Source organism: Agromyces mediolanus (assembly GCF_014648575.1).
Classification (GTDB): domain Bacteria; phylum Actinomycetota; class Actinomycetes; order Actinomycetales; family Microbacteriaceae; genus Agromyces; species Agromyces mediolanus.
On sequence record NZ_BMRJ01000001.1, the window covers coordinates 1018554 to 1074305 of the forward strand.

General features: G+C 73.7%; 51 protein-coding genes. 25 read left to right on the plus strand and 26 right to left on the minus strand.

Annotated features, from left to right (window positions below; all coding sequences use genetic code 11):
- On the minus strand, positions 1-2307 hold a 2307-nt coding region (locus IEY71_RS04855; RefSeq protein ID WP_189084134.1), incomplete at its 3' end, for an arylsulfatase.
- Between the two features lie 162 nt (positions 2308-2469).
- Here IEY71_RS04855 and IEY71_RS04860 point away from each other — a divergent pair.
- From IEY71_RS04860 to IEY71_RS04870, 3 genes are read left to right on the plus strand one after another with little or no spacing between them, the layout of a single operon-like run.
- Positions 2470-3648: a type III polyketide synthase gene (locus IEY71_RS04860; protein ID WP_189084135.1), complete on the plus strand. Its 1179-nt coding sequence runs from the start codon at positions 2470-2472 to the stop codon at positions 3646-3648.
- 11 nt (positions 3649-3659) lie between these two features.
- Positions 3660-4403 carry a methyltransferase domain-containing protein gene (locus IEY71_RS04865; RefSeq protein ID WP_189084136.1) on the plus strand — a complete coding sequence of 248 codons (744 nt, stop codon included), beginning with the start codon at positions 3660-3662 and terminating at the stop codon, positions 4401-4403.
- The gene (locus IEY71_RS04870; RefSeq protein WP_189084137.1) at positions 4396-5655 is read left to right on the plus strand and encodes an FAD-dependent oxidoreductase; all 1260 of its coding nucleotides are present in this window, start codon (positions 4396-4398) and stop codon (positions 5653-5655) included. The genes IEY71_RS04865 and IEY71_RS04870 overlap by 8 nt, the downstream gene beginning before the upstream one ends.
- A gap of 10 nt (positions 5656-5665) precedes the next feature.
- Here IEY71_RS04870 and IEY71_RS04875 read toward each other — a convergent pair whose 3' ends face one another.
- Positions 5666-6100: a nitroreductase family deazaflavin-dependent oxidoreductase gene (locus tag IEY71_RS04875; protein ID WP_189084138.1), complete on the minus strand. Its 435-nt coding sequence runs from the start codon at positions 6098-6100 to the stop codon at positions 5666-5668.
- 139 nt (positions 6101-6239) lie between these two features.
- On the opposite strand from IEY71_RS04875, the gene IEY71_RS04880 reads away from it, so the two are divergent.
- Positions 6240-7586 (plus strand): MFS transporter, encoded by a 1347-nt coding sequence (locus IEY71_RS04880; protein WP_189085076.1) that lies wholly within the window; start codon positions 6240-6242, stop codon positions 7584-7586.
- Here the strand turns inward: IEY71_RS04880 and IEY71_RS04885 are convergent.
- A complete protein-coding gene (locus IEY71_RS04885) occupies positions 7583-8050 on the minus strand; it encodes an aromatic ring-opening dioxygenase LigA (protein WP_189084139.1) in 468 nt (155 codons plus the stop codon). The two genes, IEY71_RS04880 and IEY71_RS04885, sit on opposite strands and share 4 nt — an antisense overlap.
- A gap of 210 nt (positions 8051-8260) precedes the next feature.
- A complete protein-coding gene (locus tag IEY71_RS04890; protein WP_189085077.1) occupies positions 8261-10474 on the minus strand; it encodes an ATP-dependent Clp protease ATP-binding subunit in 2214 nt (737 codons plus the stop codon).
- A 287-nt stretch (positions 10475-10761) separates the two neighbouring features.
- Between IEY71_RS04890 and IEY71_RS04895 the strand changes: the two genes are divergently transcribed.
- Entirely contained in the window at positions 10762-12105 is a 1344-nt protein-coding gene (locus IEY71_RS04895) for an MFS transporter (RefSeq protein WP_189084140.1), read from the plus strand.
- 4 nt (positions 12106-12109) lie between these two features.
- Here IEY71_RS04895 and IEY71_RS04900 read toward each other — a convergent pair whose 3' ends face one another.
- On the minus strand, positions 12110-13075 hold the full coding sequence (locus tag IEY71_RS04900; RefSeq protein WP_189084141.1) for an Lrp/AsnC family transcriptional regulator: 966 nt from the start codon (positions 13073-13075) through the stop codon (positions 12110-12112).
- 88 nt (positions 13076-13163) lie between these two features.
- On the opposite strand from IEY71_RS04900, the gene IEY71_RS04905 reads away from it, so the two are divergent.
- The 4 genes from IEY71_RS04905 (at position 13164) to IEY71_RS04920 (ending at position 17198) form a co-directional block, all read left to right on the plus strand.
- Positions 13164-14615, plus strand: coding sequence for a M28 family peptidase (locus IEY71_RS04905; RefSeq protein WP_189084142.1), 1452 nt, complete (start codon positions 13164-13166; stop codon positions 14613-14615).
- The gene (locus IEY71_RS04910) at positions 14612-15655 is read left to right on the plus strand and encodes a lipase family protein (RefSeq protein ID WP_189084143.1); all 1044 of its coding nucleotides are present in this window, start codon (positions 14612-14614) and stop codon (positions 15653-15655) included. The genes IEY71_RS04905 and IEY71_RS04910 overlap by 4 nt, the downstream gene beginning before the upstream one ends.
- A gap of 72 nt (positions 15656-15727) precedes the next feature.
- The gene (locus IEY71_RS04915; RefSeq protein ID WP_189084144.1) at positions 15728-16756 is read left to right on the plus strand and encodes an LLM class flavin-dependent oxidoreductase; all 1029 of its coding nucleotides are present in this window, start codon (positions 15728-15730) and stop codon (positions 16754-16756) included.
- A 94-nt stretch (positions 16757-16850) separates the two neighbouring features.
- Entirely contained in the window at positions 16851-17198 is a 348-nt protein-coding gene (locus IEY71_RS04920) for a hypothetical protein (RefSeq protein ID WP_189084145.1), read from the plus strand.
- Positions 17199-17275: 77 nt separating this feature from the next.
- On the opposite strand, the gene IEY71_RS04925 is transcribed toward IEY71_RS04920, so the two are convergent.
- Together IEY71_RS04925 and IEY71_RS04930 are read right to left on the minus strand one after the other, a co-directional pair.
- Positions 17276-17779, minus strand: coding sequence for an ASCH domain-containing protein (locus IEY71_RS04925; RefSeq protein ID WP_189084146.1), 504 nt, complete (start codon positions 17777-17779; stop codon positions 17276-17278).
- Positions 17780-17817: 38 nt separating this feature from the next.
- A complete protein-coding gene (locus IEY71_RS04930; protein ID WP_189084147.1) occupies positions 17818-18312 on the minus strand; it encodes a hypothetical protein in 495 nt (164 codons plus the stop codon).
- A 186-nt stretch (positions 18313-18498) separates the two neighbouring features.
- On the opposite strand from IEY71_RS04930, the gene IEY71_RS04935 reads away from it, so the two are divergent.
- Entirely contained in the window at positions 18499-19200 is a 702-nt protein-coding gene (locus tag IEY71_RS04935) for a YceI family protein (RefSeq protein ID WP_189084148.1), read from the plus strand.
- Here IEY71_RS04935 and IEY71_RS04940 read toward each other — a convergent pair.
- The 6 genes from IEY71_RS04940 to IEY71_RS04965 form a co-directional block, all read right to left on the minus strand.
- On the minus strand, positions 19187-19393 hold the full coding sequence (locus IEY71_RS04940) for a hypothetical protein (protein ID WP_189084149.1): 207 nt from the start codon (positions 19391-19393) through the stop codon (positions 19187-19189). The genes IEY71_RS04935 and IEY71_RS04940 overlap by 14 nt on opposite strands.
- 59 nt (positions 19394-19452) lie before the next feature.
- A complete protein-coding gene (locus tag IEY71_RS04945) occupies positions 19453-19755 on the minus strand; it encodes a hypothetical protein (protein ID WP_189084150.1) in 303 nt (100 codons plus the stop codon).
- A 75-nt stretch (positions 19756-19830) separates the two neighbouring features.
- Positions 19831-20163 carry a hypothetical protein gene (locus IEY71_RS04950; RefSeq protein ID WP_189084151.1) on the minus strand — a complete coding sequence of 111 codons (333 nt, stop codon included), beginning with the start codon at positions 20161-20163 and terminating at the stop codon, positions 19831-19833.
- A gap of 28 nt (positions 20164-20191) precedes the next feature.
- Positions 20192-21559: a GntR family transcriptional regulator gene (locus IEY71_RS04955; RefSeq protein ID WP_189084152.1), complete on the minus strand. Its 1368-nt coding sequence runs from the start codon at positions 21557-21559 to the stop codon at positions 20192-20194.
- Between the two features lie 106 nt (positions 21560-21665).
- Positions 21666-23039 (minus strand): APC family permease, encoded by a 1374-nt coding sequence (locus IEY71_RS04960; protein ID WP_189085078.1) that lies wholly within the window; start codon positions 23037-23039, stop codon positions 21666-21668.
- A gap of 181 nt (positions 23040-23220) precedes the next feature.
- Entirely contained in the window at positions 23221-24318 is a 1098-nt protein-coding gene (locus IEY71_RS04965; protein WP_189084153.1) for an alcohol dehydrogenase catalytic domain-containing protein, read from the minus strand.
- A gap of 117 nt (positions 24319-24435) precedes the next feature.
- On the opposite strand from IEY71_RS04965, the gene IEY71_RS04970 reads away from it, so the two are divergent.
- Positions 24436-25863 carry a PucR family transcriptional regulator gene (locus IEY71_RS04970; RefSeq protein WP_189084154.1) on the plus strand — a complete coding sequence of 476 codons (1428 nt, stop codon included), beginning with the start codon at positions 24436-24438 and terminating at the stop codon, positions 25861-25863.
- A gap of 21 nt (positions 25864-25884) precedes the next feature.
- Here the strand turns inward: IEY71_RS04970 and IEY71_RS04975 are convergent, their stop codons facing one another.
- Positions 25885-26373, minus strand: coding sequence for a DUF1877 family protein (locus IEY71_RS04975; RefSeq protein WP_189084155.1), 489 nt, complete (start codon positions 26371-26373; stop codon positions 25885-25887).
- 191 nt (positions 26374-26564) lie between these two features.
- On the opposite strand from IEY71_RS04975, the gene IEY71_RS04980 reads away from it, so the two are divergent.
- Positions 26565-29597 carry a CshA/CshB family fibrillar adhesin-related protein gene (locus tag IEY71_RS04980; RefSeq protein ID WP_189084156.1) on the plus strand — a complete coding sequence of 1011 codons (3033 nt, stop codon included), beginning with the start codon at positions 26565-26567 and terminating at the stop codon, positions 29595-29597.
- Positions 29598-29630: 33 nt separating this feature from the next.
- Here the strand turns inward: IEY71_RS04980 and IEY71_RS04985 are convergent, their stop codons facing one another.
- Together IEY71_RS04985 and IEY71_RS04990 are read right to left on the minus strand one after the other, a co-directional pair.
- Positions 29631-29906, minus strand: coding sequence for a hypothetical protein (locus IEY71_RS04985; RefSeq protein ID WP_189084157.1), 276 nt, complete (start codon positions 29904-29906; stop codon positions 29631-29633).
- Between the two features lie 103 nt (positions 29907-30009).
- Positions 30010-32583, minus strand: coding sequence for a LuxR C-terminal-related transcriptional regulator (locus IEY71_RS04990; protein ID WP_189084158.1), 2574 nt, complete (start codon positions 32581-32583; stop codon positions 30010-30012).
- Between the two features lie 246 nt (positions 32584-32829).
- On the opposite strand from IEY71_RS04990, the gene IEY71_RS04995 reads away from it, so the two are divergent.
- The 4 genes from IEY71_RS04995 (at position 32830) to IEY71_RS05010 (ending at position 36236) form a co-directional block, all read left to right on the plus strand.
- A complete protein-coding gene (locus IEY71_RS04995) occupies positions 32830-34437 on the plus strand; it encodes a carboxylesterase/lipase family protein (protein WP_189084159.1) in 1608 nt (535 codons plus the stop codon).
- A gap of 130 nt (positions 34438-34567) precedes the next feature.
- On the plus strand, positions 34568-34924 hold the full coding sequence (locus IEY71_RS05000) for a hypothetical protein (protein WP_189084160.1): 357 nt from the start codon (positions 34568-34570) through the stop codon (positions 34922-34924).
- Positions 34924-35418, plus strand: a complete 495-nt coding sequence (locus IEY71_RS05005) for a hypothetical protein (protein ID WP_189084161.1) — start codon at positions 34924-34926, stop codon at positions 35416-35418. The genes IEY71_RS05000 and IEY71_RS05005 overlap by 1 nt, the downstream gene beginning before the upstream one ends.
- Positions 35419-35537: 119 nt before the next feature.
- Positions 35538-36236, plus strand: coding sequence for a TMEM175 family protein (locus IEY71_RS05010; protein WP_189084162.1), 699 nt, complete (start codon positions 35538-35540; stop codon positions 36234-36236).
- Here the strand turns inward: IEY71_RS05010 and IEY71_RS05015 are convergent.
- From IEY71_RS05015 to IEY71_RS05035, 5 genes are read right to left on the minus strand one after another with little or no spacing between them, the layout of a single operon-like run.
- Positions 36143-36682: a GNAT family N-acetyltransferase gene (locus IEY71_RS05015; protein WP_189084163.1), complete on the minus strand. Its 540-nt coding sequence runs from the start codon at positions 36680-36682 to the stop codon at positions 36143-36145. The two genes, IEY71_RS05010 and IEY71_RS05015, sit on opposite strands and share 94 nt — an antisense overlap.
- A gap of 8 nt (positions 36683-36690) precedes the next feature.
- Positions 36691-37218: a phage tail protein gene (locus tag IEY71_RS05020; protein ID WP_189084164.1), complete on the minus strand. Its 528-nt coding sequence runs from the start codon at positions 37216-37218 to the stop codon at positions 36691-36693.
- Positions 37219-37243: 25 nt separating this feature from the next.
- Positions 37244-37744, minus strand: a complete 501-nt coding sequence (locus IEY71_RS05025) for a phage tail protein (protein WP_189084165.1) — start codon at positions 37742-37744, stop codon at positions 37244-37246.
- Between the two features lie 11 nt (positions 37745-37755).
- The gene (locus IEY71_RS05030) at positions 37756-38268 is read right to left on the minus strand and encodes a phage tail protein (RefSeq protein ID WP_189084166.1); all 513 of its coding nucleotides are present in this window, start codon (positions 38266-38268) and stop codon (positions 37756-37758) included.
- Entirely contained in the window at positions 38268-38705 is a 438-nt protein-coding gene (locus tag IEY71_RS05035) for a hypothetical protein (protein WP_189084167.1), read from the minus strand. The genes IEY71_RS05030 and IEY71_RS05035 overlap by 1 nt, the downstream gene beginning before the upstream one ends.
- Before the next feature lie 142 nt (positions 38706-38847).
- Between IEY71_RS05035 and IEY71_RS05040 the strand changes: the two genes are divergently transcribed.
- Positions 38848-42651 (plus strand): beta strand repeat-containing protein, encoded by a 3804-nt coding sequence (locus tag IEY71_RS05040; RefSeq protein WP_189084168.1) that lies wholly within the window; start codon positions 38848-38850, stop codon positions 42649-42651.
- A gap of 52 nt (positions 42652-42703) precedes the next feature.
- Positions 42704-43753 (plus strand): zinc-dependent alcohol dehydrogenase family protein, encoded by a 1050-nt coding sequence (locus IEY71_RS05045; RefSeq protein WP_189084169.1) that lies wholly within the window; start codon positions 42704-42706, stop codon positions 43751-43753.
- A 68-nt stretch (positions 43754-43821) separates the two neighbouring features.
- Here the strand turns inward: IEY71_RS05045 and IEY71_RS05050 are convergent, their stop codons facing one another.
- Positions 43822-45738, minus strand: coding sequence for a Helicase associated domain protein (locus IEY71_RS05050; protein ID WP_189084170.1), 1917 nt, complete (start codon positions 45736-45738; stop codon positions 43822-43824).
- A 263-nt stretch (positions 45739-46001) separates the two neighbouring features.
- Positions 46002-46733, minus strand: coding sequence for a hypothetical protein (locus tag IEY71_RS05055; RefSeq protein ID WP_189084171.1), 732 nt, complete (start codon positions 46731-46733; stop codon positions 46002-46004).
- 274 nt (positions 46734-47007) lie between these two features.
- Between IEY71_RS05055 and flgN the strand changes: the two genes are divergently transcribed.
- The 6 genes from flgN (at position 47008) to IEY71_RS05085 (ending at position 51911) form a co-directional block, all read left to right on the plus strand.
- Positions 47008-47490 carry a flagellar export chaperone FlgN gene (gene flgN, locus IEY71_RS05060; RefSeq protein ID WP_189084172.1) on the plus strand — a complete coding sequence of 161 codons (483 nt, stop codon included), beginning with the start codon at positions 47008-47010 and terminating at the stop codon, positions 47488-47490.
- Positions 47490-48908, plus strand: coding sequence for a flagellar hook-associated protein FlgK (gene flgK / locus IEY71_RS05065; protein WP_189084173.1), 1419 nt, complete (start codon positions 47490-47492; stop codon positions 48906-48908). Before flgN ends, flgK begins: the two co-directional genes overlap by 1 nt.
- 6 nt (positions 48909-48914) lie before the next feature.
- Entirely contained in the window at positions 48915-49790 is an 876-nt protein-coding gene (gene flgL, locus IEY71_RS05070) for a flagellar hook-associated protein FlgL (RefSeq protein WP_229781531.1), read from the plus strand.
- Complete coding sequence (locus tag IEY71_RS05075) at positions 49787-50155, plus strand: flagellar assembly protein FliW (protein WP_189084175.1); 369 nt, start codon at positions 49787-49789, stop codon at positions 50153-50155. The genes flgL and IEY71_RS05075 overlap by 4 nt, the downstream gene beginning before the upstream one ends.
- Before the next feature lie 86 nt (positions 50156-50241).
- Entirely contained in the window at positions 50242-50508 is a 267-nt protein-coding gene (locus IEY71_RS05080; protein ID WP_189084176.1) for a hypothetical protein, read from the plus strand.
- Between the two features lie 35 nt (positions 50509-50543).
- A complete protein-coding gene (locus IEY71_RS05085; RefSeq protein ID WP_189084177.1) occupies positions 50544-51911 on the plus strand; it encodes a glycosyltransferase in 1368 nt (455 codons plus the stop codon).
- 40 nt (positions 51912-51951) lie between these two features.
- Here IEY71_RS05085 and IEY71_RS05090 read toward each other — a convergent pair whose 3' ends face one another.
- From IEY71_RS05090 to IEY71_RS05100, 3 genes are all read right to left on the minus strand, one after another.
- A complete protein-coding gene (locus tag IEY71_RS05090) occupies positions 51952-52182 on the minus strand; it encodes a carbon storage regulator (protein WP_189084178.1) in 231 nt (76 codons plus the stop codon).
- An 83-nt stretch (positions 52183-52265) separates the two neighbouring features.
- Positions 52266-53741, minus strand: a complete 1476-nt coding sequence (locus IEY71_RS05095; protein ID WP_189084179.1) for a GntR family transcriptional regulator — start codon at positions 53739-53741, stop codon at positions 52266-52268.
- 115 nt (positions 53742-53856) lie between these two features.
- Complete coding sequence (locus tag IEY71_RS05100; RefSeq protein WP_189084180.1) at positions 53857-54369, minus strand: nuclear transport factor 2 family protein; 513 nt, start codon at positions 54367-54369, stop codon at positions 53857-53859.
- 62 nt (positions 54370-54431) lie between these two features.
- Here IEY71_RS05100 and IEY71_RS05105 point away from each other — a divergent pair, with 62 nt between their 5' ends.
- Positions 54432-55292 (plus strand): AraC family transcriptional regulator, encoded by an 861-nt coding sequence (locus IEY71_RS05105; RefSeq protein ID WP_189084181.1) that lies wholly within the window; start codon positions 54432-54434, stop codon positions 55290-55292.
- Positions 55293-55752: the final 460 nt, after the last annotated feature.

The window sequence follows — 55752 nt, forward strand, 5'->3', positions numbered from 1 at the left end:
GAGGTCGAGGTACTGCTCCTCGCTCACGTCGACCGCGACGCCGAGCAGCTCGCCGCCCCGGAACGGGAACGGGTTCGTGTACTCGCCGCTCACGGCATCCGCGCTGTCGTAGCCGACGCAGAGCCCGTCGCCGCAGAGCGTGAACTTGCCCACCTGCGCGCGCATCGGCCCCTCGGCGACGATCTGGTCGTCGACGTAGAGCTTGCACGTGCCGATCGACTCGCCGTGCTCGCCCGCCGACTCCCGCACGAACTCCATGCCGAGCGCGTGGTCGCCGGGCTCCAGCGCCTCCGAGACGAAGTGCTGCTCCGGCGGGATGCCGAGGAAGTTGTACACGTAGTGCAGCCGGCCGTCCTTCAGGAACAGCGAGTGCCCGCCGAAACGCGAGCCGTGCGCGAAGATCACGCCCTCCGTGCCGGCCTCGAGCCGCACGTCGGCGATGATCTTGAACGAGCGCCCGCGCACGTTCACCGCGACGCTCTCCGGCACGGCGCCCGTGTCGGGGTAGTAGACGTAGCGGGTGCGCGGCGGCTCGGCCTGCGGCCGTTCGACGGTCAGCTGATCGCGGGCCGATCGGTCGTCGAGCGGCAGGGCATGGTTCTTCTCGGCCTCGGCGAACCAGACGTCGATGAGCTCCCGCAGCTTCTCGGGGTGCTCGGCGGCCAGGTCCTTCGACTCGGAGCGGTCGGCGTCGACGTGGTACAGCTCCCAGCGGTCCTCGTCGAAGCGGCCGTGGCCGGTGAGCGGGGCGTGGATGGCGGACGCCTTCCAACCGTCCTGCCAGATGCCGCGGGTGCCGAGCATCGTGTAGTACTGCACGTGCTTCTCGGTCGGCCCGTCGGGGGCGGCGTCGAAGCTGTACTTCATCGACACCCCGTCGAGCGGCCGCTGCTCGATGCCGCGGAACACCTGCGGGAACTCCACCCCGATGACGTCGAGGATCGTCGCGACCACGTCCGTCGAGTGGTGGTACTGGTGCCGCACCTCGCCCTTCGCCCGGATGCCGGCGGGCCAGTGCACGATCATCGGGTCGCACGTGCCGCCCGAGAACTGCGAGTACCGCTTGAACATCTGGAACGGCGTCGAGAACGCCGCCGCCCAGCCCGTCGGGTAGTGGTTGTACGTCTCCGGGCCGCCGAGCACGTCGATCTTCGCGAGGTTCTCGGCGAGGTCGTCGGGGAAGCCGTTGAAGAACTTGTTCTCGTTCACCGAGCCGTCGGGCGAGCCCTCGCCGGACGCCCCGTTGTCGGCGCAGTAGAAGATGAGCGTGTTGTCGAGCTGGCCGGATGCCTCGAGGTAGTCGATCACGCGGCCGATCTGCGCGTCGGTGTACTCGCTGAAGCCCGCGAAGACCTCGGCCATGCGGCTGAACAGGCGCTGCTCGTCGGCCGAGAGCTCGGCCCACGGCTTCACCCAGTCGGCCGGGTTGGCCTCGTCCTCCGGCATCGGGTTCAGCGGGGTCAGCTCGGTGCCCTCGGGCAGGATGCCGCGTTCGATCATCCGCTCCAGCACCCAGCCGCGGTACGCGTCGTAGCCGTCGTCGAAGACGCCGCGGTACTTCTCGATGTACTCCTCGGGCGCGTGGTGCGGGGCGTGGTTCGCGCCGGGGCAGAACCAGGTGAACCACGGCTTGGAGGGGTTCGAGGACTTCTGGTCGCGGATCATCCGGATGGCCTGATCGGCAAGGTCTTTCGAGAGGTGGTAGCCCTCCTCCGGGGTGTACGGCGGCTCGATGAAGCGGTTGTCCTCCACCAGGTCGGGGTACCAGTTGTTCGTCTCGCCGCCGAGGAAGCCGTAGAAGCGGTCGAAGCCCATCGCGAGCGGCCACTGCGCCTTGCTGCCGCCGGCGGAGACGTCCTCCTCGGGCACGTTGTGGTTCTTGCCGAGCCAGAAGGTCGAGTAGCCGTTCTGCTGCAGCACCTGGCCGATCGTGGCGCAGTCCTCGGGGATGTGCCCGGCGTAGCCGGGGAACCCGTTCGTGCCCTCCATGATGCTGCCCATGCCGTTCACGTTGTGATTGCGGCCGGTGAGGAACGTCGAGCGCGTCGGCGAGCAGAGCGCCGTGGTGTGCCACTGGGTGTAGGTCAGGCCGTTCTCGGCGAGCCGGTCGAGCGTGGGCATGTTGATGCGCCCGCCGTACGGCGACCAGGACGCGAGCCCCGTGTCGTCGTAGAGGATCACCAGGATGTTCGGTGCTCCCTCGGGCGCCTTCGGCTGCGCGTAGGGCGCCCAGTCGGCCACCGAATCACGCACATCGAGCGCGATCTTGCCTGAGAACGCCGGCTTGCCTGTGGACTCGTTCGCCATGGATCCCCCCGGATGCCAGGCGGTCGCGCGGGCGACCGCGAATCAGCGCGGCGGCGTCGCCGCACCCCTCACGCTACTGACGGATGCCTCGCCTGGGAAGAGCCTCCGATGGCAGCGCAACCCCATGGTGCCCGGTTCGACCGGCCACCTAGACTGCGGACCATGCGCGCCACCCTGAGAGGTCTCTCCACCGTCGTCCCGGCCACGGTCCTCGTGCAGCCCGAGGTGCGCGACGTGTTCGCCGCGCAACCCGGGCTCAACCGGCTCGGCCAGCGCATCGTCGGCACGAGCTTCGACGTCTCCGGCATCGAGACCCGGCACACCGTGCTCGCCGAGCTGACCCGCGCCGCGCAGGCCGACGACCCGGTGTTCTACGACGCGGCGAGCGGTGAGCTGCTGCTGCCGGGCACCAAGGCGCGCAACGAGCTGTACATCGAGCACGCCACCCGGCTCTACCTCGAGGCCGGAGCGGCGGCCATCGCCGCGACGCCCGGCCTCGACGCCGCCGACGTCACGCATGTCATCACGGTGAGCTGCACGGGCTTCTACGCGCCGGGGCCCGACTACGTGCTCGCCCGCGACCTCGGCCTCGACCCCGGGGTGCAGCGCTATCACCTCGGCTTCATGGGCTGCTACGCCGCCATCCCGGCGCTGCGCTTGGCGAGCCAGCTCTGCGAAGCCGACCCCGACGCCGTCGTGCTCGTCGTCTCGGTCGAGCTCTGCACCCTGCACCTGCGCGCCTCGAACGACCCCGACACGATCGTCGCCTCCTCGCTCTTCGCCGACGGCGCCGGGGCCGCGATCGTCAGCACCCGCGAGCCGGGGCCGGGCGAGCCCGCGTACCTGCTCGACGGCTTCGCCACCCGGATCACGCCGGTCGGCGAGGGCGACATGGCGTGGAAGATCGGCGACCACGGCTTCGAGATGGTGCTCTCCACGGCGGTGCCGGCGATCATCGACGCGCACATCACCGGCGCCCTCGAGCCGCTCTTCGCGCAGGAGGACGGGCTCGCGGCCGCGCTCGCCGCGGATGCCTCGAGCGAGGCCGTCGAGCACTGGGCCATCCATCCCGGCGGACGCAGCATCCTCGACAAGGTGGAGGCGCGGCTGGCACTGAGCGAGGCGCAGCTGGCGCCCGCCCGGGGCATCCTCCGCGAGTACGGCAACATGTCCAGCGCGACCGTGCTGTTCGTGCTGCAGCGCATCCTCGACGGCGCCGACGCCGCCCGCCCCGGCGGCGAGGCGACCGCCCGACCCGCGATGCCGGGGGAGCGCGTCGCCGCGATGGCCTTCGGCCCGGGGCTCACCGTCGAGTCCGCCCTGCTCACCGTGGCCGGCTGAGCGGGCCGGCGATGGGCTGGTGGCGAGCGCTCGGCAGCCGCGACGCCGACGCGGTCGAGCTGATGGACGATCCCGAGTGCGACGAGGCGGCGCTCGCGAAGACCTACGCGCGCTTCACACCCGTGAACCGGGCGGTGTCCGCGCCGCGCGAGCGCTACCTGCGGTGGATCCGGCCGCGCCTCTCGCCCGTGTTCGAGACGCGCCTGCTCGACGTCGGCACGGGCGCCGCCGACCTGCCGGCCCTCTGGCTGCGCTGGGCCGCCGCGGACGGGCTGCGGCTGCGGGTCACGGCGATCGACCCCGAGCGGCGCGCGCTCGACTTCGCCGCCGCGCGCACGGCGGGCCTCGAGGGGCTCACCCTGCTCGACGCGACGACCGCCGAGCTCGCCGCCGCGGACGAGCACTTCGACCTCGTCTGCTCGAACCACGTGCTGCACCACCTCGACGGCCGCGAGTTCGGCGCCCTGCTCGCCGACTCGGAACGGCTCGCCGAGCTCGGCGGCACCGTGGTGCACGCCGACATCGAGCGGAGCCGGCTCGCCTACGCGGCGTTCGCGGTGGGCACGCTGCCGTTCGAGGCGACGCTGCTGCGCGGCTCGTTCATCCGCGCGGACGGGCTGACGTCGATCCGGCGCAGCCACACCGCCGCCGAGCTCGAGGCGATCCTGCCGGCGGGGTGGCGGGTGCGCCGGGCGTTCCCGGCGCGGCTGGAGCTCGTCTGGCAGGCGGATGCCGCGGGGCGCTCGCGTGTCTGACGACGCCCCCGCCCGGTGCGACGTCGTGATCGTGGGCGGCGGGCCGGTCGGCCTGCTGCTCGCGGTGCTGCTCGCGCAGCGCGGGTTCGAGCCGGTCGTGCTCGAACGGCGCACCGGCATCGCGACCCGGCCGAAGGCGGTCGGCGTGCATGCGCCCGGCTGGCGGGCGCTCGAGTCGGCCGGGGTCGCCGAGCGACTGGAGCCGAGCAGCGTCGCGATCGTCGGCGGCGCGGTCGAGTGCGACGGGCGCGTGCTCGGGCGGATGCGGTTCCCCGGCGACGCCGCGGTGCGCTCCGTGCCGCAGCACCTCGTCGAGGCGGCGCTCGAGGCGAGGCTCGCCGAGCTGCGGCCGGGGGCGCTGCGGCGCGGGGTCGAGGCGGTCGGCGTCGAGGCGGTCGGGATCGAGTCGAGCTCTGGCGCGCACTCGGCGCGAGCGGGGGTCCGCGTGCGGCTCCTCGACGGCGCGGAGCTCGCGGCGGAGTACGCCGTGCTCGCGGACGGGGTGCGCAGCCGGCTCCGCGCAGAGCTCGGCATCGCCTGGCGGCTGCGCCGCGGGAGCGCCCGCTACGCGATGGCCGACGTCACGGGGCCCGAGGCGAGCGGCGTCGCCGCGGGGTCCGCCGCCGAGGCGCGGCTCTGCTTCGAGCGCGACGGGGTCGTCGAGGCGCTGCCGATCCCGGGCGGGCTCCGCTGGGTGACGCACCTGGGGCGGTCGGGCGGACGCCGTCCCGATCGCTCGGTTTCCTCGGTGTCCGCTGCGCCCTCCGCGTCCGACTGGCCGGATGCCGCGGCGTTCGCCTCGCTCGTCGCGGACCGCGTGGGCGCGCGCCTCCCCAGCGACATCGAACCGAGCGGGTTCGTCGCCCGGCAGCGACTCGCCGCACGCTTCGCGGTCGGACGCCTCGCGCTCGCCGGCGACGCCGCGCACGAGATCAGCCCGATCGGCGGGCAGGGCATGAGCCTCGGCTTCCGCGACGCCGAGGAGCTCGCCGAAGCGGTGGCCGGGGCGCTCACTGCGGCGTCGCCGAGCGGCGGGCCGGCGGGCGCGGGCGCTTCAGCGCCGTTCGCGGCCTACGCGCGGCGCCGTCGTCGGGCGGCGTCCCGGGCGATCCGCCGGGCGGCGTTCAACATGGCGATGGGCGGGCCGGCCCGAGGCATCCGCCTCGCCCTGCGGAACCTCGCCGTGCGCCTGCTCGCGCTGCCCCCGGCGCGCGCCGCACTGGCCCGCGTCTTCACGATGCGCGGGCTGTGAGGCGCCGGGTTCAGATCCGGCTGAGCACGAAGACCGGGATCTGCCGCTCGGTCTTCGTCTGGTAGTTCGCGTAGTCGGGCCAGGTCTCGTTGGCCCGGGCCCACCACTCCTCGCGCTCGGCGCCCTCGACCTCGCGGGCGAGATAGTCGTGCTTCTCGTCGCCGTCCTGGAGCTCGACCTCGGGGTGCGCCTTGAGGTTCCAGTACCACTGCGGGTGCTCGGGTGCGCCGCCGCGCGAGGCGACCACCGCGTACTCGCCGTCGTGCTCGACGCGCATGAGCGCCGTCTTGCGCAGCTTGCCGGACTTCGCGCCGAGCGTCGTCAGCACGATGATGGGCCGGCCGCGCAGTTCGTTGGCCTCGGCGCCCTCGGACGCCTCGAAGGCCTCGGCCTGCTTGCGCGCCCACTCGGAGGTGCTCGGTGCGTACTCGCCCTGCAGCGGCATGGGGATTCCCTTCGTCGAAACGGCTGCGTCTGCAGCTTCAACGGTACGCCGCCCGGAACCCTTCCCGCCGTCGCAGTTCGTGCGCCCGGGGCATCCGGCCGATGTCGGCGGCCTCCGGCAGAATGCTCAGGTGACCGGCATGAAGACCTTCTGGCAGGCCCTCCCCACCGAGGGGCGCTGGCTGCTGTCCACCGTCGCCATCCAGACGCTCGGGCGCGGCATGACGCTGCCGTTCACCATCATCTACCTGCACGAGGTGCGGGGCTTCGACCTCGGGCTCTCCGGGGCGCTGATGAGCCTCATCGCGGTCACCGGGCTCCTCGTCACCGGGCCGGGCGGCACCCTCATCGACCGCTACGGCGCCAAGCGGGTGCTGCTCGTCGGGCTCGCGGCGATGATCGCGGGCTGCACGCTGCTCGCCTTCGCCACCCATCCCGCGGTCGCCGCGGTCGCCCTCGTGCTCATCGGCGTGAATTTCGGCGTCTCCTGGCCCGGCTTCAACGCACTCATCGCCACGGTCGTCGACGGCGAGGTGCGGCAGCAGTACTTCGGCGTGAACTTCGCGCTCGTGAACCTCGGCATCGGCGTCGGCGGCATCATCGGCGGCTTCTTCGTCGACGTGCACAACCCGAGCACGTTCACCGCGATCTTCCTCGTCGACGCGGTATCGACGCTCATCCCCATGGCGCTGCTGCTCGGGCCGCTGCGCCGCGTGCGCACCCAGGGCGACCCCGAGCCGGGCGAGGCGCCCGTCGCGGGGTACCGGGCCATCCTGCGGCAGCCGGCCGTGCTGTGGCTGACGCTCCTCACCTTCATCTCGGTGTTCATCGGCTACGGGCAGATGGAGGCCGGCTTCCCGGCGTTCGCCCGGCAGGTGTCCGAGGTGTCGACGCGGGTCGTCGGCCTCTCCTTCGCCGTCAACACCGCGGTCATCGTGCTGCTGCAGTTCACCGTGCTGCGGCTCATCAGCGGACGGCGGCGCACCCGGGTCATGCAGGTCATGGCGCTCATCTGGGCGGTGTCGTGGCTGCTGCTCGGGGCCACCGGCCTGCTGCCCGACTCGCTCGCGGCCGCGATCGGCGTGCTCGCGTTCATGGGCGTCTTCGCCTTCGGCGAGACCATGCTGCAACCCACGGTGCCCGCGATCTACAACGACCTCGCGAGCGACCGCAATCGGGGCCGCTACAACGCGATCAACTCCGCGGCGTTCCAGGGCGGTGCGATCACGGGTCCCGTCGCCGCGGGCGTGCTGCTCGGCGAGGGGCTGTCCGGCTGGTTCATCGCGGTCATGGTCGCCGGCTGCGTCGCGATCTGCGTGCTCGCGATCGCCCTCGAGCGCCGGGTGTCGCCCGCCGCGAACGGCGTCACCGCCGACGCGGCGGCCGACGGCGCAGCGGCCGGCGGCGCAGCGGCCGGCGGCGCCGCGGGCGCCGGGGCCCCGGGCGCCGGGGCCCCCGAGGCGGCGGGCGACGCGAGCGAGCGCTAGCGACTGCGCGGCAGGGGCGGCACCATCGTGCGGATCGCCCAGCCGAACAGCAGGAACAGCACGCCCGCGCCGCCGGCGAAGAGCGCCATGCCGAACGAGATCACCGAGGTGAAGAGCGAGGCGCGCAGGAACGAGGCGTTCATCACGACCGGTCGCAGCGGGTCGTCCTGATCGAGTTCGGCGTACGTCTTGCCGTCGGCCATCTCGCGTGCGTGCATGTCGATGACCCCGGCCTGCACGAACGCGTCGATCGGCCCGTCGACGACCTTGCCCGCGAGGATCGGGGCGTCGTCGGGGATCACGATGTTCTCGGCACGCAACTGCGACGACACGCCGACCCACGCCACGACGGCCACGATGATCAGCAGGATTCCGCCGATGATGCCGGCGAGCCCGGTCAGCCGCACCACGTTCACCTGCGTGCGGTTCAGCACCGCGCCGCCCGCCTCGAACTCTTCGGTCATGCGTCCATCCCCCTTGGAGCGCGGCCGCTCCGGGGTCGTCCGGAGCGCGTCCGATGCGCCCACCGTAGCGGAGGGGCCGCACCCGCGTCGAGGCATCCACCAGCGCCACTTCGGCGTCGTCGCGCCCACTGAAGTGGCGCGTGGCGGCCGATGTGGCGCTGGCGGGGAAGGGATGGAGCGGGGACGGATGCCGGGGCGGCAGAGCCCGGGCTACTCGTCGAGCAGCTCGGCCTCGACGACGTCGTCCTCACCGGCGGAGCCGGTGCCGGGCACCTCCGCGCGCGACACCGTGAGCGCCTCGCCGTCGTCGGCGAGCCCCACCACGACGGTGTCGCCGTCGCGGATCGAGCCGTCGAGCAGCGCCCGGGCGAGCCGGTCGTCGATCTCCCGCTGCATGAGCCGGCGCAGCGGCCGCGCGCCGTAGAGCGGGTCGTAGCCGCGCTCGGCGAGCCAGGCCCGGGCGTCGGGCGTGACCCCGAGCTCGAGCCGCCGCTCGTGCAGCCGGGCGGTGAGCCGGTCGATGTAGAGGCCGACGATCTCGCCGAGGTCCTGCTGGCTGAGCGCCGAGAACACGACGATGTCGTCGAGCCGGTTCACGAACTCGGGCTTGAACGACTGCCGCACGGTCTGCAGCACCGCCTGCTCCTTCTCGTCCCACGTGAGCGAGGGGTCGACGAGGTAGTGCGAGCCCAGGTTCGAGGTGAGGATCAGGATCGTGTTGCGGAAGTCGACCGTGCGCCCCTGGCCGTCGGTGAGCCGCCCGTCGTCGAGCACCTGCAGCAGCACGTCGAACACCTCGGGGTGCGCCTTCTCGACCTCGTCGAAGAGGATCACCGAGTACGGCCGACGCCGCACCGCCTCGGTCAGCTGCCCGCCCTGGTCGTAGCCGACGTATCCGGGCGGGGCGCCGACGAGCCGCGACACGGAGTGCTTCTCGCCGTACTCCGACATGTCGATGCGCACCATGGCGTGCTCGTCGTCGAAGAGGAACTCCGCGAGCGCCTTCGCCAGCTCGGTCTTGCCGACGCCGGTGGGCCCGAGGAAGAGGAACGAGCCCGTCGGGCGGTTCGGGTCGTTGATGCCCGCGCGCGAGCGGCGCACGGCATCGGCGACCGCGGCCACCGCGGGCTTCTGGCCGATGAGGCGCTTGCCGAGCTCGCGCTCGAGGTGCAGCAGCTTCTCGGTCTCGCCCTGCATGAGGCGGCCGACGGGGATGCCGGTCCAGGCGGCGATCACGGCGGCGATGTCCTCGTCGGTGACCTGCTCGTTGACCATGCGGCCCTCGCTGGCGTCGGCCGTGGCATCCGCCCGCTCCGCCTCGACGAGGTCGCGCTCGAGGCGCTTGATGGTCTCGTACTCGAGCTTCGAGGCGCGCGCGTAGTCGGCCTCGCGCATGGCGCGGTCGCGCTCGGTGACGGCCTCGTCGAGCTGCTTCTTCAGCTCGCCGACGCGGTTCAGCCCCTGGCGCTCGCGCGCCCAGCGCGCCTCGAGGGCGGCGAGTTCGCGCTCCTGCTCGACGAGGGTCTCGCGGAGCTTCGCGAGACGCTCCTTGGAGGCGTCGTCCTTCTCCTTCTTGAGGGCGAGCTCCTCGAGCTTCATGCGGTCGACCTGGCGCTTGAGCTGGTCGATCTCGATCGGGCTCGAGTCGATCTCCATCTTCAGTCGGCTCATCGCCTCGTCGATGAGGTCGATCGCCTTGTCGGGCAGCTGCCGCGAGGTGATGTACCGGTTCGACAGCGAGGCCGCCGCGACGAGCGCCGCGTCGGAGATGGTGACGCCGTGGTGCGCCTCGTAGCGCCCCTTGAGTCCGCGGAGGATGGCGATGGTGTCCTCGACCGAGGGCTCGCCGACGTAGACCTGCTGGAAGCGGCGTTCGAGCGCGGCGTCCTTCTCGATGTACTCGCGGTACTCGTCGAGGGTGGTCGCGCCGATGAGGTGCAGCTCGCCGCGGGCGAGCATGGGCTTCAGCATGTTGGATGCCGCGACGGAGCCTTCGCCGCCACCGGCCCCCATGAGCAGGTGCAGCTCGTCGACGAAAGTGATGATGCCGCCCTCGGCCTCGTTGATCTCCTTGAGCACGGCCTTGAGCCGCTCCTCGAACTGGCCGCGGTACATGGCGCCGGCGACGAGCGCGGAGATGTCGAGCGAGACGAGCTGCTTGTCCTTCAGCGATTCGGCGACGTCGCCCGCGACGATGCGCTGGGCGAGCCCTTCGACCACGGCGGTCTTGCCGACGCCGGGCTCGCCGATGAGCACCGGGTTGTTCTTGGTGCGACGCGTGAGCACCTGGCTCACCCGCCGGATCTCCGAGTCCCGGCCGATGACCGGGTCGAGCTTGCCGGCCTTCGCGAGGTCGGTCAGGTTGACGCCGTACTGTTCGAGCGCCGACTTCTGCTCCTCCTGCGAGCTCGGCGCGCCCTGCATGTTCGCCACTCAGTCGATCCTTTCTGGGAACTCGGTCCCGTCGTCCTAAAGTTGAGTCTACTGAACTCAACTTTGGTGCTCGGTTCGATATTCCTGGATGCCTCGGCGGAATCCCCCTGCCGCTCACGGTAGACCGGATGCCTCGGGGCCGCCAGGGCTCAGGACCTGCCGGCCTCCCCAGGTCGGCGATCGAGTGGATGACGGATCGGCCTGCACCGCCCGGTCCAGGTGACGGATCAGCCGCAGACCACCCCGGCATTCGCGCGAGCGCCCCTACGATCGGCTCCATGACCGCGCTCACGCGCCGCTCGCGGATCGGCTACGCGCTCGGCGGCATCGCCTCCGGCACCTACGGCACCGTGCCGGGCCTCATCCTCATGCCGTTCCTCACCGACCTCCTCGGCGTCGAGGCGGCCGTCGCCGGCATGATCGTGTTCGCGCCGAAGGCCTGGGACTTCTTCCTCAACCCGGTCGCCGGCCGGATCAGCGACCGCTCGAGGCATCCGCACGACCGCCGCCGGCCGTTCGTGCTGCGCGCCGGCATCCTGCTCGCGCTCGCCTTCGCCGCCATGTTCTTCGGCCCGACCGCCCCGCCGCTCGCCGGCGCGCTCTGGGTGCTCGCCCTGTTCCTCGCCTCGGCCACCGTGTACGCCTTCTTCCAGGTGCCCTACCTCGCGATGTCGGCCGAGATCACCGACGACTACAGCGAGCGCACCCGGTTGATCGCCTGGCGCGTCGTCGTGTTCAGCCTCGCCATCCTCGTGTCCGGCGCCACGGCGCCCGCACTCGTCGAGCTCGCCGGCGGCGTCGCCGGGTACCGCCTCATGGCCGGGGCGATGGCGGTGCTCATCCTCGTCGGCACGATCGGCGTGTGGTGGGGCACCCGGCGGGTGCCGCTCACCCGCGAGGAGGTCGCGGGCGGTCGCCTCTTCGGGCAGCTCGCCGAGGTGCTGCGCGACCGCGACGCGCGGAACCTCATCGTCGCGTACGTGCTGCAGGCCGTCGCGATCGGCATGGTGCTCGGCGGCGTCGTCTACGTCGCGCGGCACGTCGTGCACGACCCCGGCGTCGCCACCATCGCCTTCGTCTGCTTCGTCGCCCCCGCGATCGTGCTCACCCCGGCGTGGTCGCGGCTCGGCCGGGCGATCGGCAAGCAGCGCGGCTTCGCCGTGGCGACCGGGGTGCTGACCGTCGGGCTGATCGCCCTCCTCGCTGCGCGCTCCGGCGACGTGACCGTGCTGCTCGTCGCCGCGGGCGTCGTCGGCGTCGGGTACGCGGGCACCCAGCTCTTCCCGCTCGCGATGCTGCCCGACCTCGCCGCCGAGGACGCGAAGCGCAGCGGAACCAACCGCATCGGCATGATCTCGGGCGTCTGGTCGGGCTTCGAGCTGCTCGGCTACGCGCTCGGCCCCGCCATCCTCGGCCTCGTGCTCAGCCTCGGCGGGTACCGGGCCTCGGCGGGCGACGTCGTCGCGCAATCGGGCGAGGCGCAGTGGGCGATCGTGCTCGGGGTGTCCGCGATCCCCGCCCTGCTCTGCGCCGTGAGCCTCGTGCCACTGTCGCGGTACCGCCTGGACGCTCGACTGCGGCGGGCGGCGGCTGCCGACGCGGCGCCTCGCGCGGCGGGCTGAGCCGCTACCAGCGCACGGGCACGCGGGCGGCGGAGCGCCCTTCGGCGTCGAGCAGGTGCCCGTTCCGCTTCAGCTCGCGCAGCACGGTCCAGCGCTCGACGATCTCGAGCTCGGCGCCCCAGGCCTGCTCGATGCGCGGCAGCTCGGTGAGCGAGCGCGCGCGGACGCAGACGAAGAGCGGCGCACCGCTCACGAGGATGCCGACCCGGTGCGCCTCGGGCAGCTGCACCGCCCGCGCGGCGGCCGTCTCGACGTCGGCGGCGCGCCCCCAGAGCACGGCCCCGCGCCGGTAGCCCGCCGCGGGCATCGCGAGATCGCAGCCGAGCCGGAGCACCCCGGCCGCGACGGCCCGATCGACCGTGCGACGGGCGGTCGCCTCCGATACGCCGAGCGCGACGCCGAGGGCCGCGGCCGGCATCCGCGGATCCGCCTCGAGCGCATCGGCGAGCTCCGCGACCACGTCCGGTCGCGGCGGCCGGGCCTCCGCGCCCCGCGGCGGGGCGCTGAGCGTGCGCTGCTGGGCGCGCGACAGCACCCGCAGCCGCCAGCCCGAGTCCTCCGCGGGGATCGCCGCGGCGATGTCCGCGCGGTGCACCTCGCCGAATCCGCCGAGCGTGCGCACGCGCTCGCCGAGGGCCGCGAGCCCGGCGCCGCCCGCGGCGAGCACGAGCCAGCCGGCGGAGGTCTCGTCGACGCTCAGCACCCAGCTCAGCCGGGCGAGCTCGTCGATCTGCTCGGGCGGCGTCGCGCGATCGAGCAGGACGACGGCGACGTCGGTGGACGAGGACCAGCGCTCCGGCGTCGGCCAGGCGGTGAGCCAGGCGAGGGATGCCTCGCGCAACGCCTGCCAGTGCCGGGCGACGGTGGCCGGGTCCGCGCCGACGGCCGCGGCGACGCGCGTCCACGGTGCCCGGGCGTCGATCTGCAGCGCGTGCACGACCGCGAGGTCGAGTTCGTCGAAGGCATCCACCTGACGGATCGTACGCAGGCGAGCCGAAGAAGTGAAGGATCGTGTCCAGCGAATCGCGGGAAGGCGAGGGGTGCCTACGCTCGGCTGCATGGCGGCGAGCGAGGCGGCGGTGAGCGGAGCGGCGGCGGGCGAGTCCGCGATGATGGCGACGATCGAGGACCTCGTCGCCATGGCCCCCCGGGCGACCGGGTCGCCTGGCGGCGCGGCCGCGGCGGACTACGTCGAGCGGCGCTTCGCCGAGGCGGGACTGCAGACCGAGGTGCTCGAGGTGCCCTCCTTCGCCTGGCGCGCCGAGGCGTGCGAGCTCCGGCTCGGCGACACGGCGTTCGCCTGCTCGCCGATCCTGCACTCCGGCCTCGCCGGGCACGAGTGGACCGGCGAGGTGCAGCACCGGCTCGACGCCCCCGTCGTCGACATCGGGGCGGACCGGGTGCGCCGCCACGACGTCCGCGGCGCCATTGTGCTGTTCGACCTCAGCTTCGACATGACCGTGGCGCACTCGCTGCCGCTCACCCTCTTCCTGCACGACCCGGGCCGCCGGGTGCTGCGCCGGGAGGTGCTCCGCAGCCGCAACCCCTACGTCACCTCGCTCGCCCGCACGATGCGCGAAGCCGCCGAGGCGGGCGCGGTCGGCGTCATCGGCGTGCTGCGCGACTATCCGGACTCGCGGAGCTACCACAACGAGTACTACCGCCGCACGCTCTTCCCGCTGCCCGGCGTGTGGGTGACCCGCGCCGAGGGGGCGCGGCTGCGCGCGACCCTGGGTCGGCAGTCGCGAGCCCGGCTGACCCTCGACGTCACCCGCCGCGAGGTCGTCTCGCGCAGCGTGATCGGGGTGCTGCCCGGGCGCACCCGCGACGCCGTGATGGTCCAGTCGCACCACGACTCGATCGGGCCCGGCGCGGTGGAGGACGCCTCGGGCACCGCCGCGGTGATCGCCCTCGCCGAGCGCTACGGCGCGGCCGCGCGGGCCGGTGCCGAGCGCGAGAAGACGCTGCTGTTCGTCACCTTCGACACCCACTTCACCGGCTACCAGGCGCACCGGGCGTTCGCCAGGCGCCACGTGCTCGCCCGCGACGCGCCCTGGAACGTGGTGCTCAACGCGACGATCGAGCACATCGGGCTGCGCGCGGTCGAGGGCGCCGACGGCGGCTTCGCCTCGACCGGCGAGACCGAGCCGCGCGGCGTCTTCGTGAACGTGAACCCGGCGTTCACCTGGCGCATCGGGCGCGCGGTGCGTCGCCACGGACTGCACGGCACGAGCCTGCTGGGCGCGGGTGCGCTCGAGTTCTTCGCCGGCGGCATCCCCACCGACGCCTCGTTCACCTTCGTCTCCGGGGTGCCGACCGTGAGCCTCATCTCCGGGCCGCTGTACCTCTACGACGACGCCGACACCATCGACCGCATCGACCGGGCGCAGCTCGTGCCCGTCGTCGACTTCTTCGCCGACGTCGTCGACGACGCCGAGCGGCACGACGGCCGGCGGCTCGGCACGATGCCGGCAAGCCTCCGGCGACGCCTGCCCAGGGGGCGCTGGTGACGGGCGAGCGCCGCGTCGTCGCCTTCCCCGCGCGCGGGATCGACGGCGAGCCGCAGCAGCAGACGGGGCTCCTGCAGCTCCCGGGAACCCGCCCGCCGGCGGGCGGCTTCCCGATCGTCGTCTACGGCCACATGACCACGGGCGGCTCGCCGCGCTCCGCGCCGAGCACGGGCGGGCCCTCGCATCCGGAATGGCGTCGGATGTCGCAGGGCGACGCGCTGTGCGACGCGCTCCTCGCCCGGGGCGTCGCGGTGCTGCGCCCCGACTACGAGGGCATCGGCGGCCCGGGCGTGCACCCGTACCTGATCGGCGGCTCGCTCGCCGAGTCGATGACCGCGATGGTGCGGGCGCGGGCCGCGTTCGGCGCGCCGCTCGGAAACGCGTGGGTGGCGGCCGGCCACTCGGAGGGTGCGGTCGCGGCACTGCACGCCTCGGTCGCCGCCGAGCCGGATGCCGCGTCCCGCCTGCTCGGCACGGCCGCCTTCGCGCCGGTCACGCGCATGGACCGCAGCATCGCCGCCGCGGTGCGGCTCGGGGTGCGCTTTCCCGGCTCCGGGATCGTCTCGGCCCTCGTCGCGCTCATGCTGCGCGGGGCGGCGACGGGCGACGAGCGCATGCGGGAGCTCATCGCGAGCGACGGCCTGAGCCCGGCGGCCGCGGCGCGCTGGACCGAGCTCGACGAGCGCTGCCTCACGGAGCTGGCCGGCCCCGACTCCTGGGGCGCGATCGCGCCCGGGCGGATCGGCGGGGTCCGCGGCGAGGAGCTGTTCCAGCGCCTCTTCGCCTCGTTCCGGGCGAACGAGGTGGCCGGACTGCGCGGCTTCCGCGCGCCCGTGCGCATCGACGCCGCGCGCTTCGACGAGGTCGCGCCGGCGCCGCTCTCCGCCGCCCTGCTGCGCGCCTACCGCCGTGCCGGCGTGGAGCTGACGAGCCGCTGGTGGCCGACGCACCACTCCGGCACGATGCATCCGCAGCACGCGCCGTCGCTCGCCGCCGACTGGATCGCCGCGCGCTTCGCCGACTCCGCCGCTCGGGGGTGATCCGCGGCGTCGGATGCCGGCGAGGCATCCATGCGTTGGAATAGACCTGGACCGGCGCCTGTTGCCACCGACGTGGAACGCTTCGGAACCCTCTCCTTCGGTCACTACGGCCCGCTCGGCGGCGGCCGCGAGCTCAGCGCCGCCGACTCGATGCTGCAGGCGGTCGACCTCGCCCAGGGCATGGACGAGCTCGGCGTCAACGGCGTCTACTTCCGCGTGCACCACTTCGCACGCCAGCAGGCCGGGCCCATGCCGCTCCTCGCCGCGATCGCGGCGCGCACCCAGCGCATCGAGATGGGCACCGGCGTCATCGACATGCGCTACGAGAACCCGCTGCACCTCGCCGAGGACGCGGCCGCCGTCGACCTCATCTCCGGCGGGCGACTCGCGCTCGGCGTGAGCCGCGGATCACCCGAGACGGTCGTGCGCGGCTACGAGGCCTTCGGCTACACCGGCTCGCAGGATCCGCGCGGCGCCGACCTCGCCCGCGACCACTTCGCCCGCTTCCTGCAGGCGATCGAGGGCGAGGGGCTCGCGGAGCGGGATGCCTCGTCGCCGTTCGGCGGCGGCACGGGCCTGCAGCGCATCGAACCGCACAGCCCCGGCCTGCGCTCCCGCATCTGGTGGGGCGCCGGCAGCCGCGACACCGCCGAGTGGGCGGGGCGCGCCGGAGTGAACCTGATGTCCTCGACGCTCCTCACGGAGGACCGCGGCATCCCCTTCGACGAGCTGCAGGCCGAGCAGATCGAAGCGTTCCGCGCCGCCTGGCGCGAGGCCGGCCACCCCGGCGAGCCGCGCGTCTCGGTGAGCCGCTCGATCTTCCCGATCACCACGGCCGAGGACGAGCTCTACTTCGGCGGGCGCGACGAGTCCGACGGCGTCGGCTACATCGACGGCTTCCGCTCGACGTTCGGCAAGACCTACGCCGACACCCCCGAGCGCCTCGTCGAGCAGTTGCAGCGCGACGCCGCGATCCGCTCGGCCGACACCCTCATGCTCACCATCCCGTCGCAGCTCGGGGTCGCGTTCAACCTGCGGCTCATCGCGGCCTTCGCGGAGCACGTCGCGCCGAGCCTCGGCTGGAAGCCGACGACGGCCTAGCGGTCGACGGCAGTATTTGCGGGTGCGGCGGCGCGCTGACCCGCAGAAACCGCCGTCGCGCGAGGGCGTGGCACCGGCGCGCTAGCGTCGAGGGATGACCGAGACCGCCGTCGCCGAGCGTCGCGCCCGGCGGCGGGTGGATGCCGGGTTCCTCGCCTGCCTGCTCGGGCCGCTCGCGATCGCCGTGCTCCTGAATGGGGTCGTCCGACCCTGGCTCGCTACGGCGCTCGGCGGGGAACGGCGCTCGAGCATCTCGGGCGTGCGGTCGGCCGACACCTGGTGGTGGTTCGACCCGGCGACGCAGGCGGAGCACCCGTTCCTCACGGGGTTCCTCGAGACCTCGGACGGCGCTCTCGCGATGTGCGCGATCGCCGCGACGGTCGTGCTGCTGCTCGGCCGCTGGGCCGTGCGGGCGGTATTCGCGGGTGCCGCGGCTCGCTGACCCGCAAGAACTGACGTCATGCCGGCCTGGGCGGGCCAGGGCCGGCCGGGGCGCGGCGGGCACGGCCCGGCAGGGCGCTAGCGGCGGCGGTCGGCGTGCTCGGGCGGCCAGACCACCTCGAAGCGCTCGAAGACGATGTCGTGCGCCTCGGTCCATTCGATGCCGAGGGCGGCGCCGACGCGGGTCCAGTAGTCGCGGTGGCCCTCCCGCCAGCTCGCGAGGGAGCGGTCGCCTTCGCCCTCGTCGAAGGCGAAGCGCTCGTCAACGCTCGTGAACGGTCCGACCCGGAGCTCCACCGAGCGCAGCACGACCCGCGGTCGGCCCGTCGAGTCGCACGCGATCCAGTGGCTGCCGACGCGCGGGAGCGGCTCGCCCGCTGCCTCGAACTCCGCGACGAGTCCCGCCGTGGCGCGCTTCGGCCCGTGGATGACGAGGTCGAGGAGTTCGTCGGTGAGCTCGGGGTAGTCGCCGAAGCGTTCGATCGAGGGCGCCTCGTCCTCGATCCAGTGGGTCGGGCTGGAGGCGCGATACTCGGCCCAGAGGGCGTGGGCGGCGTCGGTGTCGATCGGCGCGTTGTCCATGCTCCGAGTCTGACAGCTCGCGCGGGTCGGCCAGTGCCTCAGTGCTCGGCCACGACCGAGCGGATGGTCGTGCGCTGCACGCCGCCCGGCACGAGCACCTCGTACCGCGCCGGCATCCCGGGCAGCTCCAGGGCGAACCAGAACACGGCGGCGGGTGCGCCGCCGTCGCCCGCGAGCTCGTAGCGGCGGCAGGCCGCGCGGCCGAAGGGGAGTTCGAGCTCCTCGTCGCGCACGATCGTCGTCGCCTCCGGGAACGCCGCGTGCTCCTGCAGCTCGCGCCAGCTCACCCGCCCCCGGCTCACCTCGCCGTCCACCTCTCCGCCGGGCGCGAGCCGCCACTGCTCGAGCGTCGCCCCCTCGGCGTCGCAGTCGACGAAGCGGTTGACCCGCTCGAAGCTCGTGCCGCCGGGCTCCTCGACGAGCAGCCGGATCGTCTTGCCCGAGCCGCTGGCGGCCCGGATCTCCTCGGCGGTGAACGGCGTCGGCAGCAGGCCGGGGGCGAGGCGGTGCGGGTCGGCGTTCGCGGCATCCATAGCGTCATTGTGCGCCCGCCGGGCGCCCACGTCATCCGCCGGCTCGATCGGACCCGGCGTCATGCCGCGTCATCTGCGGCGCCTTCCAGGGGAACTCCATGGTTTCTCATACGTTCGTGCGCCACGCTGGAATCCCGTCACCGCGGCCCGACGCGACCCGTCGAACACGATGAACGAAAGAGTCCCATGCAGAAGCGCACCAAGATCCTCACCGTCTCGATCGTCGCCGGCGCCCTCGTGCTCGGCGGCGCCGCCGCGATCGCGGGCCCCGTCGTCTACCGCGACCTGATCGCCGCGAAGCCGGACACGGCTCCCACGGTCACCGCCGCGCCCGAGGCGAGCACGAGCGATCCCGGTGAGGTCGGCGATCTCAGCGGCAACTGGACGGTCGCCGACGGCTCCTTCGCCGGCTATCGCGTCGACGAGGTGCTGAACGGCACCGACGTCACCGTGACCGGCCGCACCGAGCAGGTCACCGGCGAGCTGACCGTCGCGGGCCTCACGCTCGAGTCGGCCTCCTTCGAGGTCGACGTCGCCTCCATCGCGACCGACTCCGCCAACCGCGACGACTACTTCCGCACCGAGGCGCTGCGCACCGACGAGTTCCCGACGGCGAGCTTCGTGCTCACCGAACCGATCACGGTGGATGCCGCACCCGCCGTCGGCGAGGTGCGGACCGTCCAGGCGACGGGCGAGCTCACCCTCGCGGGTGTCACGAAGCCGGTCACGGTCGAGCTGCAGGCCGTGCTGAACGGCGCGACCGGGCAGGTCGCCGGCAGCATCCCGATCACCTTCGCGGACTTCGGCGTCGAGGCGCCGAACCTCGGCTTCGTCTCGGTCGAGCCGAACGGCACCGTCGAGTTCTCGCTGGAACTCAGCCGCGCCTGACCCGCACCGGATCTGCGAGCACCGTCGTGCTGCCGCGGCCGCCGTCCCGACCATCGCCCTCGCGGTGGAACTCGTGGTCGGCGCCGCGGCGGCAGCGGCAGCGCACGTGGATGCGCTCGCCGGTCTCGGGGACGGTGAAGATCTCCGCGTGCTCGGTTGGGGCGGCACCCGGGAAGGCGGGGGAACGGGTCATACCTGAGAGACGGCGGATGCCGCTCAGGATGACGCGGATCGCTCAGCCGTGCAGCGCATTCACAGCTCGGCCGGCGTCGGCGGATCGTCGGCCCGGGGCCCGCCCAGACCGTGCCGCTCGGCGAGCCAGGTGTCGACGTGCACGGAACGGGCGCGCTCGAGCGCGGCATCCGTGCGTTCGAGCACCGGCCGGCTGCGGTGCAGCGGAACGTCGAGCGCGACCCAGAGGAACGCGCGGAGCGTGGGGTGGGCGAGCATGCGCTCGACGTCCTCGTCGCTGACCGGGACGTCCCGCGTGAGCACGAGCTCCTCCAGCTTCGGCGCATCGAGCACCGGCGCGAGGGAGCGCAGTCCGCGCAGCATGCCGAGCTCCACCCGGAGCAGCCGTTCGTTGCCCCCGAGGGACGGCAGCTCCTCGAGCTTCGGCTGCGCGTAGAGCTACAGCACCTCGAGGCCCGTGCAGGAGGCCAGCGCCGAGGCGTCGTCGAGCCCGCGCACGTGCGAGACCCGCAGCACCTCGAGCCCGCTGCAGCCGCGGACGGCTTCGAGATCGGTCCCGCTCCCGCCGACGAGCTCCAGCCAGCCGAGCGCGGGGAGTGCGGCGTAGGCGCCCGGCCCGGCCTTCACGCCGTCGGCGCGGAGCCGCCTGGTGGCCCGATGGCGTTCGGCGAACGCGGCATCCGCCCGTTCCTTCGCGACGAGCGCCGGAGCGATCGCGCGCCAGTCCGACCGTGCGCGGGGATCCGGGGCGGCGGGCTCGGGTTGCGACATGGCGCCAGCCTAACGAGCGCCCGGAGGGTCAGCCGGCCGGACCGTCGACGACGCGATCGCGCCGGCTCGGGTCGGTGAACACGCTCAGGTAGATCGCCTCGGCGAGGCCGGTCTCGCGGCTCGCGATGGCCTCGAAGAGGAAGCGGTGCCCGCGCTTCACCTCCGCCGCCATGGGGGCGTGGGCGACGAGTATGCGCATGCGCGCCTCGACCAGCCGGCCGATCTCGAGCAGCAGCCGGTTCTCGGCCATCACGTAGACCTGCCGGCGGAAGGCGAACATGCGGTCCAGCAGTTGCTCGGGGTCGTCGGGCGAGAGGCGCTCCTCCTCCAGCAGGCAGCCCTCGAGCAGGGCGAGCTCGTCGCGCGTCGGGCGCTGCGCCGCGAGGCGGCTGGCCAGTACGTCGAGCGTCACGCAGACGTCGAAGAAGTCCGCGGCCTCCTCGGGCGGGATGGCCCGCACCCGGGAGGGGATGCGCGAGGTGCCGTCGGTCGCGAGCCCCTCGAAGCGCAGCGCGTCGATCGCCTGCCGCACCGGGATGCGGCCGACGCCGTACTCCTGGGAGAGGGCGCGCTCGGAGAGCACCTCGCCGGGACGCCGGCGTCCGGCGATGATGTCGGCGCGGACCCCCTCGATGACGGGGGCCGCGTCGCTCGACTCCGCGTCGGCGGACTCCCCCTCGGCGGCGTCGCCGCCGGCCGGTCGCGTGGGCGTGCTGCGCGGCGCACCCGGCGCCAGCGCGTCGTCGAGGCGGCGCAGCATCCGTTCCTGGCGGGCGGCCCGCAGGTGCGCGCTGAACTCGGCCATCGCCGCATCCGCCGCGTCCGCGTCCCGCGCCTCGAACGCCGCGAGGAACCGCCGGTAGTACGGCAGTGGCGCCGTCGCCGAGCGCTCCGCGAGGGCGAACATGCGCTGCGTGCGGCTGAGCAGCGCGTCGTGGATCTCGAGCAGCGGCCGGTTCGCGCTGGCGAGGTAGGTGTCGGAGCGGAATCGCACGCCGACCCGCGCGAGCTCGTCGCGGTCGCCCGCCGCCTCGGCGGCCTCGGCGGCGGCGACGTGGCCGCGGAACCGCTCGAGGTCGGCCTCGCCGCGCCGCACGGCGGCCGTGCGGACGGCCAGCCGGTCGAAGGCGTGGTGGAGTTCGGCGACGTCGGCCACGTCGGAGCGCGTCATGGGCCGCACGAAGCTGCCGCGCCGGGGGAGCTGGTCGACGAGGCCGTCGAGCGTGAGCCGCCGGATCGCGATGCGCACGGGCAGCCGGCTGACCTCGTACTCCTCGGCGATGGTGCGCTCGACGAGGTGCTCGCCGCCCGGCCTGGTGCCGTCGATGATGTCGTCGCGGAGCCCCCGAAGGACCCGCTCGACGGCGGTGTCGTCGTTGCTGCGTGTCCTCGGCATCCCTATAAGGGATACCACAGCGGCGTCCGGTCGGGGGAACCGGACGCCGCTGCGGTCAGCCACGCCCCACCGCCGGGTCGACGACGACGGAGCGCGGGTCGTGGGCCTAGCCGACGCCCTCGAGCGCGTCGGTCTCGGTGTTGCCGATCCGGGCGATGACCTCGGGGCGGCGCTTGGCGAGGTGCAGGTACCAGGCGATCGCAGCGATCATCGTGACGAGGAACAGGTAGGGGATGACGTTCAGCGGCCACGCCGGCACCGGCCACACGTTCGCGAAGAACACGTAGGCCATGGCCGCGACCGAGACGATCGCGCAGAACCAGACGAGCCCGTTGCGCATCTTCTCGCGCTGCGTGTAGGCCACGCAGGCGATCGCGACGAGCGCGTAGGCGACCATGTAGCCGTAGGTGCCGTAGGTGTCGACCCACACGACGATGTCCATCGGGTTCACGCCGATCGCGAGCAGGACCAGGTCGAGCACGATCGCGGCGGGGCCGGCGATGAGCAGCACCCGGTGCGGCGTGAGGTGGCGGTCGTGGGTGCGGCCGAAGCGCTCGGCGACCACGCCCTCCTTGCCCATCACGTAGATGATGCGGCCGACGACGTTCAGCGGGGCGACCACGACGGCGAAGAACGAGGCGCCGACGCCGAAGGTCAGGATCGGGGCGAACCAGGCCGGCATGCCGATCTGCGTGGCGATGGCCTCGAGCGGGCTCGCGACGGTGCCGAGGTCCTCGCCGAGCACCGCGATCTGGGTGTACGCGGCGAAGACGTAGAGGATGCCGACGGTGACCGCGCTCCACATGATGGCGCGGGGGATGGCGGTGTACGGGTTGCGCGCCTCGCGGCCGAGGGCGTCGGCCGAGGAGAAGCCGACGAAGCCCAGGATGCCGAGCACCATGCCGGCGGCGACGCCCTGGAACGGCACGCCCTCGAAGGAGAACTGCGCCGGGTCCCAGGCGGCCGGGCCGGCCCAGACGAGGGCGAGCACGAGCAGGATGAGGATGATCGTGACCGAGACGAGCTCGAGCACGAGCGAGACGCGGGCCGAGAGGCGGATGCCGCGGATGGTGAACAGCGTCGCGAGGCCGCCGAGCACGACGGCGAGCGCCATCGACCAGCCGAGGCCCTCGGCGGGGACGCCGATGAGCAGCAGGAACTGGTTCATGTACGACACGGCGCCGCCGAGCGAGCCGGCCGCGATGCCCCAGCAGCCGACGAGGAGGGCGATGCCCGCGAGGTACGCGCCGAACGGCCCGAGGCCCTTCGACACGTAGGTGTAGAGGGATCCGGCCGAGGCGTGCCGCTTCGCGAAGACGGCGACGCAGTAGCCCACGGCGAGGATGACGAGGGTGGCCAGCACGAAGGAGAGCATCGTTCCGTTGCCGGCGCCGAGGTAGATGCCGGCGGCGGTGAACGCGATGACGGCGCTCGGGGCGATGTTGGCGATGGCCTGGGCGGCGAGCTCGGGCCCGCTCATGACGCCGCGGCGGAGGCCGGCGTCGACGGGGGCCTGCGCGGGGGCGCCGGCCTGGGTGGGGGCGGTCATGGCAACTCTCCAATGAGTCGGGTGGGGGAACGGAGGAAGAGCGGTGGTGCGGGGGTGCCGGCCCGGGCGGCCGGTCGCGCTGCGGCCGGGCGCCCGGATCGGCGGACGGGCGTCAGGGGATGAGGAGGGTGCGCAGCGCCTCGCCCGACTCGAGGTCGTCGAAGGCTGCGGCGGCCTCGACGAGCGGGCGCCGGGCCGAGATGAGCGGGTCGAGCTTCAGCTGGCCGTCCATGTAGCGGTCGACGAGCGCGGGGATGTCGATCGAGGGGCGCACCGAGCCGTAGTTCGAGCCGAGGATGCGCTGGTCGGCCTCCGCGAGCACGAGCGGCTCGAAGCTGGCCTTCGCGCCGGTCGGCGGCAGGCCGACGATGACGGCGGCGCCGCCGAGGCCGAGCATGCGGATGGCCTGCTCGGTCGTGACGGTGCGGCCGATCGCGTCGAAGGCGTAGTCGACGCCGTCGGGGATGAGCTCGAACAGCTGCTCGACGGCGTCGCCCTTCGAGGCGTCGATGCGGTCGGTCGCGCCGAACTGCAGCGCGAGCTGGGTCTTCTCGGGCAGCACGTCGATCGCGACGATCCGCTCGGCGCCGGCGAGCTTCGCGCCCTGCACGACGTTCAGGCCGACCCCGCCGCAGCCGATGACGACGACGGTCGAGCCGGGCTCGACGGCCGCGGTGTTGAGCACCGCGCCGACGCCGGTGGCGACCGCGCAGCCGACGACCGCGATGACGTCGAGCGGGGCGTCATCGCGCACCTTCACCGCGCCCGATGCCGGCACGACGACCTCCTCGGCGAAGGAGGAGACGCCGAGGTAGTGGTGCAGCTCCTCGTCGCCGCTGCTCAGGCGCGAGGTGCCGTCGAAGAGCACGCCCTTCGGCGCGACCACGGTGGCGACCTTCTGGCAGCGGGCCTCGTGGCCCGAGCGGCAGTAGCGGCACTCGCCGCACGGCGGCACCCAGCTGAGCACGACGTGGTCGCCGACGGCGAGGGAGGTGACGCCCTCGCCGAGCTCGACGACCACGCCGGAGCCCTCATGACCCATGACGAGCGGAGCCGGGGCGTCCCATTCCCCTCGCTTCACGTGCAGGTCGGAGTGGCAGACTCCGGCCGCGGCGATCTTCACGCGGACTTCGCCGGCCTTCGGGGCGGCGAGGGCGACCTCGGCGACCTCGATCGGCGTCTCCGGCTCGCGGAAGACGATGGCTTTCATGATGCTCCCTTGGATCTGTTGCTGGGCATGCCGATGCTAGGCACGGAGTCGAGGGTCCGTCATTGCGAAGAAGTGTGAACCCAGGCCGATTCGATCGACATTCCGTACAATCGAGGGATGGCCCGGCGACTCGACTCCGTCGCGGCGACCCTCGGCGGCGAGCTCGTCGAGGGGCGCGTCGACCCGTCGACCCCCGTCGACGCCGCCGTGCCGCTCACCGACTTCGCCGTCGTCGGGCACCCCGCGTTCGCGACCCTCGTCGTCGGCACCGCCGCCGAGCTGCTCGCGGCGCTCCGCGCGGGCGACGCGCGCTCGCTCGCGCTCGCCGGAGCCGTGCTCGTCGCCCCGGCGCCGACGAGCGCGTTGCGCGCCGCGCTCGCCGAGGCGAGGGCGGCGGCGATCTTCGGCCGGGGTCAGCCGCCCGAACTCCTGCACGCCGCGCTTGTCGCGCAGCTCGCCGACGACCGCGCCGCCGAGGATCGGCTCGTCACCACCGGCACCAAAGTGCTCACGCAGGTCGCCCGCCGCGGCGGCGCCCGCGCGGTCGTCGCCGAGCTCGCGCACCGGATCGACGGCTGGGCGGTGCTGCTCGACGTGCACGGCCAGGTCATCACCACGGCCGGCGCGGGCGGGCTGCACGTGCAGGACGCCGTGGCCGTCGCGTTCCACCGGCCGGTGCGGGTGCGGCATCCGGGCCTGCAGGTGCACGCGGTCGGCCCCGGCGAGGACCTCACCGCCTACCTCGTCGTCTCCTCCCGGGAGGCCTCGACGAGCCGCACCCGCGACCTCGCCTCGCAGGCCGCCGCGCTCCTCGACCTCCTGCTGCGCACCCACGACCACGGCGGCACCGAGCGGCTGGGTCGCTCGGTCATGGTCGACACCCTGCTGGCGGGCGGCCCGGAGGCATCCGAGCTGCTGCATCGCTGGGGCGTGCGCGACCGCAGCCTCACCGCGTTCGCGCTCACCAGCCGCTCGAAGGGCGTCGACCTCGAGCGCCTCGTGACCCGCTGGCTCGACGAGCTCGGCGCGGTGCACGTCGTGACGGAGTCGCACGAACGGGTCATCGGCTTCCTCCGCGACGGCCAGGTGGACGCCTTCGCCCGCCGGGTCGAGGAGTTCCTGCTCGACGGCCGGGTCGTGCTGCGCCTCGGCCTCGGCTCCTCCGCCCCGGTCGACGCGCTGGCCCGCAGCGCCGGCGAGGCGCGGCAGGCGCACGAGGCGGCCGTCGCCGACGCGCGCGCGGTGGTGCGGTACCGCGCGCTGCCGACGGTCGCCTACGTGCTCGATCGGCTCGACGAGGATGCCTCGGCGCGCATCGGCGATCTGCTCGAGCCGCTCGCGGGCGGCGACGGCGAGCTGCTGCGCACGCTGCGCGTCTACCTCGCCGAGCACGGGGCGCTCGGCGTGACCGCGACCGCCCTCGGCATCCACCGGCAGACCCTGGCGACGCGATTGCTCCGCATCGAGGAGCTCACCGGGCTGTCGCTCGCGAGCCCCGACGACCGCACGGCGGCCTGGCTCGCCATCCGGGCGCTCGAGCGCTGACGCGCGTCGGGGTCGGCGCCCTCAGAACCCGACGGTGAAGACGACGTGCTGGCCCTCGCGGCGCGCGGCCTCGAAGAACGGGCGGAGCCCGGCGAGCATCGCGAGCGCGTAGCCCTGCTCGTCGGGGCCGAACTCGGGGTTGCGCAGCTCCTCCGGCATCTCGGCGTACGCGGCGGCGAACGCCGCGTCGTCGAGGCCGGCGAGGTAGTCGGCCACCTCGGCAGTCTCGCCCGGGTCGAGGTGCGTGATCCATGCCGCGTCGTCATCCTGCTGCAGGGAGCGTGCGCCGCCGATGACGCCGCGCGCCGGCCACTCGTCCGCCTCGCCCGCCGGAGCGAGCGCGCAGGCGATCGGGTCCCAGGCCTTGTCGGTCTCGCACGCCCTGGCCCAGACCTCCTCGTCGGCCTCGAGCTCGGCGAGCACGGCGCCGAGTCGCTCGTCGTCGCCGGCGGCCTCGCGCACCCGCGCGGCCTCGGCATCGGTCAGGCGGAAGTGCACTCCGAGTTCCATGGCTCGAGTCTGCCAGCACTGCGCCGAGCCGGTCCGGCGAATGGTCGCCCGGGGGGTGAGTTCCGCGGGTATGTGCGCGGGAGTTCACCCAGTTTTCAGGGTATCAACGTTGCTCGCATGGTATCCCGTCACATAGCATCGGTGCATCAGGGGGCGGCGCGCTGTCCGGGGAGCGAAGCAGGAGGACCGTCATGGCGAATCGGACGACGGTGCGCCGCCGAGGCATCCGCCCCGTGCGCCGCGCGCTGGCCGCGCTGGCCGCGGTCGCGGTGATCGCCGGCGGGATGGTCGCTGGGACGGCCGGCAGCGCCCAGGCCGCGACCGAGACCGGCTGCTCCATGGCCGACGCCGGCTCGGGGCGCTTCGCGAGCACGCTGTGCTGGTTCGATTTCAGCGGGTACGACTCGGCGCAGGCCAGGAGCGCGGCCGGGCAGGAGATGGTCGTCGCGTTGCCCGGCGGGTCGCGCATGAACTTCACCCTCAAGACCTCCGGCGGGCTCATCCGGACCGTGCCGTTCCCGAGCTGGAGCGGCGCCTATCTCGGCAACCGCGAGTACCGGGGCGTCGGCGGCGAGCCAGCGCTCTACCAGACCGGCCACCGGACCACGACCGACCTCACGCTGAGCGACATCCGGGTGGTCAACGCCTTCGGCCAGGAGATGAGCGCGTTCGCCCTCGTCGGCGCCGATGCCGAGAGCACCGACACGAACGAGTCCATCCGCTGGATCTCCAGCAATCCCATCTTCTCCTTGACCGCGAACGGATCCGACCCCGGCGTCGGCACCGCCTGCGACGGGCGACTGCCTGGCCTCGGCACCACGCAGGTCACCTGTGCGGCCACTCGCTCGGTCAACAAGACCGGCAACGCGATCGTCGCGAGCGAGAACCCGGACTTCTGGACCCAGCGGATGGTCGGCGGGGGCGTGCAGGCCGTCGCCTTCGGCGTGCTGCTCTCGCAGCTCGAGCTGAACAAGCGGGTCGAGTCCCGCTTCGCCGGCGACGACTTCCGCATCTCGATCGGCGGGGAGGACGGCACCTGGGTGTTCGGCGACACGACCGGGCCGACCGGCACGAGCGCGACGACCGGCCGGCAGACGGTCGTCGCGAAGGGGATGGAGACCCGTTTCACCTTCGCCGAGCGCACGCTCGCCGGCACGATGTCGAACTACGACGCGACGTGGGCCTGCACGAGGAACGGCACGGCCGACCCGACCCTGCCGACCGGGCGCTCGCCCGAGTACCGGGCCGAGGTGCACGTGGGCATCGGCGACCTCGTCTCCTGCACCATCACGAACGCCCGGAAGCGCACGGGGCTCTCGCTCGTGAAGCGCGTCGCCGAGATCGAGGATGTGAACGGCAACGGGATCACCGACGCGGGCGACCGCATCCGCTACGCCTTCCGGATCACCAACACCGGTGAACTGCCGCTGAGCGAGGTGCGGATCGACGACCCGATGCTCGGCCCGGTCAGCTGCCCGCCGGGGGAGCTCGCGCCGGATGCCTCGATCGAGTGCACGGCCGACGCGCCGTACACGGTGACGGTCGAGGACGAGCGGGCGGGCGCGGTCGAGAACACGGCCACGGCTTCCGGCCGCATCAGCGGCACGAGCGAGGACGCGAGCTCGCCCCCGTCCCGCACCAGCACCCCGGTGCAGGCCGCCGACCCCTCGCTCTCGCTGACGAAGGCGGCCACGCCGTCCGCCGCGGCGGACTTCGTGGTCGGGCAGGAGATCACGTACACCTTCGTGGTCACCAACACCGGCAACGTCCCCATCGACGGGGTGACGATCAGCGAGGACGCGTTCTCGGGCAGCGGCGAGCTCTCCGAGATCCAGTGCCCCGCCGACCGCACGCTGCACCCCGACGACACGATGACGTGCACCGCGAGCTACACGATCACGCAGGCGGATGTGGACGCCGGTTCCCTCAGCAACACCGCGAGCGCGAGTGGCGAGCCGGCCGGCGGGGGCGAGCCCGTCGAGTCGGAGCCCGCCGAGGAGGAGCTGCCGAGCGACCCCGAGCCGGCCATCGGACTCGAGAAGCGCGCGAGCCCGCGCACGGTCGCGCGCGCCGGCGAGATCGTCACCTACACCTTCCACGTGACGAACACGGGCAACGTGACCCTGAGCGATCCGCAGATCACCGAGCTGGCGTTCTCGGGCACCGGCGGGCCGCTGGACGTCTCCTGCCCCACCGGCCCGTTCGCGCCCGGCGACTCCGTGGACTGCACCGCGAGCTACGAGGTGACCCAGGCCGACGTCGACGCCGGGCGGATCGACAACAGCGCGACGGCCGCCGCCACGCCCCCGCCGGGTCAGGCGCGGCCCGTGTCCGCGGAGTCGAGCGCGGTCGTGACGATCCCCGCCGAGCGAGGACTGACGCTCGTGAAATCCGCCGACGCGGGGGAGTTCGGCGAGGTCGGGCAGACGATCGAGTACCGCTTCGTGGTGACGAACACGGGCAACGTGACCGTGGACGGCATCAGCGTCGACGAGGTGGAGTTCAGCGGGGCCGGCGAGCTCTCGGCGATCGAGTGCCCGAGCTCGACCCTCGGCGGTGGGCAGTCGATGACGTGCACGGCGAGCTACGAGGTGACCCAGGCCGACCTCGACCGGGGCGAGCTCACGAACGGCGCCACCGCGAGCGGCACGGCCGTGGGCGAGTCGGAGCCGATCGTCACCCCGCCCAGCGAGGTGATCGTGGAGGCGGCACAGCGACCCTCGCTGGGGCTGGTCAAGTCGGTCGAGCCCGGCGAGGCCGAGGTCGGGGACACTGTGATCTATCGTTTCGTGATCACGAACACCGGCAACGTCTCGGTGGTCGACCCCTGGATCGACGAGACCGGCTTCACCGGCGCGGGCGAGCTGAGCGACGTCTCCTGCCCGCAGCTCGTGCTCGCCCCGGGCGAGTCGGCCGAGTGCACGGCCAGCTACACCGTCTCCGCCGGCGACGGCGGTGCCGGCTCGGTGCGCAACACTGCCGTCGCCTCGGCCTACCCGCCCGACGGTGCGGCGACGCCGCGATCCGGCGAGTCCCACGCGATCCTCGTCGTGCACGCGCCGGCGCTGCCGAGCACGCCGCCCGCGCAGGCGACGCCGGTGCCCGGCGAACTGCCGCGCACCGGCGTCGAGCTCGGCGCCGGAATCGTGCTCATCGTGGTCCTGTTGCTGACCGTCGGCGGGGGTGCGATGGTCGTCGCACGTCGCCGACGGATCGACGACTGAACGTCACGACGGCCCGGACACGCCCGTCGCCCCTCAGCTCGCGCCGCGAGCCGCGCCGCGGGTGCGGAGCGCTGCGGCCACCATCTCCTCCGTCTCCTCGCGCGTGCGCCACGGCAGCTCGAAGGCGGGGTCCTCGAGGAGATCCGCGATCGAGTGCACCCCGCCGATCCACCCGATGCCGGGCACGAAGAGCGCCGGGGCGGTCGCCAGCATCCGAGCCTGCTCGCCCGGATCGCGAGCCTCGGCGAGCGCGGCGAGGAGGGGCTGGGTTCGGATGCCGGCGAGGACCCGGCTGCGATGCGCCGTCATGGCAGCACGGTACGTCGGCGAGGTACGTAGGCATCCCGGAGCAGATACGTACATCGCCGGGCGCGACGTCGAAATCGCGGGATCGGCGGGCTGCCCGGTCCGCCTAGCCGTCGGGCTCGGACAATTGAACGCCGTGCCGCGCGGCGAGCTCGGGGGTGAGGTCGTGCCGGCTCGCCAGGTTCAGCTTGCGCAGGATCCGGCCCACATGCACGCTCACGGTGCGGCGGGACCGGCCGAAGCGTTCGCCGATCTCCCGGTCACTGAGTCCTTCGACGATGAGCGTGGCGACCTCCCGTTCACGATCGGTCAGGATCGAGTCGCCGGCATTGGCCTGCACATCGAGACCGCGCTCGGTGAGCCGGACGAGCGTCCGCCGGACGGTCGCCGGAATCTCCGTCGCGCTGCGGCGGACCAGGCGCATCGAGAGGACCTTCGCGTCGTGCACGAGCTCCGAGGACGTGAGCTGCCGGACGAGGTCGATCATCCCGTGGACATCGCGCGCACCGACGGCGCGCGCCATCCGCGCGAGGAGCGCCGGGCCGCCCTCCAGCGGTTCGGGCCCCTCCAGCTGCTCGGCCAGCCACTGCCAGAGCTCGGGCCGGTGATCGGCCCCGAGCTCGTCTGCGCGACGGTAGGTCGCGAACAGCTCCAACAGCCGGAAGCCGCGGGCGCGGGCCGCCTCGGCGGCGGCGACGTAGCCGGCGAGCCCCTCGTCGTGCAGGCCCTCGGGGCGCAGTTGCGTCGCCGCGATCCCTCTGAAGTGCTCGACCGCCTCCGCCAGGAGCTCGGAGCGGGCCTCCAGCTCGTAGGCCTGATCGAGCAGCAGGCGTGCGCGCTCGCCGTCCCCGAGCATCGAGCTCGCGATCGAGGCGATGGCCGCGGCGAAGGGGGCGAGCGCCCGGTCGCCGATCGGCCACCGCCCGCCCGGCAGCAGCGGGTCGATGAGCAGCCGACCCGCGGTGAGCTCGCCGCGGTAGACCGCCTGCCCGCCCCACAGCAGGCTCGTGAGGGCGGCCCGGCCGCGGAGGTCCACGGTCGGAGCGAGGGCCTCGGTCGCGGCGGCGAAGTCGGGCACGAGCATCGCCCCGGTCACCCGGAGGAAGAGGCTGATCGCGGCATCCACCGGGGCGCCCTCGTCGATCCGGTCCGCTGCGGCGTTCCGCTCGAGCGCGGTCAGCGGCCGCCCGTCGAGCCAGGCGCGCAGGGCCAGCAGGCGATGGGCCCGCGCCGACGAGGACTCGGAACCGACCGCCGATTCGGACCGCGCAGCGAACCCGGTCCAGTCGAACGCTGATCGCGGGCCCAGGAGTGCGCGCGCGGCACCGAGCACGGCTGCGCTCGCCGGCTGCACTTCGGCCGCGCGCGCGATCACCGCCTCGAGCGCATCGGCGAGGCCGGCGCTGCGCGAGTGCCGGAAGCGGCCGAGCGCGAGGGCGAGTCCGAGGGCCTCCAGCTCCGCGGGGTCGGGGTGCGTCAAGGCGAGGAGCTCGCTCGTCTCCTGGAGCGCCCGCTCCTCGTCGTCGCTGCACGCCGCGCAGTAGGCGGCGGTGGCTCGGGCGGCCGGCGACCGCACCGGATCGAGCGCCATCACGGCCAGCGCCCGCGCGTGGCGGCCCGTCCGTGCGAGGTGATCGACGGCGAGTTCCTCGAGCGGCGCCGGCAGGCGCAGCCGTGCTCGACCCGCCCAGTCGGCCAGCTCGGCGGCCCGCACGCCGGCGGTCGCATCGTCCGCCTCGACCACGGCGGCGGCACGTCCGAGCAGGAGCCGCCTGGCGCCCTCGGGCTGGCGGGCGGCGAGCTCCCAGCCGAGGGCGGGCGAGGAGAGGCGCGCCACCCCGCCGTCGACGATCACCCGGCCGGCCTGCTCGAGCTCGACAGCGCGGGCGAGCAGGCCGAGGCGATCGAGCTCACCGAGGCGGAGCCCGCCGCTCAGCGCGAGCGCGTGGCCCGCCTCGTCGCCGAGCAGTGCGGGGACGATCGACCAGTCGGGCAGCCGCGCCGCCGCGGGCTCCTCGAGTCGGAGCTGGAGGATGCCGCGATCGATCTGGATGCCCCCGTTCACGACGAGCAGCTCCAGCAGCCAGCACAGCGCCCGGAACGAGCCGCCGGACGCGGCGGACAATGCCGCGGCGTCGGGCTCGGTCGGCCTCGCCCCGAGCAGCCGCTCGACGGTCCGCCGTGTGGTCTCGCCGGCCATCTCGGGCAGCACGATCCGCACCGCCCCCTGGGCGAATCGCGGCGCGCGCGCCGCGGAGCGGTCCGAGTGGATGAGCACGAGTTTCACTCCGGTGTCGCGGCTGGCCAGGTGGGTGAGCACCCGGAGGCTGCGCGCGTCGGCGCGCTCGGCGCCGTTCACGATCACCGTCACCTCGCCGGCCCGCTTCGCGACCTCCGACGCCAACCGCTCGACGCTCCGGACCGGGACGGCGTCCGCGTGATGCAGCCCGAGCTCCTCGAGGAGCCAGCCGTCGCCCCGCGCACCGCTCTCGGCGGCGTCGGCGGTGCGGACGAGGACGGGCGCGGGCCGTCGTCCCGCGAGCGCGCGCGCCAGCGGGAAGCGACCCGACCCGTGCGCGCCGATCAGGACCGCCGTGCCGGCCCGTGCCCACCGGCGGGCCAGCTCATCGAGTTCGCGCTCCGGGAGGGGGATCGCGTGATCGAACGATGAGCCAGGCATCCTCGACTTCCCACCACACACGGCGCACTCGCCTCGACGACGACCGGTCGAACGATCGCGGCGGTGCGCATCACCATGCGTCCGGCCGCGGCTGGAGTCGGGGCTCCCGCCGGAGGCGGACGTACCGGAGATGCTGCCAGGGGCCGCCGTCCAGCCGCAAGCGGGCAGCACGGGCGCGGTGTGCCTTGTTCGGGGGGTACTTCGCGCGTCCGAGCGCCGTTCATGCCGGACGGATAGCATGCGCGCATGACGGGGACGGCTGCGGGGGACGGCCTGTTGGTCGAGACCGAGCTCGGCGCGGTGCACGGCGTGCGCCGCCGCGGCGTGCGGACCTGGCGGGGCATCCCCTTCGCCGCGTCGACCGCCGGAGAGGCGCGGTTCCGGGCCCCTCGGCCCGCGAGCGGCTGGGACGGCGTGCGCGCCGCGCACGAGTACGGCCCGGTCGCGCCGCAGCTGCGTCGGGGGCAGTTCATCGGTGCGGCCCCGCACCTCCCGCGCAGCGAGGACTGCCTGAGCCTCAACGTGATCTCGCCGGAGGGCGTCGGGTCGGGCGCCGGGCTGCCGGTCATGGTGTTCCTGCACGGCGGGGCGTACAGCGTCGGTTCCTCCGGCGAGTACCCGCGCCAGGGCGAGCTCTTCGCGGCGCGGCACGGCGTGGTCTACGTCAGCTGCAACTACCGGCTGGGCGCCCTCGGCTGGCTCGACCTCCGCGCCTACTCGACGCCGGGGCATCCGATCGAGGCGAACCTCGGCCTCCGCGACCAGCTCGCCGCCCTCGAGTGGGTGCGGCGGAACATCCGCGCCTTCGGCGGCGACCCGTCGCGGGTGACGCTCTTCGGCGAGTCCGCCGGCGCGAACTCGGTGACGACGCTCATGACGGTGCCCGCGGCCGAAGGGTTGTTCGCGCGCGCGGTCGCGCAGTCCTCGCCGGCGAACGCCGTCTACCCGGCGGAGGTCGCGCAGCGCTGGGCGGCCGAGTACGTGCGGCTGCTCAGCCGGCTCGTCGACGACGACGACCTCGAGAGCGGGGCGCCGGAGGACGCGGCCCGGATGCTGCGCACCGCCGATCCCGCGGTGCTCGCCCGCGCCACCACGGAGCTCGCCGTGCGCACACCGGACGAGAATCCCGGCACCATCAGCCTGGCCCCGGTGATCGACGGCGAGTTCCTGCCGTGGCGGCCGCTCGACGCGTTCAAGGAGGGGCGCGCCCACCGGGTGCCGCTCGTGATCGGCACCAACGACCGGGAGGGCTCGCTCTTCGAGGGGCGCATCGACATCCTGCCGACGACGAAGCCGCGCATCCGGGCGATCTTCGCGAACACGAAGAAGAAGGCGCGCAAGCGCATCAAGCGGCAGTACCCGGGGCTCCCCGATCGGCGGCCCGCCGCGGACTTCGCCGGCGACTTCACCTTCTGGTTCCCGAGCGTGAAGCTCGCCGAGCGGCACGCGCGCTTCGCGCCGACGTGGAGCTACCGCTTCGACGCGGCGCCGCGGATGGCCCGGCTGCTCGGGCTCGACGCGACGCACGGCCTCGAGCTGTTCGCCCTCTTCGAGAAGTTCGACACCCCCGTCGGCGTGGGGCTCACCGTGCTCGGCGGCCGCGGCATGTTCGTCGCGGTCGGCCGGCGGATGCAGGCGCGCTGGGCCGCGTTCGCCACGAGCGGGAGTCCGGAGCTGGGGCGCACCCCCGGGGGCCGCGGCGACGCGGAGCCGGGCGACGACGGATGGCTCGACTGGCCGCAGTACGGCGAGCCGGAGCGCTTGACCCTGATCCTCGACCGGCGGGACCGGATCGAGGCCGACCCGCGCGGTGAGCGCCGGGTCGCTTGGCAGCGCTTCGTCCCCCACGTCTGAGCGTGGAACTGGTGCGATGTCTCCCCGCGAACGCCGCGCATGAACACTTGAAGTGTTTACACCTTAAATCGGAACGCTGGAATCCCATACGCTTCAGAAGTCCGCAAGACACCGACGTTTGGAGGATCGAATGAAGAAGTTCCGAGCAGCGGCCCTGGCCGCGACCGCGGCCGCCGCGATGGCCGCCACCCTCGCGGTCGCGGCCCCGGCCGAGGCCGCCGGCATGCGCGCCATCACCGGCCGCATCTCGTGCACCGCGTATCCCAACATCACGATCGGCACGACCGCCGTCGCCCGCGGCACCGTGCAGTTCCAGCTCAACAACCCGCAGAACACCAACAGCAACACCGTGAGCCTCGGCTACTCCGCCGCGTACGCGAACTGGGGCTGGAAGTTCTGGACCAACGAGGCCGGAAACTTCTACGCCTACGGCCTCGGTGGCAACGGCGCCGTCTCGTCCGCCAACCGGTACTGCCAAGCGATCTGATGCGGCGTCGGCGCTTCCTCGTCCTCCTCCCGGTCGTCGTGCTCACGCTCGCGGGGTGCAGCCCGACCCCGCCCGCACCGTCGAGCAGCGGCATCGACTCCCTCTTCGCCGGTCCCGACGTGGCGAGCGAGCGGGCGGCCTGCCTGGCCGAGCGGGGGTGGGACGTCCGGCTCGAGGGCACGGCGATCGTCGGGAACATCCCGCCCGAGCAGATGACCGCCTATCAAGCGGACGACCTGGAGTGCTTGGAAGCGGCCGGCATCGACCCGGACGCGCCGCTGTCGGCCGAACAGTACGAGCTGATCTACGACTGGTACGTCGAGATCGAGGACTGCCTCGACGGCGCCGGGTTCCCCGTGCCCGAGCGGCCGTCCCGCGAGGCGTTCGAGGAGACGTACGACAGCGAGCCGTGGATCCCCTGGTCCGCCGTCCCCGATCTCGACGCGCAGCGTGCGGGCGAGCTCTGCCCGATCATGCTGGCGCCGACCAGCTGAGCCGCGAACCCGCGCGGCTCCACCTCGTGCGCGTGCGGTCGCCGATCCCCCCGCGGCCGCACGCGCACTCCCTCCGCCGAGATCCCCTCGCCGGCGACGGTATTCGCTACTCTGCGTGCATGAGCTCGAACGAGCCGGATCGCCGTCGCCTCGACGACCACGATGCGGAACCCGTGGACGACGGCAGCGGCCCCGCCACCACCTCGGCCGAGCGCCTGAAGGCCTTCACCGACGCGGTCGTGGCGATCGCGATGACGCTGCTCATCCTTCCGCTCATGGAGAGCGTCACCGACGCGGGCGCGGAAGGCGGCGGCGTCGTCGCCTGGTTCGGCGAGCACGCCGAGCAGTTGATGAGCTTCGCGCTGAGCTTCGCGCTGATCGCGACCTTCTGGCTCGCCAACCACCGGGTGTTCGCCAGGGTCGAGCGCACCAGTCCCGCGCTGCTCTGGCTCACGATCGGCTGGATGTTCACGATCGTGTGGCTGCCGGTGCCGACGGCGATGCTCGGATCGATGGACACCGATGACGCGCAGAAGCTCGTCTACATCGGCAGCCTCGTGCTCACGAGCGTCATGTCGCTCGCCATCCGCTGGTACCTGCTGCGGCACCCCGCGCTGCACTCGGTCGCCGAGCTGCGGCTGCGCCGCGGCATCCTCGCCGACGTCATCACGACCGGGCTCTTCCTCGTCGCCCTCGCCCTCTCGATCCTGGTGCCCGCGATCGGCTACTGGGCGCTGCTGCTGCTCGTGCTGGTGTCGCCCGTCCACACGCTGCTCTGGCGTGCGCTCGGCCGGGGCGGGCGCCGCAGCTCGACGTAGCCGCCGGCGGCGTCCCGCGCTCCGGGCTCCTCGATCCGGACGAAGCCGTGCCGCGCGTAGAGCCGTTCGGTGGGGTCGCCCGCCCACACCGAGAGCGTGATCGCGCGGCCCGCGGCATCCGCCTCAGTCGCGAGCGAGCGGAGCGCCGCGCTCGCGACGCCGCGGCCGCGGGCCTCCGCGCGGACCGCGAGGTCGACGAGGCGGAGCTCCTCGCCGCTGCGGTCCACGACGAGATAGCCGAGCGCGTCGGCGTCGCCCCGGCCGGCCGGCAGCAGCTCCGCCGTCGCCGCGGGCCGCGACGCCCGCATCGCCTCGAACTTCGCGCGCAGCTGCGCGGCGACCAGCGGCGCGGCGAGCTCCGCCGGGACGCCGGGGAGGCGCTCCCGCAGCACCTCGGCCGCGATCTGCTGCACGAGCGGATGCCGCGGGTCGAGCTCGGCGGTCATCGGTGCCGTCAGGGCCGCGGCGGGAACTCGCCGACGAGCGCGATGACGAAGTACATGCCGAGCACGGGTGGCAGGTTGTTGTGCGGCTGGCTGCCGCCGGCCACCGCGAGGGCGTCGCCGCGCATCGGCGCGTCCGTTCCGCTCGCGTAGGCCTTGCGGCCGACCCGGCCGTAGCGGGGCTGCGCCCAGACGCCGTCCGTCGCGGAGCCGCTCGTGCCGGCCGCGTCGATCGCCCCGGGAGTGTGCGTGTGGCGCGGCATCTCGGTCGGCAGCAGGGTCACGGTCGCGCTGCCGACGTCCATCCCGAGCGAACGGGGGGTGAGCCCCGGCCCGTCGCCCTGCCCCATCGCGAGGTGGCCGTTCAGGTTGGGCAGGGCGAAGGTGGACCTGCCGTCGCCGCCGTACGTCGTGCCGAGCACGGAGTACAGGGCGGTGTTCTGGACGATGGGCATGAGCTGCCCGTTGCAGGGCGCCCAGTTGTACGGCGCGTAGCCGAAGGCGACGGTGCGGATCTCGCCGTAGTAGGGGTCTGCCATGATGCTCCGTTCGGACCGGGGCGCGTCAGTTGCGCGAGGGGAACATCCCCTGGGTGGCGATGATGTAGTTGACGACGAGGAATGGCGGCCGGTTCTCGTGGCGCTGATTGGCGCCGACCGACGTGACCGCGCTCTGGCGCAGCTGCGTCGTCGCCGAGCCGGTGCCGTAGGCCGCCTGCTCCGTCTGCGCCCAGACCGCGCCGGCCGGCGAGGTGCCGGTGGCGGCGGCGTTCGTCGCGTGCACCTGGTGCGTGTGCATCGGCATCTCGTTCTGCGTGAGGGCGTGGCTCTCCTCGCCGAGGACCGCGCCCCAGGGAATGCTCGATCCGACGCCGATCGGGCTGCGGCCGCGGAGGTCCGGCAGGGCGAAGGTCGTGACGCCGTTGCCGCCGTAGGTGGCGCCGAGCAGTGCGTACAGCGCCTGGTTGTTCTGGATCGAGAGGATGCGGCCGTCGCACGGGAGCCAGCCCTTCGGGGCGAACTTGAATGCGACACGTCGGATTTCTCCGATGAATGGGTCTGCCATGGTTCGTCCCCTCAGCCCTCGGACGGAAAGACGCCGCTGGTGGCGATGATGTACGACACCGCGAGCGACGGTGGCATGTTCTCGTGCGGGAACGAGCCGCCGACCTCCTGCACCGTCTGCACCTGCATCGTCGCCGACGGGTTCGCGGCCTGGTACGCGCCCGTGGTCTGCGAGGACCAGATCGCGTCGCCGGGGGTGGTGCGGTCGGGCGCCGCGGTGGCGCGGGCGGCGTGCGTGTGCGCGGGCAGCTGATTCGCGGTCAGCGTCACCTGCTCGACGCCGCCCGGCGTGCCGATCACGTAGGTGTCGCCGCCTGGCAGTGCGCCCTGGTGCACCGGCACCCGGCCGCGCAGATCGGGCAGGGCGAAGTTCGTGACCCCGTCGCCGCCGTAGGTGGTGCCGATGACGGCGAAGAGCACCTCGTTGCTGTTGATCGAGAGCAGCTGCCCTTCGCAGAGCTCCCAGCCGACCGGTGCGTAAGAACCGGCGAAGACGCGGATCTCGCCGAGGAACGGTTCGGCCATCAGACGGCCCTCCGATCGACGACGCCCTCGAGCGTCGGGGCGCCGCCGCCGACCCGGGTGAGGTACAGGATCGCGTCGGGTTCGCCGGGCGCGGTCAGCCGGTAGATGCCGTCGCGCGCCGCGTCATCCGTCGTGAACCGCACGGCGAAGCGGTGCTCCGCGTCGCCGTCGCCGGGGAGGTCGCCGACGACGGCGAGCTCGAGCCGGTGGGCGGACCACTGGGATGCGCCGTCGTACGCCGTGCCCTCGCGGCCGAGGAACTGGGAGCGGACCGGAGTCGCCGGGTCGAGGCCGCTGTCCGCGGCCGAGGGGGTCGAGGCGGCCGCCGTGCGCGTCGCCTGCTGCGCCTGCGCGGGCGCAGCGGTGCCGACCGCCGCAGCGCCGAGCGCAGCTGCGCCGGCGCCGAGTGCGGTGCGGCGTGAGAGTCCTGACGTCACGTCGCTCCTGAGGTCCCGAAACCCCCCGAACTGGGCGGCTGGCCCACACTATCTCTCCGATCGAATCAGCCGATAGCATTCCGACGTACCCAGTTGGGGTGCAAACGCGCCCTCGGGATGGCGCATCGGGAAAGGGCTTCGTTTGCGGGCTGGACACGTCCGGAGTGCCGCAGCGGCGCTCTCCATTGCAGCACTGCTCGCGGGCGGACTGCTCGTCTCGCCCCCGGCGTACGCCGCCGACGCGATCACCGTCACGACGACCGCCGACGGCGACGTCAACGACGCCTGCGGGAACGACACCGTCACGACGACGGTCGACCCCGTGACGCTCCGCAACGCCTTCTGCGTGGCGAACAACCTCGGCGGTGCGCAGCAGATCTCGGTGCCCGCCGGCGAGTACCGGCTCGGCGCGGCCGGCGCGCTCAAGCTCGGCACGGCGCCCGGTGCCGACATCACGGTCACCGGCCCGGCCTCGGGCGAGGCGGCGATCATCGGCAACGGCACGACGCAGCTGTTGAGCGTCGACCCCGCGGTGGGCGGCGGCGTCTCCGTGACGCTCGAACGGCTCACCTTCCGAGGCGGGCGCGACGCGGATGCCGGCGGCGGAGCGATCATCGCGGGCGACGGCGGAGCAGCCGCCCGCGACGAGCTCGTCATCCGAGACGCCGTCTTCCGCGACAACCGTTCGACCGCCGGCTCCTTCGCCCCTGGCGGCGCGGTGCAGGTCATGGGCGGCAGCCTCACCATCGAGGACTCCCTCTTCGATCAGAACTGGGCCGGCATCGGCGCGGGCGGTGCGGTCTTCTATCAGGCGCTCGGCGATCCGACCGACCAGGCGCTCACGATCACCGGCTCGACCTTCACCGGCAACTCCGTCATCGCTTCCGCCGGCCTGGACAACGGCGGCGGCGCCGTCGCGTACGACGCGGCCGGGGCCTCCGTCGAGATCAGCGGCTCGGCCTTCAACGGAAACCAGGTGGCGACGAGCGACGGATCGCCGGCCTTCGGCGGGGCGGTGCGCCAGCTCTCCGGCCCGGCCACGATCACGGCGAACACCTTCACCGGCAACACGGTCGCGGGTGCGGCGGGCTTCGGCGCCGCCGTCGCGCTGGCGAACGGTCCGGTCACCGCGCAGTACAACCGCATCGCCGGCAACACGGGCGGCGCGGCCGCCGTCCGGGCGGATGCCTCGAGCACCGTCGCCGCCACACTGAACTGGTGGGGCTGCAACGCCGGTCCGTCGACCGCGCCGTGCGATCTCGCGGAGCTGCCGGACGGCACGGTCGCGCCGTACCTGACGCTCGCCGCGAGCGCGGCGGCCTCGACCGTCGACTCGGGCAGCTCGACCGCGCTCACCGCCTCGTTCGGCCGTGACTCCGCGGGCCTGCCCGTGGCCCCGGCGAAGCTCACCGCGTTCGACGGGGCAACGGTCGCCTGGTCGGCCGCCGGCCCCAGCGGCTCCAGCGTCTCGCCGGCGTCGGCCGCACTCAGCGCGGGCACGGCCGGCGCTACCTTCACCGCCGGTGCGACGGGCGGCGCCGGCGGCGCGAGCCTCAGCTTCGACGCCGTCACCATCCCCATCGCCATCTCGGTGCGCGCGGTGCCGAACTTCACGAGCCCCGACACCCTCGTCGCGCCGATCGGCAACGCGGTCTCCTTCCCCGTGACGGCGACGGGCGCCCCGGCGCCGACGATCAGCCTCGTCTCGGGGCCGCTCCCCACCGGCCTGTCGTTCTCGCCCGGCGCGCCCGGCGCCGCGAACATCTCGGGCACCCCCACCACGGGCGCCCGCGGCAGCTACCCGATCGTGCTGCGCGCGGACAACGGCGCGACGGTCGAGCAGTCGCTCACGATCGAGGTCGGGGCTCCCCCGGCCTTCGACGGGCTCAGCGATCTCACCGTGCGGCAAGGCGATCTCGTCGACGTCACGATCCGCACCCGCGGGGACGTCGCCGACACCATCGTCTCCACGGGTGCCCTCCCCGCCGGGCTGACCCTGACCGACGCCGGCGACGGCACCGCGAAGCTCAGCGGCCGACCGACGGCGACCGGTGTGCAGTCCATCACGCTGCGGGCGACGAACGCCTTCGGCGACAACGACGGCGTCATGGTGGTCACGGTGACGGCCCCGCCGGCCATCACGAGCAACGGCTTCGCGACCTTCACCGCCGACGGCACCGAACAGAGCGTGCCGATCACCTTCACGCCGGGCTACCCCGCGGCGACGGGCGTCCCGGAGCTCAGCGGTGCGCCGTTCTGGCTCCGGATCGACACCACCTCGGGCACGCGACTCGTCGGCACGCCGCCGGCGAACGCGGGCGGCACGCACACCTTCACGATCTCGCTCGGCAACCCCACGGGCACGACGATGCAGTTCTTCACGCTCACCGTCGAGTCCGCCCCGAGCTATCTCGGCCCGACCTTCTACTCGGTGGCGGCCGGGACGAGCATCGACGAGACGCTCGTCTTCTCGGGCGCCCCCGTCCCGACCGTCACGGCGCTCGAGAACTCCTCGCTGCCGAGCGGCATCACCCTCACCGACCTCGGCAACGGGCGCGTCCGGCTGCACGGCACGGCCGCCCCCGCCGACGCGGGCTTCTACACGACCCGCATCGACGTCGAGAACAGCGTCGGCGGGCTGCACCAGACGATCCAGCTCGTCGTCGGGCGCGCCCCCGCGATCACGAGCCCGGGCACCGCGACCTTCACGGTCGGCACCGCCGGCGAGCTGCCCATCACCGTCGACGGCGGCTACCCCGCCGCCGGTGCGGTCGTCTTCGACGGCATGGTTCCCACCTGGCTGGGCCTCACCGGTCCGGTCGGCTCGCAGCGGCTCGTCGGCACGCCGCCGGCCGGGACGGGCGGCACGGTCGAGGTCGGGCTCCTCATCTCGAACGCCTACGGCAGCGACCGGCAGCTCGTCCGCCTCACGGTGAACGAGGCCCCCGTCGTGACGCAGAACCCGGCGGACGCCTCGGTCGTCGCGGGGACCGAGCTCGAGCTCACCGCCGCGGCGAGCGGCTTCCCGGCGCCCGGCGTGCAGTGGCAGCGCTCCGCCGACGACGGGGCCAGCTGGCAGCCGATCGCCGGTGCGAACGATGGGACGCTGACGCTCACCGCCACCCTGGCCGACGACGGCACCCGGTACCGGGCCGTCTTCACGAACGCGGCCGGCGAGACGGCGAGCGCCGAGGCGACGCTCGCCGTCGGCGAGGTGCCCGCCTTCGCGGCGCAGTCCGACGTCACGGTCCTGCCCGGCGCGGTGCGCACGATCGAGGTGTCCGCCACGGGGCATCCCGCCCCCGCGATCACCGCGAGCGGCCTGCCCGCGTGGCTCTCCCTCGTCGACCACGGCGACGGCACCGCGACCCTGAGCGGCACGCCGGCGCTGGGCGACGCCGCAGCGTCGACGATCGAGCTCACCGCGACGAACGCGTACGGCGACGACGTGCTCGGATTCTCGCTCACCGTGACCGACGAGGTCGCCCTGCCCTCGCAGCTGCCCGCCACGGTCGACGGCGTGCTCGGCGGGGTGCCCGCCGAGCTCCGGCGCGGCCAGACGCTCACGGTCTCCGGCGAGGGCTTCCTCCCCGGTGCGCCGATCGCGCTCGGCGTCTACTCGACGCTCACGCCGCTCGGTTCGGCGGTCGCCGACGCTTCGGGCGCCTTCTCGGCGGAGGTCACCGTTCCCGAGGCGCTCGCGGCCGGCGAGCACGCGTTCGCGGCGAGCGGCGTCGGAGCGGATGGCTCGGCGCGCCTCCTCGCCGCCGAGACGGAGCTCGTGGTGCCGGTCCCGGTGCCCGGCGACGGCGCCGGCAGCGCGCCGGGCGGACTCAGCCAGACCGGCGTCGACACGCTGCTGCCGATGCTGCTCGCGGCGGGAGGCATCCTCGCGGGGCTCGCCCTGCTGGTGCTGCTCGCGGTGCGCCGCCGCCGGGGCGCCTGAGCCGCGGCGGCGCGAGCGGCCGGTGCGTGCATGAGGGCGTAGGCTCGCCCTCATGCGCGCCACCCTGATCCACGGCCCCGGTGACATCCGCGTCGAGACGGTGCCCGACCCGGTGCTCTCGACCGGCCGCGACGCGATCGTGCGGGTCGTCGCCGCCTGCGTCTGCGGCTCGGACCTCTGGCCGTACCGCGGCGTGACGCCGACGCGCGAGCCGCGCCGCATCGGGCACGAGTTCGTCGGCGTCGCCGAGGCGGTCGGCGAACAGGTCGAGCGGGTGCGCCCGGGCGACTTCGTGATCGCCCCGTTCTACGTCTGCGACGGCAGCTGCGCGAACTGCCGCAACGGGGTGTCCACCTCGTGTCTGCACGGCGGCTGGTGGGGCTCCGCCGACCGCGAGGGCGGCTTCGCCGACGGCGCGCAGGGTGAGCGCGTGCGGGTTCCGCTCGCCGACGGCACGCTCGCCGTCGTGCCCGGGCCGGTCGCCGACGAGGAGGTGCCGGGGCTGCTGACGCTCTCGGACGTCATGGGCACCGGGCACCACGCCGCCGTCTCCGCCGGGGTCGGCCCGGGTGACGCGGTCGCGGTCGTCGGCGACGGCGCGGTCGGGCTCTGCGCCGTGATCGCGGCGAAGCGGCTCGGCGCGACGACGATCATCGCGATGAGCCGGCACCCCGAGCGGCAGGCGCTCGCCCGGGAGTTCGGCGCCACGCACGTCGTCGCCGAGCGCGGCGATGCGGGCATCGAGGCGGTCCGCGAGCTCACCGGCGGGATCGGCGCCGACCGCGTGCTCGAGTGCGTCGGCACGAAGGAGTCGATGGATCAGGCGATCCGCTCCGCCCGCCCCGGCGGCATGGTCGGCTACGTCGGCGTGCCGAACGGCGGGCCCGAGCTGCCCGTGCGGCGACTGTTCGAGACGAACGTCGGGGTGAACGGCGGCGTCGCGCCGGTGCGCGGCTACATCGAGGAGCTGCTGCCCGACGTGCGCTCGGGCGCCATCCGGCCGGGGCTCGTCTTCGACCTCGAGCTGCCGCTCGAGGAGGCCGCCGAGGCGTACGCCGCGATGGACGAGCGCCGCGCGGTGAAGGTGCTGCTGCGCCCGTAGCGCCCGGGCGCCCGTAGCGCCCGTAGCGCCCAGGCGCCCGTCGCGCCCGTTGCGGCCGCAGCGCGCGCTCAGGCGATGCGCGGCAGGCCGTCGTCGTCGCCCAGGCGCCGGGCGGCCGTCAGCCGCTGCGGCGTCGCCGGCTCCGACGGCGGCATCGGCCGAGGACCGCTGCCCTCGCCCGCCCAGCCCGGGGTGTTCGCGTCCAGCCAGGCGATGCGCGTGGCGTCGAGGGTGCCGTCGCGGTGCGCGCGTCGCTGCGTCTGCAGCCAGGTGCCGAGGCGGCGGGACCGTTCGACCGTCGACCGTTCGGAGGGCAGCCGGCCGCGCTCCGAGAGGTACGCCGCGACCTCCGCGGCGCGGCGGAGCCAGCTCGCGAGGCGCGGGTCGCGCCACTCGGGGATGCGGGCGTCGAGCCACTGCTCGCGCTCCGGGATCAGGCCGCCGCGGCGGGCCGCCGAGCGCTGGTTGTTCAGCCAGACGCCGAGCTCGAGCTCCGAGGCGTTCGCGTCGCCGCCGCGGGCCGGCAGTCGGCCGTGCTCGGCGCGGAAGGCGAGGAGGCGCGTCGCGGTGTGCCCCCACGCCGTCAAGCGGTGGTCCCGCCACCCGGGGAGCTGACGGTCGAGCCAGCGCTCGCGTGACTCGTCGAGCTCGCCGGCGGCGACGAGGCCGCGCTGCCGCTGCAGCCACCTGGCCAGCGATCGCTCCTCGGGGTCCTCGGCGCGGCTCGCGGGCGCACCGGCGCCGAGCGCGAGCCGACGGGCGAGCCGGTCGGCCTGCTGCCGCCACTCGCGCTCGTCGTCGAACCAGCCGACGACCGACGCGTCCAGCAGGGCGCGGCGGGCGTCGCTCAGGCGGCCGGCTCGCGCGGCGGTGCGCTGCTCGGCGAGCCAGGCGGCGGCGCGGCGCTCCTCGTCGTCGGCGTCGGCGGTGCGGGCCGGAGCGCGGCCGGCTGCGGCGGTGAAGGCGAGGAGCTCGTCGAGGCGCGTGCGCCACGCGGCATCCGGGCGCTCGCGCCAGCTCGGCACCGAGCGGTCGAGTCGGGCCGCCCGCGCCGGGGAGAGCGAGCCGGCGACCGCGAGCCGGCGCTGCCCGGCCAGCCATTCGCCGAGTCGGCGCTCGAGCGGCTCGGCGGCGTGCTTCGCGGGCAGGCGGTCGTGCGCCGCGACCCATCCGGCGAGTCGCCGCGCGGTGCGGGTCCACCGCGCGGCGGCCGGGTCGAGCCAGCCGGGCACTGCGTCGTCCAGTGCCCGACGACGCTCGTCGTCCAGTCGGTCGTCGGCCGCGGCCTCGCGCTGCCGGCGGAGCCAGCCCGCCAGCCGCCGCTCGAACGGCTCCCCGTGGGCCGCCTCGCGCGGGAACCGCCCCGTCTCGGCGATGAAGGCGGCGACCGCCGCGACGGCGTCGTCCCAGCCCTCGTCGGCGGGGCGCCGCCAGCTCGGCAGGTTCAGTTCCAGCCAGGCGAGCCGCTCGGGCGACAGGCGGCCGGATGCCTCGGCCCGCCGCTGTGTGCGCAGCCAGGTCGCGAGGCGTCGCTCGGCGGTGTCGTTCGCGCTCGGCGAGGGGTAGGCGCCCGTCTCGGCGAGGTGCAGCCCCACGGCGACGGCCGTGCCGTGCCAGTCGGTGCCGCGGGGGTCGCGCCAGCCGGGCACGACCGAGTCGAGGTGGCGGAGCCGGCGTTCGGGCAGCGCGCCCGTGCGGAGCAGCTCGCGCTGCCGCTTCAGCCAGCGGGCGACGGCGCGCTCCGGCTCGGCGGCGTTCGCGGCATCCCGCGGCGGTCGCCCGGTGGTGGCGAGGTGCTCGCGCAGCCGTGCGACGCGCGCCTCCCACTCGCCGTCGCCGTCGTGCAGGGCGACGCCGTGCCGGGCGGCACCGTGCCGAGGAGTCGGGATCGACCCGTGCGGGGCCGGTGCGTCGTGGCGCGGGCGCGCGACGGCGAGGCCAGGACCCGACGCGTGCTGCGTCGGCGCCGAGCTGTCGTCGCCCATTCCATACCCCGAATCCGGCGGCGCTGCGCGCACGCCACGGCGACCGCCCCCGCGGTCGCCGAGGCGACCGGAGACATTCGGAACCCGAATCCGAACGCCGGAACACCGGCCGCTGCGGCGATTCTCACAGCCATTGCACAGCTTGGGCAAGGAGGTGGGAAGGGGCCCTGACGAATCCGCTTCGGGGGAGCGCGCTCACCCCCGGTGGATCCGCGTGATTCCGGGCGAGCAGAGGGTCGGCGACGCGGGCGGACCCGTCCGGTTCACCCCCGGACTGGGGGACGCTCGGCGAGTCCGGCGCGTCGCATCCCGGCGATCCACGGCGTCGGGAACGCGATCGACAGCTCCCACGCCAGCTCGCAGTCGGGCTCGGCCGCGACGACCGCGGCGATGCGCTCGGCATCCGCCTCCGCGAGCACGTGCGCCGGGGCGTCGACGCCCCGGTTCCAGGCGGCCATCGCGCGGCGCTTCGCCGCGTTCAGCAGCTCCTCGGGCGAGGCGACGGGAGCACCGTGCTCGAGCCAGCGGGAGCGGCGCGCGCTGCCGGCGTCCTCGAGGGCCGGGCCGTCGAGTCGGTGCAGGCGGGGGCCGCCGGCGGTCTCCTCGTAGAAGCGGCGCTCGCCGGTGCGCAGCACGCGGACGCGGTGGTAGCCGCCCGGGTGCGCTTCGGGCGCGCCGGTCTCGCCGAGGTAGCGGGTCTCCTCCACGCCGCCGGCGGTGGTCCAGCGCAGCACGCGCACCCGGCCCGCCTCGTCATGCCACTCGAGCACGCCGTCGGCGGCCTGGCCGGCGAAGCACAGCTCCTCGGGGTGCGCGGGCGTCGGGATGCGCCGGCCGAACAGCCACGCCTCGCGGGCGCCGGCGCGGTCGACCGCCCAACCGACGGCGCGGTGCCGTTCGCCGCGGCGCCAGTAGGAGACGCCGTCGGCGTGCTCGCGGCGCTCGGTCCACCCCTCCGACGGGTGCGGGGCGGTCGTGGTCTGTTCTGCTGGCATCGTGCTCGTTCCTCGGGTTCGGCCCTCGGGGGCCCTGGATCGTGTGTACAGCGGGTGCGGGTCCACCCGCCGGGCCGCCGAATCGCTGCGTTCGGCGGTGTCCTCATTAGTGCGGACATCCCGGCAAGAGATACATGCGCGGCACGGTCCGCCTTTGTGCCGACGTGCCCGACTTTGATCAAAGTCGGGCACGTCCGAAAGGGAACGGGGGAGCGCGCTTACCGCGGGCGGGCGCACGGCCGATAGTCGGATGCATCGAGGAGAGGCGGTCCGCATGTCGTTGCACGAACTCTCCGCCGTGCTCTGGCGCGAGCGGGAGCTGCTCGACGTGCTGCTGTACAAGCTCGAGGTGGAGCGCCTGCTGCTCGCCACCGACCGCCGCCGCTGGCTCGGCCGGGCCGCGCACGAGATCGAGTTCCTCACCGCCCGCCTCAAGGAGGTCGGGCTCGCGCGCGCCGTCGAGTCCGCCGAGGTGGCCGAGGAGCTGCAGCTGCCCGCGGAGGCGACGCTTCAGGAACTCGCCGACGCCGTCGGCGACGAGGTCTGGCGCGACATCCTGCTCGCCCACCTCGCGGCCCTCCGGGAGGTGACCGGCGAGATCAGCGAGCTCCGCGACGCGAACGAGCAGCTGCTCAAGCAGGCCGCCCGGCCAGCCGGAGTCGCCCAGCACGCCGCCCGGCGCGGCACCACGACCTACGACGCCCGCGGCCTCACCCGGGACGTCGTCGAAGCCACCCTGGTGGACGAGGAGACCTGATGAGCACCTTCGGCGGGCTGAACACCAGCCACACCGCCCTGAACGCCGCGCGCACCGCCGTCGACGTCGCCGGCCAGAACATCGCGAACGTGAAGACGCCCGGCTACACGCGCCAGCGCGCGGAGCTCGCCTCCTCGCCGGTCGCCGGCCCGATCGGCGTCCTCGCGCTCTCGCGCCCCGGCCCCGGGCAGGGCGTCATGGTCACCGGCATCGCCCGCCTCGCGAACGAGATGCTCAACGAGGGGGTCCGCGAGGCCTCCGCGAGCTCCGGGTACCACGCGACCCGTGCGGCCGCGCTCGAGACCCTCGAGACCGGCCTCCGCGAGCCCGGCAAGGACGGCCTCTCCGCACGGATGCAGGAGTTCTGGGCCTCCTGGCAGGACCTCGGCAACGCGGCCGGCGACGGCGCGGCGGCCGCCGTCGTGCTGCAGCAGGCGGCCACCCTCGCCGCGCGCATCGCCGACGGATCCCGCGCGGTCTCCTCGCAGTGGACGGCGCTGCGGAAGGATGCCTCGACGATGGTCGACCAGGTCAACCACGCCGCCGCCCGGGTCGCCGAGCTGAACGACACCATCCGCCGCTCCACCCTCGCCGGCGGGCAGGTCAACGAGCTCCTCGACGAGCGCGACCGCGTCGCCGCCGACCTCGCCTCGATCGCCGGCGGCCAGGTGTACGACCGCGGCGACGGCACCGTCGACGTGCTCGTCGCGGGCAACCCGATCGTCACCGGCACGACCGCGAACCGGCTCGTGCTCGCGGGGCCGACGACCCCGGGCGGCACCGGCGCGGTCTCCGTGCAGTGGGAGCGCCGGCCGGGGACCGCGATCGACCTCGACGGCGGCGAGCTCGCCGGCGCGCTCTCCATGCTCGCACCCGCCTCGGGTGGCACCGGCGGCCCGTTGAACGAGGCGCTGGCCTCCTACGACGCGGTCGCGACGGCGCTCGCCGAGCAGGTCAACGCCGTGCACCGCACCGGTGCGACGCCGAACGGCACGACCGGGCTCGACTTCTTCGCCTTCGACCCCGGCGTGCCGGCGGCGCTCGGCCTGCGCGTCATCCCGACCGACGTGTCGGGCATCGCCGCCGCCCTCCCCGGCGCCGGCGCGAAGGACGGCACCATCGCCGACCGCATCGCCGGCATCGGCCGGGCCGCGGGCTCCCCGGACGAGGTCTGGGGCTCCTTCGTCGGGAAGGTCGGCATCGCCTCCGGCGCGGAGTCCTCGCGGGCGCAGGTCGCCGCGCTCGGCCTCGTCGACGCCGTCGGCCGCCAGCAGTCGGAGTCCGCGGTCGACCTCGACGAGGAGAACCTCGCGCTCGTCACCGCGCAGACCGCCTACCAGGGGGCGGCGCGGGTGTTCACCGCGATCGACGAGATGCTCGAAGTGCTGATCACCCGCACCGGTGTGGTCGGGAGGTAAGCCATGATGAACCGCGTCACCACGATGTCCATCGCGCAGTCCTCGGCGCGCAACCTGCAGCTTGCGGCATCCCAGTTGGCCAGGGCGCAGCAGCGCGCGACCGACTTCAAGGCCATCACGAAGCCCTCTGACGATCCCGCGGCGACCGCGCGGGCCATGCAGGTGCGCGCCGAGCAGCGCGCGAACCTGCAGTACGCGCGCAACATCCAGGACGGCAACGCCTGGCTCTCGACGATCGACTCCGCGCTGCAGTCCACGACGTCGCTGCTCGGCCGGGCCCGCGACCTCACCCTGCAGGGCGCGAACGACGGCGCCCTCTCGCAGACGCAGAAGGACGCCATCGCCGCCGAGCTCGACGCCGTGCGCGACCTGCTGCTCGCGCAGGCGAACTCGAGCTACGCGGGCCGCCAGGTGTTCGCCGGCACCTCCGACCAGCCCGCGTTCGATGCGAGCTACGCGTTCTCCGGCGGAGCGGGCACCGTGGAGCGCCGCGTCGACGCGGGCACCACCGTCCGCGTGGACGTCGACGGCTCGAGCGTCTTCGGCGTCGGCGCGGACTCCGTGTTCGCGACCATCGACCGCATCGCCGCCGGCCTCCGCGCCGGCACGCCCGTCGGCGGGGAGCTCAGTGCGCTCGACGTGCACCGCTCGGCCGTGCTCGACGCGCACGCCGCGGCCGGAGCCCGGCACGCGACCGTGCTCCAGTCGGTCGACCGCAACCTCGCGCAGAAGATCGACCTCGAGGCGACCCGCAGCCGGCTCGAGGACATCGACGTGGCCACCGCCGCCATCGAGCTCTCGACGAGCGAGATCGCGCACCAGGCCGCGCTCGCCGCCACCGCCCGCGCCGTGCGCCCGACCCTGATGGACTACCTGCGATGACCCGACTGACCTTCCTCGCCCCGCCCTTCGGGCTCGCCGACACGGACTTCGAGCTCGCCGCGGTCGACGGCGCGCCGGGCCTGCTCGCCCTCCGGGCGGCGTCGGGCGACGCGCGCCTGTACCTGCTGGATGCCTCGCTGCACCTGCCCGGCTACCACCCGATCGTGCCCCGCATCGACCTGGATGAGCTCGGCGACCCCGAGCCCGCCGTCTACGTCGTGGTGAACCCCTCTGCGGCGCCGACGACCGTCAACCTGCAGGCGCCCATCGTGGTCGCCGCCGACGGCCGCGCACGGCAGACCATCCTCGACCGGGGCGACTGGCCGCTCCGCGCCCCGCTCGCCGAGGTGCTCGCCGCCGCCTGAGCGCCGCGGCATCCCCGCCGACGACGCCGGGACATCCTTCCATTGCGCGCCCGTCGGGGCTAGCGTGAGCCGCGGGGGGATCGATCATGAGCAGTGGGGTGACGTGGACCGGCGCGACCGCCGGGGTGCTAGCGATCACGGGGATCGCGACGGGGTGGTACTGGCTGATCGGGGTGGCGGCGCTCGCCGCGGTGATCGGCGTGATCCTGATCCGGATGTCCCGTCGTCGCTCGGTCGTGCGGGGCGACGAGTCGGCGGCCTTCGAGGCGATGGTGCAGGAGGACGCGAGCGGGACCGAGGGTGAAGCGCCGAGCGGGCCGACGCCGCCGAGCGGACCGATGCCGACGCGCTGATGCTGCGGGCGCGGCGGCTCCGCGGGGTCAGCACCGTGGCCGGTGGGATCGCGGGCATCGTGATCTTCAGCTTCGGGGCGTCTCACCTGATGGGCGCCTTCCGCGGCGGGATCACGATCGTGACCGCGGTGTACCTCGCCTCCGTCGTGGTGCTGTGCGTGCAGTTCCTCGCCGCGCAGCTCGAGCGCCCCTACCGCGTCGACGACCCGGCGCAGCAGGCGGCGCTCGACCGCCTCGACATCGTCGTGCTCGTGCCCTGCTACAACGAGGACCCCGAGGCGCTGCGGCGCTGCCTGCAGTCGTTCTTCGACCAGTCGCGGCTGCCGCAGGCGATCTGCGTGACCGACGACGGCAGTACGAGCGGCGACTACGCCGAGCAGCGGGACTGGTTCCTCGCCGAGGCGGCCCGGCGCGGCATCCGGGCGCACTGGCGACGCACCGAGAACGGCGGCAAGCGGATGGCGCAGGTGATGGGCGCGCGCCGCGAGCCGCGGGCCGACGTCTACGTCACGGTCGATTCCGACAGCATCCTCGACCCCGAGGCCATCGCCGAGGGCCTGAAGCCGTTCGTGCACCCGCGCATCCAGTCGGTGGCCGCCGTCATCCTCACCACGAACGTCGGCACGAACCTGCTGACCCGCATGATGGACCTGATCTGCGTGACCATGCAGCTGGGGGACCGTTCGGCGCTCTCGACGGCGGGCTCCGTCATGGTCAACTGCGGCGGGTGCGCCCTGTACCGCGGCGACGTGCTGCGCGCGAATGTGCGCACGTACCTCACCGAGACCCTCTTCGGCCGCCCCGTGCACATGTCCGACGACAGCCTCCTCACGCTCTTCGCCCTCGAGCGGGGCTTCGCCGTGCAGCAGCCCTCGGCGTTCGCCTTCACGCTCATGCCCGAGAACCTCCGGCACCACACCAAGCAGCAGCTGCGCTGGATGCGCGGCTCGTTCATCCGCTCCTGGTGGCGCTTCAAGTACCTGCCGATGACCCATCCCGCCTACTGGATGCACGCCGTCAAGTGGGTCATGTACATCGCGGTGACCGCGGTCTTCCTGGCCCTGCTGCTGAGCGGGGTGCTGTTCGACCCCGGCGTGTTCGGCTGGGCGCTCGTCGTCACGGTCGGGGTGCAGTTCGCGAGCTCGGCGCGCTACCTCTCGGTGTGGCGCTCGGACCAGGGGCTCGGGCAGCGCTGGCTCGTGTACCTGACCGCGCCGCTCGCGGCCCTCTGGTCGTGGTTCGTGCTCCGGGCGATGCGCTGGTACGCGATGGCGACCTTCCGCGACGTGTCCTGGGGCACGCGCAAGCAGATCGAGGTCGCCGTCACCGCCGAGCACGTCGCGAGCGTCGACGACCGCGGGGTCGTCGCAGCCCAGCTGCACGGTCGGGCACGGGTCTCGTGACCGTCGCGCGGCGCTCCCCTCGGGGGCTCCCGTGCGGACGTCAGCGACCGAGCAGCCGCAACAGCTCCGACTCGGCGCCGGCGCCGAGTTCGGCGGCCTCGCGGTTCGCGTCGGTGACGCCGACGACGATCTCCTCGCGCTGGATGCGCCGGTCGCGCGGTGCCTCGATGCCGAGTCGCACGGAGCTGTCGCCCCGCACCTCCAGCACCGTGATGACGATGTCGTCGCCGATGAGCACGCGCTCGTTCGACTTGCGGGTCAGTACCAGCATCCCTGCTTCGCTCCTCCTGGCCGCAGACTCCCCGGCGGCCGTCACCACCATCATGCGCGGCACCGGCGCGGAGCGCGCCGGAATCAGCGAACGGGCAGCGGCCGGTCGAGCGGAGCGGATGCCCCGTCGGCTCTCGCCCGCCGATCGAGCAGCCCGGAGTCGCGGCTCGCGACCGCCTCGAGCACGAGCCGGTGCTCGCCGAGCGACGCGAGCGTGCCCGGCGAGCGGGCGCTGAACACGCGCAGGCGCGGCTCGATCGCCCGGGCGAGCTCCCGCAGCACGCGATTGCCGGACATGTCGTGGAGCTGCGCGCGGACCGCGAACGCGGCCTCGTCGAGCTCGGCGGGGCTCGCGTCGCCGCGTCGCGCCAGTCGTTCCGCGTCTTGGGCCCGCTCCTCGAGTCCGGTGAGCGCCTCGGGCGTCGGCCGTTCGGCGGCGAAGCGGACGGCGAGGCGGTCGAGCAGCCTGCCGAGGTCGAGGAAGCCGCTGAGCTCGGCCTCCGGGATGTCGCGCACCCGCGCGGAAAGCTGGCCCGAACCCGGCGCGAGGAGCCCCTCCTTCGCCAGCTCGCCGATCGCGCCCCGGACGTCGGCGCGGCCGGCACCGTACCGCTCGGCGAGGACCCGCGTCGGCAGCGGCTGGCCCGGCGCCCGCGCTCCGCTGAGGATCTCGGCGCGTAGGGCGGCCGCGATGCGCTCGACCGCGTGCGGCTCGGCGCCCGGCGCGGCGGTCGGGTCGCCGAGTTCGCGACCGAAGCCGCCGTTCGACTCGTCGAGCCGGCGGAGCGCCCAGACGCGGCGGGCGGTGCGGAGCTCGGCGTTGAAGCGCCGCGCGGCCAGCTCGGCGGCATCCGCGTCGCGCGCGGTGAACGCCGCGTCGAAGTCGGCGAGTGCGCGGGCGGGGTCGAGCTCCGCATCATCGGCGAAGGCGAGCAGCCGGAGCGACCGGCTGAAGAGCAGATCGTGGAGCGCGAGCAGCGGGCCGTTGCCGGTCGAGGCATAGACCTCGGCCCGGAAGCGCCCGCCGATGCGGATCAGATCGAGGTCGTCGCCGCGCTGCAGGGCTCGTTCGGCCGCGGCGATCTGGCGGCGGAAACCCGCGAGGTCCCGGCTGGTTCGGCGGTGCGCCGCCTGGCGGGCCGCGACCCGGTCGAGCAGCGACTGCACCTCGGCGAGGTCGGCGGCGTCGGACCTGGTGAAAGAGGTCACCCGCCAGCCCTGAGCGGATGACTCGTCGACGAGTCGCTCCGAGACGAGTCGCCGGATCGCCGTCCGCACCGCGTGACGGCTGACCCCGGCCTCGCGCGCGATCGGGAGCTCGATGAGTCGCGAGCCGCCCGGCAGCGTGCCGATGACGATGTCGCCGCGCAGCTTCCGGAAGACGCGGGAGGCGGCGGCATCGGTGTAGGCCGAGACGTCGCCCCGGCCGGAGGCGCCCCCGAGGAATCCGGGGCTGCCGCGACGGAGTTCGGTGGTGCGCGGCTCGGCCGTGGTCGTGGTCGTGGCCGTGGGGCGGCGCGGATCGACGGAGGGGCGGGGGACGAGGCGATCGAGAACCATCGTTGGACTCTCCTGGCAGCGGATCGACGGGACGCGGCGGAGCCGTCGTGCGCGGTCGGGCTCGCCGAGGAGCGCGCTCCGGGGCTGCGTCGCCGCTGCCCCGGAGCGCCGGGGGTCAGAACATGGTGTTGTCGTTGGCGGCTTCGGCGGGGACCGGCTGGATGACGTCCCAGTGCTCGACGATCATGCCGTCGTCGACCCGGAAGACGTCGACGACGGCGGAGCCGAGTTGCTCGGGAGCGTCGGTCGAGCGCACGTGCAGGTAGACGAGGTCGCCGTCGGTGGCGCTCCGCACGATCTCGGCGCGAGACTCGGGGTTCTCGGCGAAGAAGCCGGTGAAGAACGAGACGAAGGGCTCCTTGCCGTCCGGCACGGCCGGGTTGTGCTGGATGTAGTCGTCGGCGATGACCTCGGCCGCCTCCTCCGTCTCGTGCTCGTTGAAGAAGCGGTCGTAGAACTCGAGCACGAGCTCGCGGTTCGCCTCCTCTGCGGCGAGGTCGCGGCCGGATGAGTTCGCCGGCTCGGCCGGGGACGCGGCCGGTGCCGCTGCGCTGCAGGCCGCGAGCGCGAGCACGGTGGGAAGGGCGAGGGATGCCAGAGCGATGCGAATGGATTTGGAAGTTTTCATGTTGCATACCAGCGTATGAAGGGCAGCCCCGCCGATTCGATGTCAGAAAAGGGATTCTTGTGGTGAAAATCGGATCCGAGGGGATACCTGTCGTGCGCTTCCGCCGACCGGGGTCCGCGGCGCGGGTGGAGCTGGTCCGGGTGGCCGAGCTGCGCGACGGCGAGGCGGCGGCCGCGGCGCTGCGCGAGCCGCAGCGCCCGAGCTTCGATCTGCTGATCGAGGTCGGCGCCGGCCGCGCCACCCACCGGGTGGATCAGGTGGAGCACCGCCTTCGAGCCGGAGACCTGCTCTGGGTGCGCGCCGGGCAGGTGCAGCAGTGGGGCGAGCTGAGCGAGTGGGACGGGCGGGTCGTGCTCTTCCGGCCCGAGGTCATCACGCCGGCCTCCGTCGAACTCCTGCGACGCGCGGGTGTCGCGGGCCGCGCGCACTGGCGCCGGGGGAGCTACCCCGACGAGGTGGTCCCGCTGCTGCAGGCGCTCGAGGAGCTCGACCGCGGCGCGACGCGCTGCACCGCCGCCGCCGTCGAGCACGTGCTCGAGGCGATCCTGTTGCGGCTCTGCAGCGGCGCGGCGCCGGCGGACCCGCCGCGGGGATCCGCGGCGCTCTACGAGCGCTTCGTGAGCCTCCTCGACGAGCGCGGGCCGCGGGGCATCGGCCGCTCCGTCGAGTCCGCTGCGCAACTGCTCGGCTGCACGCCGAAGACGCTGACCGTGGCGGTGCGGGAGCATGGCGGCCGCACGGCCAAGCAGCTGATCGACGAGCGGGTGATCCTCGAGGCGAAACGGTTGCTGGCCCACCTGCCCGACGCGCCGGTGCGGGACGTCGCAGCGGCGCTCGGCTTCCACGATGCCGCGAACTTCTCGAAGTTCTTCAAACGCCATGCCGCGGTGACGCCGGCTGCGTTCCGCTCCTCGTCGATTTGAGTTTCTGTTATCCCGTTTTGTAGAGTTGCGGCGGGAAATCCCACGCGGTCGACGAATCGGGTTGGTCGACTGCAGGACCAGGGGGCCGCCGTTCTGCAGAACATCCCAGGCGGCCCCCTGGTTTCCTTCTCCGGGAGCTGGCATCCCATCTGGGGTGGATGTCGGCATGGTTCGGGAGACCGTTTCGCTTACAGTGGAGGGAAAATGTCGCGTCCGCGTACACGCATGTCCGGGTTCGGGAAGGTTCGGCGTGGGGATGTCTCGTCGGGTTCTGGGCGGGCGGGGGTGGTGCGCGGGCTTGCTGCGGGCACCGTGGCCCTGCTCGTCGTCGGGGGCGGTGGGGCGCTGAGCGCGCAGGCCGCGCCTGGGGATCCGTCCCAGGCGTTGGGGCAGTTCCTGGGGGCGGATCTGCTGCAACTGCAGGCCGCGGACCTGGCCTACGCCTACGCCTCGGATCCGG

Coding starts and splice junctions, on each gene's coding strand:
- IEY71_RS04875 (WP_189084138.1), bottom strand. CDS start 6,100: ATGCCGCTGCAGGGCGAGTACGCACCGAGCACCTCCGAGTGGGCGCGC.
- IEY71_RS04880 (WP_189085076.1), top strand. CDS start 6,240: ATGAAGACCTTCTGGCAGGCCCTCCCCACCGAGGGGCGCTGGCTGCTG.
- IEY71_RS05080 (WP_189084176.1), top strand. CDS start 50,242: ATGAGCAGTGGGGTGACGTGGACCGGCGCGACCGCCGGGGTGCTAGCG.
- IEY71_RS05050 (WP_189084170.1), bottom strand. CDS start 45,738: ATGGGCGACGACAGCTCGGCGCCGACGCAGCACGCGTCGGGTCCTGGC.
- IEY71_RS05045 (WP_189084169.1), top strand. CDS start 42,704: ATGCGCGCCACCCTGATCCACGGCCCCGGTGACATCCGCGTCGAGACG.
- IEY71_RS05075 (WP_189084175.1), top strand. CDS start 49,787: ATGACCCGACTGACCTTCCTCGCCCCGCCCTTCGGGCTCGCCGACACG.
- IEY71_RS05020 (WP_189084164.1), bottom strand. CDS start 37,218: ATGGCAGACCCCTACTACGGCGAGATCCGCACCGTCGCCTTCGGCTAC.
- IEY71_RS04865 (WP_189084136.1), top strand. CDS start 3,660: ATGGGCTGGTGGCGAGCGCTCGGCAGCCGCGACGCCGACGCGGTCGAG.
- IEY71_RS05005 (WP_189084161.1), top strand. CDS start 34,924: ATGCGGCGTCGGCGCTTCCTCGTCCTCCTCCCGGTCGTCGTGCTCACG.
- flgK (WP_189084173.1), top strand. CDS start 47,490: ATGAGCACCTTCGGCGGGCTGAACACCAGCCACACCGCCCTGAACGCC.
- IEY71_RS05095 (WP_189084179.1), bottom strand. CDS start 53,741: ATGGTTCTCGATCGCCTCGTCCCCCGCCCCTCCGTCGATCCGCGCCGC.
- IEY71_RS04920 (WP_189084145.1), top strand. CDS start 16,851: ATGACCGAGACCGCCGTCGCCGAGCGTCGCGCCCGGCGGCGGGTGGAT.
- IEY71_RS05000 (WP_189084160.1), top strand. CDS start 34,568: ATGAAGAAGTTCCGAGCAGCGGCCCTGGCCGCGACCGCGGCCGCCGCG.
- IEY71_RS04930 (WP_189084147.1), bottom strand. CDS start 18,312: ATGGATGCCGCGAACGCCGACCCGCACCGCCTCGCCCCCGGCCTGCTG.
- IEY71_RS05100 (WP_189084180.1), bottom strand. CDS start 54,369: ATGAAAACTTCCAAATCCATTCGCATCGCTCTGGCATCCCTCGCCCTT.
- IEY71_RS04940 (WP_189084149.1), bottom strand. CDS start 19,393: ATGACCCGTTCCCCCGCCTTCCCGGGTGCCGCCCCAACCGAGCACGCG.
- IEY71_RS04965 (WP_189084153.1), bottom strand. CDS start 24,318: ATGAAAGCCATCGTCTTCCGCGAGCCGGAGACGCCGATCGAGGTCGCC.
- IEY71_RS04925 (WP_189084146.1), bottom strand. CDS start 17,779: ATGGACAACGCGCCGATCGACACCGACGCCGCCCACGCCCTCTGGGCC.
- IEY71_RS04935 (WP_189084148.1), top strand. CDS start 18,499: ATGCAGAAGCGCACCAAGATCCTCACCGTCTCGATCGTCGCCGGCGCC.
- flgL (WP_229781531.1), top strand. CDS start 48,915: ATGAACCGCGTCACCACGATGTCCATCGCGCAGTCCTCGGCGCGCAAC.
- IEY71_RS04885 (WP_189084139.1), bottom strand. CDS start 8,050: ATGACCGAAGAGTTCGAGGCGGGCGGCGCGGTGCTGAACCGCACGCAG.
- IEY71_RS05030 (WP_189084166.1), bottom strand. CDS start 38,268: ATGGCCGAACCGTTCCTCGGCGAGATCCGCGTCTTCGCCGGTTCTTAC.
- IEY71_RS04945 (WP_189084150.1), bottom strand. CDS start 19,755: ATGCTGCGCGGACTGCGCTCCCTCGCGCCGGTGCTCGATGCGCCGAAG.
- IEY71_RS04890 (WP_189085077.1), bottom strand. CDS start 10,474: ATGCAGGGCGCGCCGAGCTCGCAGGAGGAGCAGAAGTCGGCGCTCGAA.
- IEY71_RS04905 (WP_189084142.1), top strand. CDS start 13,164: ATGGCGGCGAGCGAGGCGGCGGTGAGCGGAGCGGCGGCGGGCGAGTCC.
- IEY71_RS04955 (WP_189084152.1), bottom strand. CDS start 21,559: ATGCCGAGGACACGCAGCAACGACGACACCGCCGTCGAGCGGGTCCTT.
- IEY71_RS04985 (WP_189084157.1), bottom strand. CDS start 29,906: ATGACGGCGCATCGCAGCCGGGTCCTCGCCGGCATCCGAACCCAGCCC.
- IEY71_RS04975 (WP_189084155.1), bottom strand. CDS start 26,373: ATGGAACTCGGAGTGCACTTCCGCCTGACCGATGCCGAGGCCGCGCGG.
- IEY71_RS04990 (WP_189084158.1), bottom strand. CDS start 32,583: ATGCCTGGCTCATCGTTCGATCACGCGATCCCCCTCCCGGAGCGCGAA.
- IEY71_RS04950 (WP_189084151.1), bottom strand. CDS start 20,163: ATGTCGCAACCCGAGCCCGCCGCCCCGGATCCCCGCGCACGGTCGGAC.
- IEY71_RS04970 (WP_189084154.1), top strand. CDS start 24,436: ATGGCCCGGCGACTCGACTCCGTCGCGGCGACCCTCGGCGGCGAGCTC.
- IEY71_RS04960 (WP_189085078.1), bottom strand. CDS start 23,039: ATGAGCGGGCCCGAGCTCGCCGCCCAGGCCATCGCCAACATCGCCCCG.
- IEY71_RS05010 (WP_189084162.1), top strand. CDS start 35,538: ATGAGCTCGAACGAGCCGGATCGCCGTCGCCTCGACGACCACGATGCG.
- IEY71_RS05025 (WP_189084165.1), bottom strand. CDS start 37,744: ATGGCAGACCCATTCATCGGAGAAATCCGACGTGTCGCATTCAAGTTC.
- flgN (WP_189084172.1), top strand. CDS start 47,008: ATGTCGTTGCACGAACTCTCCGCCGTGCTCTGGCGCGAGCGGGAGCTG.
- IEY71_RS04895 (WP_189084140.1), top strand. CDS start 10,762: ATGACCGCGCTCACGCGCCGCTCGCGGATCGGCTACGCGCTCGGCGGC.
- IEY71_RS04995 (WP_189084159.1), top strand. CDS start 32,830: ATGACGGGGACGGCTGCGGGGGACGGCCTGTTGGTCGAGACCGAGCTC.
- IEY71_RS05055 (WP_189084171.1), bottom strand. CDS start 46,733: ATGCCAGCAGAACAGACCACGACCGCCCCGCACCCGTCGGAGGGGTGG.
- IEY71_RS04980 (WP_189084156.1), top strand. CDS start 26,565: ATGGCGAATCGGACGACGGTGCGCCGCCGAGGCATCCGCCCCGTGCGC.
- IEY71_RS04860 (WP_189084135.1), top strand. CDS start 2,470: ATGCGCGCCACCCTGAGAGGTCTCTCCACCGTCGTCCCGGCCACGGTC.
- IEY71_RS05090 (WP_189084178.1), bottom strand. CDS start 52,182: ATGCTGGTACTGACCCGCAAGTCGAACGAGCGCGTGCTCATCGGCGAC.
- IEY71_RS05015 (WP_189084163.1), bottom strand. CDS start 36,682: ATGACCGCCGAGCTCGACCCGCGGCATCCGCTCGTGCAGCAGATCGCG.